Annotated in this window: 49 protein-coding genes and 1 other RNA gene (2 of these 50 only partly in view); 29 read left to right on the top strand and 21 right to left on the bottom strand. The window is 51.5% G+C overall.

Translation table 11 applies throughout. The features are described from left to right. Positions 1-919 carry the 5' portion of an arginine deiminase gene (gene arcA, locus BZG76_RS01310; protein ID WP_077459878.1) on the bottom strand. The gene continues 302 nt to the left of window position 1, outside the view, so the window shows 919 of its 1,221 coding nt (coding positions 1-919); its start codon is at positions 917-919; its stop codon lies beyond the left edge, outside the window. 327 nt (positions 920-1,246) lie between these two features. Here arcA and rraB point away from each other — a divergent pair, with 327 nt between their 5' ends. Then, positions 1,247-1,630, top strand: a complete 384-nt coding sequence (rraB, locus tag BZG76_RS01305; protein WP_021022642.1) for a ribonuclease E inhibitor RraB — start codon at positions 1,247-1,249, stop codon at positions 1,628-1,630. 65 nt (positions 1,631-1,695) lie between these two features. Here the strand turns inward: rraB and BZG76_RS01300 are convergent, their stop codons facing one another. The 5 genes from BZG76_RS01300 to pepA all read right to left on the bottom strand — a co-directional run bounded on the left by BZG76_RS01300 (position 1,696) and on the right by pepA (position 8,015). Continuing rightward, a complete protein-coding gene (locus tag BZG76_RS01300) occupies positions 1,696-2,226 on the bottom strand; it encodes a GNAT family N-acetyltransferase (protein WP_077459877.1) in 531 nt (176 codons plus the stop codon). 127 nt (positions 2,227-2,353) lie between these two features. Continuing rightward, positions 2,354-2,737, bottom strand: a complete 384-nt coding sequence (locus BZG76_RS01295) for a DUF2061 domain-containing protein (RefSeq protein ID WP_077459876.1) — start codon at positions 2,735-2,737, stop codon at positions 2,354-2,356. A gap of 238 nt (positions 2,738-2,975) precedes the next feature. Next, the gene (locus BZG76_RS01290; RefSeq protein WP_077459875.1) at positions 2,976-5,834 is read right to left on the bottom strand and encodes a valine--tRNA ligase; all 2,859 of its coding nucleotides are present in this window, start codon (positions 5,832-5,834) and stop codon (positions 2,976-2,978) included. Between the two features lie 18 nt (positions 5,835-5,852). Beyond that, positions 5,853-6,353: a DNA polymerase III subunit chi gene (locus tag BZG76_RS01285; protein ID WP_021022638.1), complete on the bottom strand. Its 501-nt coding sequence runs from the start codon at positions 6,351-6,353 to the stop codon at positions 5,853-5,855. Positions 6,354-6,503: 150 nt separating this feature from the next. Continuing rightward, a complete protein-coding gene (pepA, locus tag BZG76_RS01280) occupies positions 6,504-8,015 on the bottom strand; it encodes a leucyl aminopeptidase (RefSeq protein WP_077459874.1) in 1,512 nt (503 codons plus the stop codon). A gap of 194 nt (positions 8,016-8,209) precedes the next feature. On the opposite strand from pepA, the gene lptF reads away from it, so the two are divergent. Together lptF and lptG are read left to right on the top strand one after the other, a co-directional pair. Next, positions 8,210-9,310, top strand: coding sequence for an LPS export ABC transporter permease LptF (gene lptF, locus BZG76_RS01275; RefSeq protein WP_077459873.1), 1,101 nt, complete (start codon positions 8,210-8,212; stop codon positions 9,308-9,310). Further along, positions 9,310-10,383, top strand: coding sequence for an LPS export ABC transporter permease LptG (gene lptG, locus BZG76_RS01270; RefSeq protein ID WP_077459872.1), 1,074 nt, complete (start codon positions 9,310-9,312; stop codon positions 10,381-10,383). Before lptF ends, lptG begins: the two co-directional genes overlap by 1 nt. 138 nt (positions 10,384-10,521) lie before the next feature. On the opposite strand, the gene BZG76_RS01265 is transcribed toward lptG, so the two are convergent. The 5 genes from BZG76_RS01265 to BZG76_RS01245 all read right to left on the bottom strand — a co-directional run bounded on the left by BZG76_RS01265 (position 10,522) and on the right by BZG76_RS01245 (position 16,132). Next, entirely contained in the window at positions 10,522-12,474 is a 1,953-nt protein-coding gene (locus tag BZG76_RS01265; protein ID WP_077459871.1) for a TonB-dependent receptor domain-containing protein, read from the bottom strand. Positions 12,475-12,770: 296 nt separating this feature from the next. Continuing rightward, positions 12,771-13,322, bottom strand: coding sequence for a BON domain-containing protein (locus tag BZG76_RS01260; RefSeq protein ID WP_077459870.1), 552 nt, complete (start codon positions 13,320-13,322; stop codon positions 12,771-12,773). A 3-nt stretch (positions 13,323-13,325) separates the two neighbouring features. Further along, positions 13,326-13,916, bottom strand: a complete 591-nt coding sequence (locus tag BZG76_RS01255; protein ID WP_021022633.1) for a phosphoheptose isomerase — start codon at positions 13,914-13,916, stop codon at positions 13,326-13,328. 3 nt (positions 13,917-13,919) lie between these two features. Then, positions 13,920-14,285 carry a YraN family protein gene (locus tag BZG76_RS01250; RefSeq protein WP_077459869.1) on the bottom strand — a complete coding sequence of 122 codons (366 nt, stop codon included), beginning with the start codon at positions 14,283-14,285 and terminating at the stop codon, positions 13,920-13,922. After that, positions 14,282-16,132, bottom strand: a complete 1,851-nt coding sequence (locus BZG76_RS01245; protein ID WP_158011308.1) for a penicillin-binding protein activator — start codon at positions 16,130-16,132, stop codon at positions 14,282-14,284. Before BZG76_RS01245 ends, BZG76_RS01250 begins: the two co-directional genes overlap by 4 nt. Before the next feature lie 61 nt (positions 16,133-16,193). Between BZG76_RS01245 and rsmI the strand changes: the two genes are divergently transcribed. From rsmI to lpxC, 17 genes are all read left to right on the top strand, one after another. Further along, positions 16,194-17,051: a 16S rRNA (cytidine(1402)-2'-O)-methyltransferase gene (gene rsmI / locus BZG76_RS01240; RefSeq protein WP_021022630.1), complete on the top strand. Its 858-nt coding sequence runs from the start codon at positions 16,194-16,196 to the stop codon at positions 17,049-17,051. Between the two features lie 54 nt (positions 17,052-17,105). Beyond that, positions 17,106-17,486: RNase P RNA component class A (gene rnpB / locus BZG76_RS01235), an RNA gene on the top strand. A gap of 251 nt (positions 17,487-17,737) precedes the next feature. Further along, positions 17,738-18,196: a division/cell wall cluster transcriptional repressor MraZ gene (gene mraZ / locus BZG76_RS01225; RefSeq protein WP_021022628.1), complete on the top strand. Its 459-nt coding sequence runs from the start codon at positions 17,738-17,740 to the stop codon at positions 18,194-18,196. A 16-nt stretch (positions 18,197-18,212) separates the two neighbouring features. Next, entirely contained in the window at positions 18,213-19,163 is a 951-nt protein-coding gene (rsmH, locus tag BZG76_RS01220; RefSeq protein ID WP_021022627.1) for a 16S rRNA (cytosine(1402)-N(4))-methyltransferase RsmH, read from the top strand. A gap of 3 nt (positions 19,164-19,166) precedes the next feature. Further along, positions 19,167-19,496, top strand: coding sequence for a cell division protein FtsL (gene ftsL, locus BZG76_RS01215; protein WP_077459866.1), 330 nt, complete (start codon positions 19,167-19,169; stop codon positions 19,494-19,496). Continuing rightward, a complete protein-coding gene (locus BZG76_RS01210) occupies positions 19,493-21,259 on the top strand; it encodes a penicillin-binding transpeptidase domain-containing protein (RefSeq protein ID WP_021022625.1) in 1,767 nt (588 codons plus the stop codon). The genes ftsL and BZG76_RS01210 overlap by 4 nt, the downstream gene beginning before the upstream one ends. Beyond that, a complete protein-coding gene (murE, locus tag BZG76_RS01205; protein WP_077459865.1) occupies positions 21,246-22,718 on the top strand; it encodes a UDP-N-acetylmuramoyl-L-alanyl-D-glutamate--2,6-diaminopimelate ligase in 1,473 nt (490 codons plus the stop codon). Before BZG76_RS01210 ends, murE begins: the two co-directional genes overlap by 14 nt. Next, positions 22,715-24,082 (top strand): UDP-N-acetylmuramoyl-tripeptide--D-alanyl-D-alanine ligase, encoded by a 1,368-nt coding sequence (locus BZG76_RS01200; protein WP_077459864.1) that lies wholly within the window; start codon positions 22,715-22,717, stop codon positions 24,080-24,082. Before murE ends, BZG76_RS01200 begins: the two co-directional genes overlap by 4 nt. Next, entirely contained in the window at positions 24,082-25,164 is a 1,083-nt protein-coding gene (gene mraY / locus BZG76_RS01195; protein ID WP_077459863.1) for a phospho-N-acetylmuramoyl-pentapeptide-transferase, read from the top strand. Before BZG76_RS01200 ends, mraY begins: the two co-directional genes overlap by 1 nt. Positions 25,165-25,166: 2 nt before the next feature. Beyond that, complete coding sequence (murD, locus tag BZG76_RS01190) at positions 25,167-26,501, top strand: UDP-N-acetylmuramoyl-L-alanine--D-glutamate ligase (protein WP_077459862.1); 1,335 nt, start codon at positions 25,167-25,169, stop codon at positions 26,499-26,501. After that, positions 26,498-27,706 (top strand): cell division protein FtsW, encoded by a 1,209-nt coding sequence (ftsW, locus tag BZG76_RS01185; RefSeq protein WP_077459861.1) that lies wholly within the window; start codon positions 26,498-26,500, stop codon positions 27,704-27,706. Before murD ends, ftsW begins: the two co-directional genes overlap by 4 nt. Then, positions 27,699-28,760, top strand: a complete 1,062-nt coding sequence (murG, locus tag BZG76_RS01180; protein WP_077459860.1) for an undecaprenyldiphospho-muramoylpentapeptide beta-N-acetylglucosaminyltransferase — start codon at positions 27,699-27,701, stop codon at positions 28,758-28,760. Before ftsW ends, murG begins: the two co-directional genes overlap by 8 nt. A gap of 10 nt (positions 28,761-28,770) precedes the next feature. Then, positions 28,771-30,228 carry a UDP-N-acetylmuramate--L-alanine ligase gene (gene murC / locus BZG76_RS01175; protein WP_077459859.1) on the top strand — a complete coding sequence of 486 codons (1,458 nt, stop codon included), beginning with the start codon at positions 28,771-28,773 and terminating at the stop codon, positions 30,226-30,228. A 224-nt stretch (positions 30,229-30,452) separates the two neighbouring features. Continuing rightward, positions 30,453-31,223 (top strand): cell division protein FtsQ/DivIB, encoded by a 771-nt coding sequence (locus BZG76_RS01170; protein ID WP_164837537.1) that lies wholly within the window; start codon positions 30,453-30,455, stop codon positions 31,221-31,223. 12 nt (positions 31,224-31,235) lie between these two features. After that, positions 31,236-32,492 (top strand): cell division protein FtsA, encoded by a 1,257-nt coding sequence (ftsA, locus tag BZG76_RS01165; protein ID WP_077459858.1) that lies wholly within the window; start codon positions 31,236-31,238, stop codon positions 32,490-32,492. 33 nt (positions 32,493-32,525) lie between these two features. After that, the gene (ftsZ, locus tag BZG76_RS01160) at positions 32,526-33,698 is read left to right on the top strand and encodes a cell division protein FtsZ (RefSeq protein WP_021022615.1); all 1,173 of its coding nucleotides are present in this window, start codon (positions 32,526-32,528) and stop codon (positions 33,696-33,698) included. A gap of 117 nt (positions 33,699-33,815) precedes the next feature. Further along, entirely contained in the window at positions 33,816-34,733 is a 918-nt protein-coding gene (gene lpxC / locus BZG76_RS01155) for a UDP-3-O-acyl-N-acetylglucosamine deacetylase (protein WP_025744297.1), read from the top strand. Positions 34,734-34,865: 132 nt separating this feature from the next. Here the strand turns inward: lpxC and BZG76_RS01150 are convergent, their stop codons facing one another. Beyond that, positions 34,866-35,324: a DUF721 domain-containing protein gene (locus tag BZG76_RS01150; protein WP_021022613.1), complete on the bottom strand. Its 459-nt coding sequence runs from the start codon at positions 35,322-35,324 to the stop codon at positions 34,866-34,868. Between the two features lie 482 nt (positions 35,325-35,806). Here BZG76_RS01150 and secA point away from each other — a divergent pair, with 482 nt between their 5' ends. Together secA and mutT are read left to right on the top strand one after the other, a co-directional pair. Beyond that, positions 35,807-38,539 (top strand): preprotein translocase subunit SecA, encoded by a 2,733-nt coding sequence (secA, locus tag BZG76_RS01145; RefSeq protein ID WP_021022612.1) that lies wholly within the window; start codon positions 35,807-35,809, stop codon positions 38,537-38,539. A gap of 63 nt (positions 38,540-38,602) precedes the next feature. Beyond that, positions 38,603-38,998 carry an 8-oxo-dGTP diphosphatase MutT gene (gene mutT, locus BZG76_RS01140; RefSeq protein ID WP_021022611.1) on the top strand — a complete coding sequence of 132 codons (396 nt, stop codon included), beginning with the start codon at positions 38,603-38,605 and terminating at the stop codon, positions 38,996-38,998. 126 nt (positions 38,999-39,124) lie between these two features. On the opposite strand, the gene yacG is transcribed toward mutT, so the two are convergent. From yacG to nadC, 8 genes are all read right to left on the bottom strand, one after another. Then, positions 39,125-39,325: a DNA gyrase inhibitor YacG gene (gene yacG / locus BZG76_RS01135; protein ID WP_021022610.1), complete on the bottom strand. Its 201-nt coding sequence runs from the start codon at positions 39,323-39,325 to the stop codon at positions 39,125-39,127. Positions 39,326-39,335: 10 nt separating this feature from the next. Then, positions 39,336-40,076, bottom strand: a complete 741-nt coding sequence (gene zapD / locus BZG76_RS01130) for a cell division protein ZapD (protein WP_077459856.1) — start codon at positions 40,074-40,076, stop codon at positions 39,336-39,338. A 23-nt stretch (positions 40,077-40,099) separates the two neighbouring features. Then, positions 40,100-40,714 carry a dephospho-CoA kinase gene (coaE, locus tag BZG76_RS01125; RefSeq protein WP_077459855.1) on the bottom strand — a complete coding sequence of 205 codons (615 nt, stop codon included), beginning with the start codon at positions 40,712-40,714 and terminating at the stop codon, positions 40,100-40,102. Then, on the bottom strand, positions 40,714-41,583 hold the full coding sequence (locus tag BZG76_RS01120; protein ID WP_077459854.1) for a prepilin peptidase: 870 nt from the start codon (positions 41,581-41,583) through the stop codon (positions 40,714-40,716). The genes coaE and BZG76_RS01120 overlap by 1 nt, the downstream gene beginning before the upstream one ends. A gap of 72 nt (positions 41,584-41,655) precedes the next feature. Beyond that, positions 41,656-42,879 (bottom strand): type II secretion system F family protein, encoded by a 1,224-nt coding sequence (locus tag BZG76_RS01115; RefSeq protein WP_077459853.1) that lies wholly within the window; start codon positions 42,877-42,879, stop codon positions 41,656-41,658. Between the two features lie 3 nt (positions 42,880-42,882). Continuing rightward, entirely contained in the window at positions 42,883-44,565 is a 1,683-nt protein-coding gene (locus BZG76_RS01110; protein ID WP_077459852.1) for a GspE/PulE family protein, read from the bottom strand. A gap of 25 nt (positions 44,566-44,590) precedes the next feature. Next, positions 44,591-45,010, bottom strand: a complete 420-nt coding sequence (locus tag BZG76_RS01105) for a pilin (RefSeq protein WP_077460035.1) — start codon at positions 45,008-45,010, stop codon at positions 44,591-44,593. 264 nt (positions 45,011-45,274) lie between these two features. Beyond that, complete coding sequence (gene nadC / locus BZG76_RS01100; protein ID WP_077459851.1) at positions 45,275-46,177, bottom strand: carboxylating nicotinate-nucleotide diphosphorylase; 903 nt, start codon at positions 46,175-46,177, stop codon at positions 45,275-45,277. 186 nt (positions 46,178-46,363) lie between these two features. Here nadC and BZG76_RS01095 point away from each other — a divergent pair, with 186 nt between their 5' ends. From BZG76_RS01095 to lpdA, 7 genes are all read left to right on the top strand, one after another. Further along, positions 46,364-47,359: an ABC transporter substrate-binding protein gene (locus tag BZG76_RS01095; protein WP_021022601.1), complete on the top strand. Its 996-nt coding sequence runs from the start codon at positions 46,364-46,366 to the stop codon at positions 47,357-47,359. Then, on the top strand, positions 47,356-48,660 hold the full coding sequence (locus BZG76_RS01090; protein ID WP_077459850.1) for a diguanylate cyclase domain-containing protein: 1,305 nt from the start codon (positions 47,356-47,358) through the stop codon (positions 48,658-48,660). The genes BZG76_RS01095 and BZG76_RS01090 overlap by 4 nt, the downstream gene beginning before the upstream one ends. Before the next feature lie 26 nt (positions 48,661-48,686). Then, on the top strand, positions 48,687-49,244 hold the full coding sequence (gene ampD / locus BZG76_RS01085) for a 1,6-anhydro-N-acetylmuramyl-L-alanine amidase AmpD (protein WP_021022599.1): 558 nt from the start codon (positions 48,687-48,689) through the stop codon (positions 49,242-49,244). Positions 49,245-49,472: 228 nt separating this feature from the next. Next, a complete protein-coding gene (gene pdhR / locus BZG76_RS01080; protein WP_021022598.1) occupies positions 49,473-50,246 on the top strand; it encodes a pyruvate dehydrogenase complex transcriptional repressor PdhR in 774 nt (257 codons plus the stop codon). 92 nt (positions 50,247-50,338) lie between these two features. Next, positions 50,339-53,005 (top strand): pyruvate dehydrogenase (acetyl-transferring), homodimeric type, encoded by a 2,667-nt coding sequence (aceE, locus tag BZG76_RS01075; RefSeq protein ID WP_077459849.1) that lies wholly within the window; start codon positions 50,339-50,341, stop codon positions 53,003-53,005. Between the two features lie 12 nt (positions 53,006-53,017). After that, the gene (aceF, locus tag BZG76_RS01070; RefSeq protein ID WP_077459848.1) at positions 53,018-54,919 is read left to right on the top strand and encodes a pyruvate dehydrogenase complex dihydrolipoyllysine-residue acetyltransferase; all 1,902 of its coding nucleotides are present in this window, start codon (positions 53,018-53,020) and stop codon (positions 54,917-54,919) included. 183 nt (positions 54,920-55,102) lie between these two features. Then, a complete protein-coding gene (gene lpdA / locus BZG76_RS01065; RefSeq protein ID WP_077459847.1) occupies positions 55,103-56,527 on the top strand; it encodes a dihydrolipoyl dehydrogenase in 1,425 nt (474 codons plus the stop codon). A 128-nt stretch (positions 56,528-56,655) separates the two neighbouring features. On the opposite strand, the gene BZG76_RS01060 is transcribed toward lpdA, so the two are convergent. Further along, positions 56,656-57,671, bottom strand: partial view of a methyl-accepting chemotaxis protein gene (locus BZG76_RS01060; protein WP_077459846.1) — the 3' portion only. The gene runs 898 nt beyond the window's last position; 1,016 of the gene's 1,914 nt are visible here — the last part of the coding sequence; the start codon falls outside the window, past its right edge; its stop codon occupies positions 56,656-56,658.

The raw sequence follows: 57,671 nt of genomic DNA, 5'->3' as shown, positions 1-57,671 counted from the left end.
GGCTGTCTTCCCCTTTACGGGTTAAGCGCCAGCAAGGCAAATCAGGGCGCATCACCGTGGGGTAGACTGAGAAAGTATGGATATCCATGTGGGTCATCACGGTATCCAGGTGCATGCATGAGCGGTTTTTCGGTAATTGCACCGCAATCACTTCTTTGGCTTGACCGCTAAACAGTAGGCTACGCGCTAGCTGTTCAACCCCTTGAGGCGTGGTGCGCTCGGACATGCCAATCAAGACCGCGCCGCGGCCAATGACCAGCACGTCGCCACCTTCAATCGCGGCGTTGTCGTAATCGCGGACCTCATCACCGAGGTAATTGACAAATTGGCTTTGCGCGAACTCAGGATGCCAGCGGTAAATGGCGCGCAAGTGATTGGTCTCTCGCTGGCGGGCGGATTTCGCCATTGGGTTGAGTGAGACGCCGCCATACACCCAGCAGGAGGTATCGCGGGTAAACAGATGGTTGGGCAGCGGCTCAATCACGAAGTCGGTTTTGTCGTGCATCGCTTGCATCATCGAGGATGATTGCACGGGTAAATCGATATAGCTTAAGCCACCGAGCAGAATGTCCGCGAGCGTGTTGTGGTCGATATCGGCCATGTAGGCGCGCACATCGTTGGCAAATTGATAGCCAAGACGGTATTGGTTGAGCTGGGTGTCGAGCAGCCATTGCTTGGCATCAGGTTCGGCTAATGTCTCAACCAGTAAGTCGTGCAGTAGGTGCACCTGCACGCCTTGATCCGTGAGTGTGCGGGCGAACATATCATGCTCTTCGCCGGCACGCTCTACCGCCAGAACATCATCAAACAACAAATCGTGGCAGTTAGATGGCGTTAGGTGGTTTAACGCTCGTTCAGGGCGATGAAGCAGAACGCGCTTCAGTTGCCCAACTTCGGATCCAACGTAAAACTCACTCATGGTAGGTCCTCTTTTTCCTTAATACGGGCCAGGCAATGAGACAAACAGCGCCTTGCACATCCGGGATGTGTGCTCACCGATAAGGTGGGAATGCGGGCCGTTTGCACAGGGTGGGCGTGTCTCATGTCCTCCTTGGATGGTCGAATAATGACAACCTTCCGAGGGGAGGTCAATGTTACAAATCACTAACAATCTCGCCAAACTAGCAAGGTCACAGAAAATTCATCAACTTGGCGGTTTTATCGTCAGCTTCGCGGTGAGCGAACGTGGCATTTTTGCCGAAACCGTGCCATATTGCGCCCGTATTCATTTTCTGGAGTCGCGCTTATGTCACAGGCTGAACTGATTGAACAACAACACCAAGAAACGCGCATGATTATCGAGGAGCTTCTCGCTGACGGCAGTGATCCGGATGCGTTATATACCATTGAGCACCATTTATGTGCCGATACCTTTGCGGCGCTGGAAGATGCGGCGGTCGAGGCCTTTAAAATGGGCTTTGAGGTAGCAGAGGCTGAAGAGCTCGAGCTGGAAGAGGGCGGCACGATTGTTTGCTTTGATGCGGTCATGGAAACCGCCTTGAATGCCGAACGCATTGATGAGCAGGTAGAAAAGTTGGTGGCGTTGGCCGACAAGCACAACATTGATTACGACGGCTGGGGTACCTATTTCGAGTCGGATGAAGACGAAGAAAGCCCAGAAAGCGAGTAAATTTACTCGCATCAGTAAGCCTCAAAAAGCCACGTTAGCGTGGCTTTTTATTTGCCTGAACTTGTTTACAGCACCTTTATCATGGTGACTTCACAGCTGTCGTGACCGGTGTTTCCCATCCTAGGACACGGCACAAAACCGAGTGACTGATATAAGGCAATGGCGGCGGTGAGGTTGGCGGTGGTCTCGAGGTAGCAGCGCTGATAGCCCCATTCTCGCGCCGTATCCATCGCCTTGACGGCTAACCGCTTTGCGATGCCTTTGCCGCGTAATGCTGGCAGAAAGTACATCTTCTGTAGTTCACACACACCATCGTGCCTAGGCAAAGGGGCGACACCACCACCGCCGAGGATCACTCTATCTGCTTCAATCACCCAATAGGCGGCATGCGGGTGCGTATATTGTTCGCTGAGATAATCGAGGGTGGGATCGGCCACGCTAAATCCGGCATCGGCACTAAGACCATGTTCGGCAGAGACGCGACGAATGACATCGGCAATGGCAGGGTTATCGCTCGGCGCAATTAAGCGCACGTCGAGGGACGCAGGGGCGTGTGAGTCAGCCTTGCGTAAATTTTGGGGGCAATCCTTAGCCATTAATACACTCCGGATAATAGATTTATCGACAATCTATCTCACTGAGATGGCTTTCACAACTCAATCGCGATACAGGCAAGGCGGCGATCATTGCGCGTTGTTCGGCGTCACTATCCCCGGTGTGGTTTTAGTGGTGGTGGCCAAGGTGCACCGGCGCGGGTTTTACCCCATGACGGCGCTGCCAGATTTTTTCATGGAAAAAGTAAGCCAATGTATTGATGCTTGGCTCAACCAGCGCTAATGCACCACCGACTAACCAATCACCGCTGATCAAATAGCCGACCAAGAAAGCGACGTTAAAGTGGATCACCGCAAAGCTGGCGGTTTTAATCACCGGACGCGCTTGACGGCTTAGTTTCCACACTTTTTCATGAAGGTAAAAGGCACCCGTGTTGACCGTTGGCTCGGTCATGGCAATTAAGCTACCTAAAATGATATCGCCGGTGAGCACATACGCGACCGTAAAGGCGATCGAAAAGTGGATAGCGGCAAAACTGAGTGTCTTTTTCATGGTGTAGCTCCTTCGCGGCAACACGCGTTTAATCAACAATGACAGTATGTACGGTTCATGTCGATAAATAAAAACGGTTCTCACTATCTTTTAGATAGAGAAGGGCTATCAAAGGCGATCAGTGCTGGTACAACAACCGTTGAGAAAGTAACCAAGCCAATTGTGTGCTGGTGTTGGGCATAAAAAAAGCCACGCCGATTGGCGTGGCTTATCACAGGGTATCGGTAAGACCGATGAACTATAACGCAGCGATGGTGACCTTTTGCTCACCGAGCTTGGTTAAGGTGTCACGATAGCCATCGAGCTTTTCACGCTCTTTCGCTACCACGGCTTCGGGCGCTTTAGCGACAAAGCCTTCATTGCCAAGCTTACCTTCAACACGCTTGATCTCACCTTCGATTTTGGCGATCTCTTTGTCCAGACGCGCCAGTTCGGCATCTTTATCAATCAAGCCCGCCATTGGGATCAAGATCTCAGCGCTGCCAACCAAGGCAGACGCACAGGCCGGTAGCGTTTCGCTGCCGTCCAGTACCTTGAAACTGCCCAGTTTGGCCAGTGCGTTTAAGGTGGTGCTGTTGCTGCTCGCACGATCAGCATCACGTGAATCGGCGGCTTTTAGCATTACGTCAAGCGGTTGGCTTGGCGCAATATCGTACTCAGCACGTAGGTTACGGATGCTGACGATAAACTGCTTCACCCACTCAATATCTTCTGACGCTTGGGTGTTCACGTGGCTTTGATCAAATTGCGGCAGAGGCTGCTGCATAATGGTGTCGCCTTCCACGCCGTTTACCAGCGGTTTAACGCTCTGCCAGATCGCTTCGGTGATGTAAGGGATCACAGGGTGCGCCAGACGCAAGGTTTTCTCCAGCACGGTGATCAAGGTATAACGGGTGGCACGCTGTTGTGCGTCGTCACCTTTCCACAGCACCGGCTTGGTCAGCTCCAAGTACCAATCGCAGAATTGATGCCAGATAAACTCATACAAGACGCCCGCCGCCATATCGAGACGGTAGTTGTCGAGGTGGGTGTTAAAGTCTTTGGCCGCTTGTTGGAACTGAGACTCGATCCACTGATCGGCATTTGAGAAGGTCATCTCGCCGCCGTTCATGCCGCAATCTTGCTCTTCGGTGTTCATCAGCACGTAACGGCTGGCGTTCCAAAGTTTGTTACAGAAGTTGCGGTAACCTTCCAGACGCTTCATGTCCCAGTTGATGTCACGGCCGGTAGAGGCCAGTGCCGCCAAGGTAAAGCGCAAGGCATCGGTGCCGTGGGCGTCGATGCCGTTTTCGAAGGTTTTGCGGGTCGCCTTCTCGATTTTTTCAGCCAGCTTAGGCTGCATCATGTTACCGGTGCGCTTGGCAACCAGATCATCAATACCAATGCCGTCAATCATGTCGAGTGGGTCAAGCACGTTGCCTTTCGACTTCGACATCTTGGCGCCACTTTCATCGCGAATCAGGCCGGTCATGTAGATGGTTTTGAACGGGACTTGTGGCTTGCCGTTTTCATCTTTGATGAAGTGCATGGTCATCATGATCATGCGCGCCACCCAGAAGAAGATAATATCGAAGCCTGACACCAATACATCGGTAGGATGGAAGGTTTTCAGTGCATCGGTATTTTCTGGCCAGCCGAGGGTGCCGAATGTCCAAAGCGCCGATGAGAACCAGGTATCGAGCACGTCTTCGTCTTGGCGCAGCGCGACGTCGTCGCCAATCTGGTTGTCACGACGGACTTCGTCTTCATCGCGGCCCACATAGACGTTGCCTTGGTCGTCATACCAGGCAGGAATGCGGTGACCCCACCAAAGCTGACGCGAAATACACCAGTCTTGTACATCGCGCATCCAGGCAAAGTACATGTTTTCGTATTGCTTGGGCACAAACTGAATGTCGCCATCTTCTACCGCTTTGACAGCCGGCTCGGCGAGCGGCGCGGTGCGCACATACCATTGGTCGGTCAGCATTGGCTCAATCACCACGCCACCGCGATCGCCATAAGGGACGGTCAGATCGTGATCTTTGATTTCACCCAGCAAGCCGAGAACGTCAAACTCGGCGACGATCGCTTTACGCGCCGCAAAACGTTCCAAACCCTGGTAGGCGGCTGGAATGTCGCTCGCGTAGGCGGTGCTTGGCTGGCCTTTGTGATCAAACACTTCTGCGTGCTCGCGGATATCCGCGTTCAGGGTCAAAATGTTGATCATTGGCAGCTGGTGGCGCTGGCCGACTTCGTAGTCATTAAAGTCGTGCGCGGGAGTGATTTTTACACACCCGGTGCCTTTTTCCATGTCGGCGTGTTCGTCGCCCACGATCGGGATACGACGATTCACCACTGGCAGCAACACGTGCTGACCAATCAGATCTTTGTAGCGCGGATCGTCTGGGTTTACCGCAACACCGGTATCGCCCAGCATGGTTTCTGGACGGGTGGTGGCAACGACAATGTAGTCTTTACCGTCTGCGGTTTTGGCACCATCAGCCAGTGGATAACGGAAATGCCACATGTGGCCTTTCTTATCTTTGTTTTCCACTTCCAAGTCCGAAATCGCCGTGTGCAGTTTCGGATCCCAGTTCACCAAGCGTTTGCCGCGATAAATCAAGTCTTCTTTGTGCAGGCGCACAAACACTTCTTTTACCGCATTGGAGAATCCTTCGTCCATGGTGAAACGTTCGCGATCCCAGTCGACAGAGGCACCCAAGCGGCGCAGCTGTTGGGTAATGGTACCACCGGATTCGCCTTTCCATTGCCAAATTTTGTCAATAAACGCGTCACGGCCGTAGTCGTGCTTGGTTTTGTTTTCTTCGGCTGCGATCTTACGTTCCACCACCATCTGCGTGGCAATACCGGCGTGGTCGGTCCCCACTTGCCAAAGGGTATTTTTACCTTTCATGCGCGCGGCACGGGTCAGGGTATCCATGATGGTATCCTGAAACGCGTGGCCCATATGCAGGCTACCGGTTACATTCGGAGGTGGGATCATGATGCTAAAGGCATCTTTGCTGGTATCACCATGAGGTCGGAAATAGCCCGCCTCTTCCCAGCGCTGATACAGCGCTTTTTCAATTGATTGTGGATTATATGTCTTTTCCATAGCGCTCTTGAAAGATCGTCAAGGGTTGGGCGATTGGTCGATGGCCAAGGTATGAAGTTGCAGGCCTGCCAGTCGGTATGCTTTATATCGGTGACGCGCGTGCTGTTTAAGCGTCTCATCGCAAGGGACGAAGTCTACCACTTGTGCAAACGAAGGCGCAAAATTTGATGCCTCTGTCGCCAAATTGATTAACACACTGCGATGACCGGTATGGCGCACACCTGGCCAGCCTATTTCCACCGGTGCGCCGCCTCGCGGCCCTTCACCGACCAGATTATGGGGCACGAAGGTATCTGGGTCACGTTGCCATAAAGCGTCATCCAATTGATGCGCTTGGGCTTGGTCCTGTGCAGCCAGATAAATGCGTTGCCCTTGTTGATAGTAGTAAAAAGCCAAATCAATGGCCGTGTCTATCAGTATTTGTTGTTCACGCGCTTGCTGCTCAGGTGTCAGCCCCAGGCTGTTGCTGTCGTCTGCCGGCTCGGGCGGCGACAAAAGATAAAAGGTGGCGGTGGGCATATACGCTCCTAAATGTGAGAAACGGCCTCCGTCCCAAAAGCGGGGTGTCCGGGTAGCGCGGAGCCATCAACATAGCCGATTGTGCGTGCAGACACCAGTGCCGGATAAAGTTTCAACAAAAAAGGAGGCCGGTGGGCCTCCTGTTCGTGGTTACTCTTCCAATTCAAGCCCGGAGCGGTTGAGTAAAAATTGCACCAGCAGAGGAACGGGACGGCCGGTGGAACCTTTTTCTTTGCCGCCGCTTTTCCAAGCAGTCCCGGCGATGTCTAAGTGTGCCCAGTTGTACTTTTTGGCAAAACGAGACAAGAAGCAGCCCGCGGTGATGGTGCCACCGCCTTTACCACCAATATTGGCCATATCGGCAAACGGGCTATCGAGTTGCTCTTGGAACTCATCAGTCATTGGCAGGCGCCACGCACGGTCACCGGCTTGCTCTGAGGCACTGATAATATCGTGCGCCAAGGGGTTCTGGTTAGCAATCAGGGCACTGATGTGATGGCTAAGGGCCATGATGCACGCCCCGGTGAGGGTTGCCACATCAATCACACACTCGGGCTCATAACGCTCTACATAGGTGAGGGCATCACAAAGTACTAAGCGACCTTCGGCGTCGGTATTGAGCACCTCGACCGTTTGCCCTGACATGGTCGTCAGGATGTCACCAGGACGATAGGCTTGGCCGTCTGGCATGTTTTCACAACCAGCGAGCACACCCACGACATTGATAGGTAGATTAAGCTCGGCCAAGGCACGCATCACCCCAAATACCGATGCAGCACCGCCCATGTCGTACTTCATCTCATCCATACCGGCACCGGGCTTAATGGAAATACCGCCCGAGTCAAAGGTGAGGCCTTTGCCGACGAGCACAATCGGTTTTGCCTCTGGATCAGGGCTGCCCTTGTACTCCATGATCGACATCATCGATTCATTTTTTGAGCCACGGCCAACCGCAAGATAGGAATGCATGCCTAGCTTTTCCATTTCCTCTTCACCGATAATACGGGTGGTGACCGCATCATAGTCATCGGCTAAACGGCGCGCTTGCGAGGCAAGGTACGCCGGGTTGGCTACGTTTGGTGGCATGTTACCCAAGTCTTTACAGGCGTTAACACCAGAGGCAACCGCCAAACCGTGCGCGATAGCGCGTTCACCCAGGTTCAGTTCACGACGTGTTGGCACGTTGAACACCATTTTGCGCAATGGGCGGCGAATTTCTGGCTTAACACTTTTGAACTGGTTAAAGGTGTACAGGCTGTCTTTGGTGCTCTCAACCGCTTGGCGGACTTTCCAGTAGGTGTCGCGCCCTTTAACGTGTAGTTCGGTTAAGAAGCAGACCGCTTCCATCGACCCGGTTTCGTTCAGGGTGTTGATGGTTTTCTTGATGATTTCTTTATACTGACGCTCGCCCAGCTCGCGTTCTTTACCGCAGCCGACCAATAGTACGCGTTCTGATAGGACATTCGGGACATGGTGCAGCAGGAGCACCTGGCCGGGTTTTCCTTCCAGATCACCGCGGCGCAGCAAGGCGCTGATGTAGCCGTCGCTGATTTTATCGAGCTGCTCGGCCACAGGGGAGAGGCGGCGAGGCTCAAACACGCCAACGACAATACAGGCACTGCGTTGCTTTTCGGGGCTACCGCTCTTTACACTGAACTCCATTTGTACTCCTAGATCCTAAAGACAATTGAGACCAAATGTTGGATAATGCCGCCACTATATGTTGTTGAACGCGCGTTGATGCGTCCAGATCAGCCGGCGGTCAACAAATGGCCGAAAGATTAGAAAACAACTAATTAACCCAGAAACTATAGTTATTCGAGTAAAAAAACAAGTTTTCCATAGGTGCCTTCGCTTTGATAATTGTTCGATATTTGATCCGGGAGACAGTTAAAACACAAGTTGCCGTTTTATTTGTGTTGTTTCTGGTCTTTTTCAGCCAAAAATTTATCCGTGTGCTTGCCAGTGCCACGGAAGGATCGATCCCGGGGAATCAGATCATTACCTTAGTCGGTTTATATATGCCGTCGATGGCAATGTTGATGTTACCTTTGAGCTTGTATATCGGCATTTTGATTACATTCGGGCGGCTCTATGCTGAGAGTGAGATCACGGTCATGAACGCCACTGGGATTGGCAATGAGTTTCTGATCCGCGCCGCGCTGTATCTCGCGATTATCACCGGATCCGTGGCGGCGTTTAACTCGCTTTGGCTAACGCCTTGGGCTAATAACCAAGAGCTCGAGGTGATGGAGCAATTAGAGGCCAAATCCGGTTTAGAATTGTTGGTGCAAGGGCAGTTTCAAAGTGCGCCATCGGGTGAGGCGGTGATTTTCGTCGATAATATCGAAGATGATGGTAAAACGCTCAAGCAGGTATTTGTCGCTCAGCCCGTCCCCCAAGGCTCTTTACTGCCGAATGTGGTGGTGGCCGATAAAGGCTATGTGTCTGAGCTGCCTGACGGTCGCCAAGTTTTGGATTTGTTAGAGGGAACCCGTACCGAGGGCGTACCGACTCAGCTTAACTATGGTGTAACGACCTATAAAAACTATCAGGTATTGATTGGTCAGCGCGAAGTGCGTGAAAAAAGTCGTGACTGGGATGCGGTGCCAACCTTGCAATTGGTTGGTGAATCAAGTTTGAAGGCGCGCGCCGAACTGCAGTGGCGTATTTCCTTGGTGTTGTGTATTCCCTTGATGACCATGATTGTGGTGCCGTTGTCGGCGGTGAACCCGCGTCAGGGACGCTTTGCCAAACTCTTCCCCGCGATAATGATTTATCTGGCCTATTTTTTATCGATCAGCGCGGCGAAATCCGCGGTAGAAGATGGCGATCTGCCCGCACAAATTGGTCTGTGGAGTATCAATGTGGCCGCCTTATTACTGGCCGTGATCCTCGCCAGCTGGGATTCGCTACCGGTGAGAAAACTCAAAGCTAGCTTAAAAGGATCTGCCTGATGTTTCGCATTCTTGATTGGTATATTGGCCGGACTCTGATAGGCACCTCGTCACTGTGCTTGGCGACCTTGGTGGGATTGTCTGCGATCATCAAGTTTGTCGAGCAGCTGCGCTCGGTCGGTGATGGTACCTACACCATGGGTAAAGCGATTTTGTATGTGTTGCTCAGCATGCCGCGCGATATTGAAATGTTCTTCCCCATGGCGGTTTTGCTGGGGGCATTGATTGGTTTGGGAATGCTGGCCTCAAGCTCAGAGCTGGTGGTGATGCAGGCCGCTGGGGTGTCGAAACTCCAAATTGGCCTATCAGTGCTTAAAACGGCCATTCCGTTAATGTTGATTGTGATGGTGCTGGGCCAGTGGSGCGCACCGGATGCGCAAAAAGCTGCTCGTGAGCTGCGTGCCATTGCCAAATCAGGCGGAAACGTGATGTCGGTGCGGCGTGGGGTTTGGGCGAAAGATGGCGACGACTTTATTTATATCGCCCGCGCGGATGAGCAAGATACGCTGACCGGTGTGAGCATTTGGAAGTTTGATGACCAGCAAACCATGACCAATGTGGTGTTTGCTGAGCGTGCTGATTATCTCAATAAAGACAGTTGGATGCTTAAAGATGTGACCATTACGCGCATGCAAAATCAAACCGCGCTGAGCAATGTAGAGCAGGATGAATTGGTTTGGAATACCACACTGACGCCTGACAAATTAGCGGTGGTGACGGTGAAACCGGAAGAGCTACCGCTATCGGGTTTGTATAGTTATGTGTCGTACCTTAAAGCGTCACAGCAAGATGCGTCACGTTATGAGCTGGCCCTGTGGCGCAAAGCGGTACAGCCGCTGTCGATCGCGGTGATGATGCTGTTGGCGCTGAGTTTTGTCTTTGGCCCTTTGCGAAGTGTCACCATGGGTGCGCGGGTGCTATCAGGGGTGATTTTTGGCTTTGGCTTTTATATCGCCAACGAAGTCTTTGGGCCGATGAGTTTGGTGTATCATCTCCCTCCGGCCATTGGTGCTATCACCCCAAGTGTCATTTTTCTGGTGATCACCTTGCTGTTACTGAGACGCAAGCTGTAGTGCTGAAAGTAAACGCTTAGCGACAAGGTAAGGTGATGACATCAGTGCTTTGGCAAATCAATCGCGAGCGTGAAGAGATTAAAAAAGGGCCGATAACATATCGGCCCTTAGTTTATTTGATCATTCTCTAAGTGTGGTTTAGAAGCTGTAGCTCATACCTAAACGAACATCGCGCCCAGGCTCAGGCATGCTATTGCCGCTGCTTAAGGTAAACGAGCTATGCTCGCTGTATTCTTTGTCGAGCAGGTTATTGACCGCGAGTGAAACAGTAAGCCCCTGATAGGCTGCTGGCTGCCACTGTGCGCGTACATCATGAACCATGTAACCAGGTTTCTCGTGTTTACCTTCTGGCACATCGGTCAGCCTTTCCACTCCGGTAAGGGTATAGCCTAAGCTCACATCGGTATCGACTAGCTGATATTGCGTATCCCACACCCAAGTGTTACCGACTGACGCGCCAATTGCCATGGCGTCGCCCAAAGGATCGCCATTTTCATCTTCCATGTCGACGTAGCTATAGCTCAGTCGGGTATCGAGCTGCTTGAGCGCCCAGTTAACACTGGCTTCGACACCTTGGCTCGTCACATCATCCTCTAGATTGTAAAGGTAGTGTGGGTCACTACCGCGATCATACGCCTGGTAGTTTTCTATTTGAGTATTAAAGCCGGTGACCGCAAAACTCAGGGTATCTTGTTCGGCTAGCATTCCATAACCTTGCCATTCAATACCGATTTCAGCTTGTTTAGCCTGTTCGGGCTTTAAGCCTTTTTCCACATCAACGGCACCACCGATCAACAATACTTCGCGGGTTTTGGCACCGCGTACGGCTTCGCCGTAGCCAGCATGAAGACGGAGGTTGTCAGTGGCTTGATAGCTCAGTTGTAGGTTCGGTGATACTTCACTGCCATCGATCTCGCCTGCTTGGCCATAATCGGTGTGGTAATCATCAAAACGGGCACCCCAAGCAATGCCAAGGTCGCCGATTGTCATTCTATCTTGCAAGAAAACACCAATGTTTCTGGCTTTGTCTTGGTTGTTAGGACCATTCGCTTCTTCATAATCGATATTGTCGGTTTTTTGCTCGAACATATCGATGCCAGCGGTGAGGTCATGCTGCAAAGCACCGGTATTGAAACGCATACGATTACGAATATCACCGCCAATATTGCGTGAACGGCTGAATGTCTGGCTCTCAATGCGATCAAGATCGAGGGTGTTTTGATAGAGCTTGGTGGTCAGTTCAATCCAGTTAGAATCCGGCGCCCAGCGATGTTGGAAAGAGAAGGTTTCGCGCTCGGTTTCTTGATAGCTCTGTGACTGACGGCTGAATTCAGGCATGTGCGCACGGATAAAGTAATCGCCCTCATCTGTCCGACGTTCGGCGCTAACACGAACATCATGATCACCCTGATCAAGAAGCGAAAGCTTGACCAAGTAGCTTCGCTGTTGGCTGGCAGTAGCAGGTTGTAAATCACCACCACCGTGACGATAGTCGTCACTATTGCGACCTTTCATGTAGGCAAGAATGCCCAGTGATTCGCCAAGGCGACCATACACAGCGGAACTGCCCGAGGTCGCATTTGCCGCGCTTTCGTGGCCGGCGGAAAAACGGGCACCGATATCTTGCCCTGCGCGAAGCATGTCTTGCGCATCTTTGGTTTCAAAGCGGACGCTACCTCCTAATGCGCCAGGGCCACTATCAGCGCTAGCAGGTCCGGACTCTACGCCAACACGTTTGAGCAATTCAGGCTCAATATTTAAACGCCCTTGGTGATGGAACAGGTAGCCACCTTGAGCTGCACCATCAACGGTAATGTTGAGGTTGGTATCTTCAACACCGCGCAGATAGACCTTTTGTCCGGTGCCAATCCCGCCGCCGACGTTAATGCTGGCGGTATCGCGGAACATGTCTTCTAGATCTTGTGCCTGACGTGCTTCAAGCGCTTCGGCATTAACCGCTATTTTGCCTTGTAGGCTGTCAGCGGTGACAGTCACTGTCTCGACCGGCTTTGGGTCTTGAGCATGAGCGGGCAGACTGAGCRTTCCCGCGGCGATAAGAGCAAGGGTGAGCGGTCTTAAACGTAAATGCATGTCATACTCCTATGCAAATAGTTATCATTTGATTGTGGGGGGCGGAACTATATCAAGGCGAGATCAAAATAACCAATAAAATCATATTAAAAATGCGTATTGTTACGATTATCATCTGCCTATGTTGCTAAATGGATAGACTATGTGACGTGTTTGTTTTTAATAAGAAAATAGAGAGGCAATCAGAAAGCTAATGCAGATGCTATGCGGTGGAAACGGACGAGAAAAGAATGAAGACGGAAAATAAGAGGGCCAGCAATCATGCCGGCCCACGCAAAAGAATACGTCTTTTAACGTTAATCTTTTTTAGATTGAGGCGCATCTAGGTATTCAAACGCCTTAACCACGCCTTCTACACCGCGAATATTGCGCGCTATCTCAACCGCTTGGTCCGCTTGTGATTGGGTGACGGCGCCCATTAAAAACACTTCGCGGGCTTCAGTGACCACCTTGATATTTACCGTGCGTAACTGGTCATCGGCGACAAAGGCTGCTTTGACGCGAGTCGTTAGCCAGCTATCCGTACTGATATCGGCCAAGCCAACCATTGGCGTTTCACGAACTTCGTTATAGACAACATCGACGTTATCCAGGGCTCGGACCCGTTCAACCAGTTGCTGGGTGAGGGCCTGGTCGGTGCTTTGCCCGACTAACAGAACTTGCCCTTGAAACGATGCCGCTTTAACGCGAAGCTTATTTTTGAACGGGGCCTTGTTCACGATCCCGGCAGTATTGAGACCAATTTGGGTATCGTGCCACTCTTCTCCGGTCGTACGAGGATCGGAGGAATAAATGGCGGAACACGCTTGCAGCGTCAGTGCCAATATCAAGGTCATGATAACGCGCATGAATTATTCTCCGTGAGAAGGAAAGAGGACTTGGTCAATCAGGTCACACAAGCAATGGACAGTGAGTAGGTGTCCTTCTTGAATGCGTGCGGTACGTTGCGAGGGAATACGGACTTCGACATCACGCTGGCCAAGCAACCCGGCCATTTCGCCGCCGTCTTTCCCGGTTAACGCAATAATGGTCATATCACGGGTCACGGCAGCCTCCATCGCTTTGATGATGTCTTTACTGTTGCCGCTGGTGGATATGGCCAGAAGCACATCGCCCGCTTGCCCTAGCGCTCGTACTTGCTTGGAGAAGACTTCATCGTGGCTGTAGTCGTTGGCCACTGCGGTTAAGGTGGTAGTGTCTGTGGTGAGCGCCAAAGCCGGTAAGCTGGGACGCTCAGTCTCAAAGCGATTTAACAGGCAAGACGCAAAATGCTGGGCATTCGCGGCGGAACCGCCATTACCACAACACAAGATTTTGTTGCCGTTAAGTAGGCTTTGCACCATTACTTGTGCCGATTGTGATAGATACTCGGGAATCGCTTCTGCGGCCGCGATTTGGGTTTGAATACTTTCGGTAAAGCTCTCTTTAATGCTCTCTAGCATGACTTACCCTTGAACAATGTTTTGAATCCAGTTGACCGCCTCAACGCTGCCATCAAAGGTGACAGCGTCAAAGCGAAATTCGGTTTGCATACTTTTGATGCCGCGGCATTGCATCCAACGCTCAGCGGCGAGAATTAAACGACGTTGTTTGGTGGCGGTAATGCTCGCCGCCGCACCACCAAAGCCGTGCCCGCGCCGGAAACGCACCTCGACAAACACCAAGCAACTGCCATCGCGCATCACAAGATCAATCTCGCCGCGACGACTATGGGCGTTTTTATCGAGTAGATTCAGCCCGTGGCGCATTAGGTATTGGCAAGCGTGTGCTTCGTAAGCCTGTCCTGTTGCTCTGGACTGAGGCTGTTTCACTGCGCCTCTCCGCGAGATTCCGTCTCAACAGGCTCAATGGCGGTTTGACCAAATCGCGCCCAGTCTAGCTGACGGTGGATAATACACTGATCGGCGAGTGAGAGTTGCCCCGTTTGACCATTTAGCTGATAACCCGGCTGGGCCTGCATTTGTGGTAGCCCCTTCAGTAGCTGGTAAGCATCCATCCCCAAGGCATGTAAGCGCGTGGTGTTGTTACTTGGTGATGGATGACGCTGTTGATAGCTTTTATACGCATCGCTTTGGGCGTGCACTAATAAAGGAATATCACTGAATTCGATGCCTTCAAGCTCGGCTAATTGGCCCATGCCATCGGCGCGGTTATTGCTACGCGAGCTTGCATAGAGTTTCGGCGGCAAGACATCGGGATTAATCGCGACCTCAATAAAGGGTTTTAATAAAGTCAGCTCAGCGKCACCGGCCACCATATAAACGGCGTCGATATCGCGACGGCTGCGGGCTTGCGATTGTAAGGGTAAGTCGGTGAGTTTTTTCAGTTGTGAAATGCGGCGCTGACTGGCGTCTAAACCAAAGATATCACGAATGCGTGCTTGCATTTTATCACGATCCCCGAGAGGCGCTTGCTCAACGTCTGTATCGGTGAGTGACTGCCAGCGGGCGGAAAATGCATCACGGATCCGTTGACCAAAGGCAGAGTCAGGGTAGAGCACTAAGGGGAACTGATACCCCTGCTGGTGAAGACGGTCGGCGGCTTGCGCGGCTTCTTGTTCGGGTGACAAGGTGAAGTAGCACACACCTTGCGTATAATTTTCATCCGTGGGCTGGTTAAGCGCCAATAAAGGCACTTGGCCGGCGAGCGCGTCACTGACTGCGGCGACTTTGTGTTTCTGCAGTGGGCCCACCACGAAGTCGATGCCGTCATCACGGATACGTTGCGTGAGCGCATCGACATCCATGGCGTTGGTATCGTAAAAGCGCACACGAGGGCGTTGATCTGTTTTCGCATCAAGCATGGCTTCAATAAAGCCATCACGAATGGCATCCCCTTGATCAGCAAATTTATCCGTCAGTGGTAGCATGACCCCTACATTAGTGGGTTGTGTGATGGTCAGTGCTTGGATATCGGCCAAATTATCCGGTAAATACTGGTTCGCGGGGTGCGTAGGGTGCGACGCCAAGTAGGCATCTAATTGGCTTTGCATCTCGGCCAGATCGCGGGTGTAGCGGCGCGCGATGTCCAATAAGGTGACCCAACCGGCAAGGATGTCATCATCACTGGATTGAAGCTGTTTGATCTCGCGCTGGTTGAGCGATTGTAAATCTTGCCACAGCGTGTTCCATGCTTGCTGAGCTTGGTCGGATTCAATATAGCTGGCTAACCGATGCTGATTGTTGACCGCGTCCAGGGCATTGCCTTGCTGACGCGCAATTTTGGCTTTTTGCTGATAAAAGCGGACATATTGTCCCTCGGTGAGCTGCCAATCAGGGGATAAGGCCAACGCTTGATCGGCTTGGGTTAGCTTGCCGGTTTGTGCCAAAAAGCGCCCACGGGCGAGTGTCCATTCAATACGCTGGTCCGTATTAAGATTGCGCTCAGCCAAGCGCTGCAGCAGCACATCCGCTTGGTTCAATTGTTGCTCGTTAATCAGCGCTTTTATCGCCAGTAAAAACCAGTCATTTTGCTTTTCACCTTGGCTGGTTTCGGCCTGCAACAAATAAAATGTCGAATTTTCCGTTGCCGGTTGACTGATGACATCACGCGCAGTTGGCGTGGTGGACGGCGCACTACAAGCCGCTAAAGCCAATGCTAAGGCTACAGGGGTAATAAGTCGTGTTACACTTTGACGCTTCTGGGTAAGTTTAACCATGAACATATTTCAACCGTGACAACGTTGCCCCTATCTTAATCGCCGAAGGGTTGTTAAACAAATGACTGATGCAAATCTATCCGACCATGCTCACCCCACGCTGTATATTGTGCCAACACCGATTGGCAATTTGGCTGATATTACCCAGCGTGCTCTTGATGTTTTAGCCAGTGTCGACGTGGTCGCGGCCGAAGATACGCGTCATACGGCTCGGTTGCTATCGCATTTTTCGATTAGTGCGAAAACTTTTGCGTTGCATGAGCACAATGAACAGCAGAAAGCCGCTGCATTGTTAACGCGCCTGCAACAAGGCCAGTCGATTGCATTAGTCTCTGATGCTGGCACCCCCTTGATTAGCGATCCGGGATATCACCTGGTCACTCAATGCCGTGAGGCGGGTGTCAGAGTGGTCCCATTGCCTGGCGCCTGCGCGGTAGTCACCGCATTAAGTGCATCGGGTTTGCCTTCAGACCGTTTTAGTTTTGAAGGGTTCCTGCCTCCTAAGACAAAAGCGCGACAAGATACGTTCCGTGAATTGGCCGATGATCCGCGTACCTTAATTTTCTATGAGTCACCGCACCGTATTCGTGACAGCTTGGCGGATATGCGCGAGGTACTGGGCGACGCGCGTCGCGTGGTGTTGGCGCGCGAACTAACGAAAACCTTTGAAACCATCCATGGGGCACCGTTGGGTGAACTCATTGAGTGGTTGAGTGAGGATCCTAACCGCTTACGTGGAGAAATGGTGTTATTGGTCGCCGGCCATCGCGCGGATAAAACGGCTTTGCCAACCGCGGCGTGTCATGCGCTGGGTCTATTGGCGGCCGAGTTACCGTTAAAAAAAGCAGCCGCGTTAGTCGCGGAATTATATGCGGTGAAAAAAAACGCACTCTATAAATGGGGCCTAGAGAATTTATAGCTGAGCGCGATTTACGCTGGCTTGCGTGAATATTCTTCTATATACTCCCCCGCTCGAGTTGGCCGGGTAATCGCTGCTTTATTGATGTCCTTTGGGAGACTAATAAAGGGGAGGAAAGTCCGGGCTCCTCAGGGCAGGGTGCCAGGTAACGCCTGGGAGGCGCGAGCCTACGACCAGTGCAGCAGAGAGTATACCGCCGATGGCTCTTCGGAGCACAGGTAAGGGTGAAAGGGTGCGGTAAGAGCGCACCGCGCGACTGGCAACAGTTCGTGGCACGGTAAACTCCACCCGGAGCAAGACCAAATAGGTCCCTATTGGCGCGGCCCGCGTTTGGGGACGGGTAGGTTGCTGGAGCCTGTGAGCGATTGCAGGCCTAGACGAATGGTTACCACCGTTTTTACGGTACAGAACCCGGCTTACAGGCCAACTCACCTCCTTTTAGGGCGAGCCTTTTTGGCTCGCCCTCTCTTTTTCAGCGTTTGAGTCAGACGATTTGGTTATAACCGAATGTCATCGGCTTGTTTATGTATTGATTAAGCCGCTGAAAACCTTCTTTAATCTTCCCAGGTGTGATCTTGCTCACTGTCATGGCTTGCTTGACTTTCTTTTTACCTGCTACGTACACTTCTGGGTGGGAAAATGTGGTGTAAAGTGGATAATCTTGGTGAAAAAGGGAAAATAACGTCATGTTACGTGGCGTCAGCGCCATTTCGGTCGATAAAAAAGGGCGACTTGCTCTGCCAACGCGCTATCGCGATGGGTTAATTCACCATTGTGATGGCCAGTTTGTGTGCACGATCGATCACCAACTTCCTTGCTTGGCGCTGTATCCGGTCCCGGAATGGGAAGTGATTGAGGCGAAGTTATCGCAGTTATCCAGCTTTCAACCTGCAGAGCGACGCCTGCAGCGTTTATTACTTGGCCATGCGTTTGACTGTGAAATGGACGGACAAGGTCGCTTATTACTGCCTGCGACCTTGCGCCAATATGCCGGGTTAGACGGCAAAGCGATGCTGGTTGGCCAACTCAACAAATTTGAGATTTGGGACGAGCAGACGTGGCAGGCACAAATTCGCCAGGATATGGACACACAGGCGGAATCAACCCCGATGCTCAGTGAGCGGTTAGCAGACCTCTCATTGTAAATAATGAAGTGAATGTATGTCAGAACAATATACCCATGTTTCCGTCCTATTAAATGAATCAGTGGACGGCCTTGCGATTAAACCCGATGGTATCTATGTCGATGGTACTTTTGGTCGCGGCGGTCACTCGCGCCATATCTTGTCGCAATTGGGTGATAACGGTCGCCTGTATGCTATCGATCGCGATCCACGCGCGATCGAAGAGGCAAATTCCATCGATGATCCGCGTTTCCAGATTATTCATGGCCCGTTTTCTGAGATAGCGTCGTACCTCAGTGAGCGTGGGCTAGCGGAAAAGGTCGATGGGATCCTCCTTGATTTGGGCGTGTCTTCGCCCCAGCTTGACGACCCTAGCCGTGGCTTCAGTTTTATGCATGATGGCCCGCTTGATATGCGTATGGATCCGAGCACCGGCCAGTCGGCCGCACAGTGGTTAGAAACCGCCAGTGTCGATGATATTGTTTGGGTATTAAAAGTGTTCGGCGAAGAGCGTTTTGCGCGCCGGATTGCCAATGCCATTGTTCGTCACCGTGAAGATGAAGAAGCACCTGCGCTGACCACGACCAATCAGCTTGCCAAGCTGATTGATCACGCGGTGCCGTTTAGAGAGAAGAAAAAGCATCCTGCGACACGTAGCTTTCAAGCGATTCGGATTTACATCAACAGTGAACTGGATGAAATCGAGCAAGCACTGCAAGGCGCGCTCGCCAGTTTAGCCCCGAGTGGACGCTTATCAGTGATTAGCTTTCACTCGTTAGAAGATCGCATGGTCAAGCGCTTTATCCGTAAGCAAAGTAAAGGACCGGATGTGCCCAAAGGGGTGCCTTTGACCGAAGCACAGATTGCCGAGCTCGGTTCGGCGGCAATGAAGCCGATTGGCAAGGCGATTAAACCGTCCGCGGAAGAAGTGGCGCATAACGCCCGGGCGCGAAGCTCGGTATTACGCGTAGCGGAAAAGCTAGGATAACGCATGAAACCGCGCCCAAGCCTCGCTAAGCAGATAGGCCAGGATGTATTGGCAATCGGGAAGTTGCCATTAGGGTTACTGCTGGCGGTATTGGTTTCGGCGATTGCCGTGGTATCGATGACCCAATCAACGCGTAATTTGATTGCCAAACAGGACGCGCTATTAGAGCAACGTGAAACCCTTGAAGTGGAGTGGCGCAATCAATTGTTAGAGGAAAATGCGTTGTCTGAACATAGCCATGTGGAATCCGTGGCGCGTCAGTCTTTTGATATGATTCGTCCCACCAGTGAGAACGAAGTGATTGTAACGCGACCTTTGAGTAACGACCGGTGAAAAAACGTTCTACCAAGTCAACTAATCGCCGTACACCCAAAGCGCCACCGGTATTGATTCAGTGGCGCTTTGGTCTTGTCTGCGTATTTATTGGCTTAGCCTTGGCTGCCTTGGTGGCGCGCGCCGCTTATATCCAAGTGATTGAGCCCGATCGATTACGCCACGAAGGGGATCTGCGTTCGATACGAACAGAGCAGGTTCCTTCCGCGCGAGGCATGATCACCGACCGTCAAGGTGAGGCACTCGCGATCAGTGTGCCCGTTCAAGCCGTGTGGGCGGATCCGGTGACGGTATTCAAACACCAAGGATTAAAAAACGTCGATCGCTGGCATGCGCTTGCGGATGTTTTGGGGTTAGATCGGCAAGCCTTGATTGATAAAATTCAGGCTAATCGGCAGCGGCGCTTTATTTATCTGCAACGTCAAGTGCGTCCAGCCATGGCAGCGTACGTTGATAAGCTTGAGTTACCTGGCATAGGGTTAAAAGCTGAGTCACGCCGCTTTTATCCTAGTGCGGAAGTCAGTGCACACCTTGTTGGGATGACTGGGATTGACGGCCATGGTTTAGAAGGGATCGAACGCCGATTTGATGATTGGTTGGCGGGTGAGCATGGTAAACGCACGGTGCGTAAAGACCGATTTGGCCGTGTCGTGGAGCATATTGCCACCGAAGATAAAAAAGAAGGCCAGTCGCTGACGCTGAGCATCGATCAGCGTCTTCAAGCCATTGCGTATCGTGCTATCAAACAAGCCGTCGCCGATTACCGCGCCACCTCGGGCTCTTTGGTGATGGTGGACGTGAAGACCGGTGAAGTGATGGCCATGGTCAACGCCCCCTCCTATAACCCCAATAATCGTAGCTCACTCAAAAGCTTTAACATGCGTAATCGCGCGATTACTGATGTGTTTGAACCGGGCTCAACCATGAAGCCTTTTGTGGTACTCACGGCATTAGAAAACGGTGTTGCTGATATGGACACCGTAATAGATACCGGCAACGGCATTATGCAAATCGGTGGCAGTCGAGTGCGTGATGTTTCTAAAGTCGGCAAAGCTAACCTTGCGCGTATTCTCAAAAAATCCAGTAATATCGGTGTGAGTAAACTCTCATTAGCCATGCCTGTAGAGACCTTATTAGGTCAGTATGGCAGCTTTGGACTCGGCACCGGTACGGGCGTTGAGCTGGTTGGTGAATCTGTGGGCCATTTCCCCTCTCGGCGTCGTTGGTCAGATTTTGAACGTGCCACGCTAGCCTTTGGCTATGGATTATCGGTGACACCGACTCAGCTTGTGCGTGCTTATGCCACGCTAGGATCGCTGGGTATTAATCGACCACTGAGCATTTTAAAGCGTGAAGGCGTCACAGAAGGTAAGCAAGTTGCCTCGCGCGAAAATGCCTATAAAGTCCTGCAAATGCTGGAAGGGGTGACCCAAGAAGGCGGCAGTGCGCGTCGTGCCGCGGTTGATGGCTATCGCGTTGGCGCCAAAACCGGGACCGCGAAAGTCGCTGTCGCCGGTGGCTATGGCGACGAATATATTGGTTACACCGCGGGGCTGGCCCCCATTAGCGATCCTAAGCTGGCCATGGTGGTGGTGATCAACGAGCCGCAAGGCGACAAATATTATGGCGGGCAGGTCGCGGCACCTGTGTTTTCGAGCGTGATGAAAAGCGCCCTCCAGATTTTAAACATTGCACCGGATGCCGGTACGGGTCCGGCGTTGCAAGTGGCAAAGCATGCAAATGAAGTGAATGGCGATGAATGATTTAAACCAATGGCTGAGCCCTTGGCTGGCGGATGTGCCCTCGATGCCGGTACGGCACCTATCCTTGGATAGCCGCAAAATCCGTCAAGGTGATGTATTCGTGGCGATAAAAGGCCACCAAGTTGATGGTCGCCAGTTTATCGATACCGCGATTCAGGCCGGTGCTGTGGCTGTGGTGCAGCAAGCGGAGCAAAATGCTGTGCAGTGGCATCAGAATGTGCCGCTCATCAGTTTATGCGTTTTACCTGCTTCCTTATCGGCATTGGCCGCGCGTTTTTATCAGCACCCGCAACAGCACATAGGCATGATTGGCGTGACCGGCACCAATGGTAAAACCACAGTCTCCCAATTGATTGCACAGTGGTTAGATGCCTTAGGTGAGCGGACCGCGGTGATGGGCACCACTGGCAATGGCTTTATTGGCCAATTAGAAGCGGCGGAAAACACCACGGGCGATGCCATTGGTATTCAAGCCCAGCTTGCGGCGTTTGCGCAGCAAGGTGCACGCCATGTCGCGATGGAAGTGTCTTCACATGGTTTAGTCCAAGGACGAGTCGCGAGCCTGGCATTGGATGCGGCTGTGTTTACCAATTTAAGCCATGATCATCTCGATTATCACGGCACCTTAGATGCCTATGCGGCGGCGAAAAAGCAACTGTTTGATTTGGGCTCTCCGCTCAAAGTGATAAACGCTGACGATGCCGTGGGGCGCACTTGGCTCCAGCAATGGCCTGACGCGATTGCCGTCGCCATGCAGCCCGACGCATTAAGTGCTCACGCCGGCCGGTATGTACTGGCACAGTCGGTGACCTATACCACCGAGGGGGTCTGTGTTCGTATTGACTCCTCGTGGGGCCAGGGTGACATGTATGCAGAGTTAGTGGGTGATTTTAATGTCAGCAACCTCCTTGTGAGCCTGGCGACTTTGCTGGGGCTGGGTTATTCGTTATCAACCTTGTTGGCGAGTAGTCAGCAGCTACAAGCGGTTGTGGGGCGCATGGAGGTTTTTCTTGCGCCTGACAAACCGACCGTGGTGGTTGACTATGCTCACACGCCCGATGCGCTTGAGAAAGCACTACTGGCCTTACGACGTCATTGCCACGGCGCACTTTGGTGTGTATTTGGTTGTGGCGGCGATCGTGATACGCGTAAACGCCCGGTGATGGCCCGAGTGGCTGAGCAGCATGCCGACAAGGTGGTGTTGACCAATGATAACCCTCGCGGTGAGGCCCCTGAGTCGATCACGCAAGATATGCTCGCGGGGCTGCACAACCCCGAATGTGTATGGGTAGAGCATGACCGCGCTCAAGCGGTGACGCAGGTCATCGAGCAAGCGCAAGCCGACGACATTGTCTTGGTGGCGGGCAAGGGCCATGAAGACTATCAAGTGCTCGCGCATGGCAAGGTGCATTACTCTGACCGCGAGACGGTCGCGGCGCGACTCAAGGAGTTATCATGATTCGGACAACCCTCAGCACATTGGCGAATGCGATAGGGGCCACTGTGTATTATGCCGATCACGCGTCGGGCACGCCGCCGATCGATGCCATTACCACCGATACGCGTGAGCTGCGCGCGGGGGCACTGTTTGTCGCGCTAAAAGGTGACCGTTTTGATGGCCACGATTTTGCTGAGCAGGCAAAAGCATCAGGCGCCGCCGCGATGGTGGTTTCGCGCCAGTTGAACATTGATATACCCCAATTGCTGGTGGACGATACACGCCTTGCCCTCGGTCAGTTAGGCGCTTGGGTCAAACAGCAATGCCAGGTGCCGACCATTGCGATCACGGGGAGCTGCGGTAAGACCACAGTCAAACAAATGTTGGCGGCGATCCTGGCACAGAAAGGATCCACGTTATCGACTGCCGGTAACTTCAATAATGATATTGGTGTCCCGCTGACGTTGTTTCGACTCACTCCTGCACACCACTATGCGGTGATTGAACTCGGCGCTAACCATATTGGTGAAATTGCTTATACCACATCATTGGTCAAGCCTGATATTGCCGTGGTCACTAACTTAGCCGCGGCCCATCTCGAAGGGTTCGGCTCATTAGAGGGCGTGGCTGTTGCCAAAGGCGAAATTTATCAAGGGCTGCCCGAAGGCGGGATAGCGTTGGTGAATCAGGGTAGCCACGGTGGTGATATATGGGGTGACGTCCTGGCAGATAAGCAGGTGATTGCGGTAACAGACACGCAAGCCGCCCCCCTGACCTTGATTGATAGTGCCCTGACAAACGCGGGCTGTTATCAGCTCACGCTGAGTGACGGACAGAGCCAACAGTCGGTGATGCTGCCGCTACCGGGCAAGCACAATATTATTAATGCGTTAATGGCCGGTTGTGCGGCGATGCAGTTACCCGGCGTGAGTCTGGCGGATGTCGTGACTGGGCTTGAGTCGGTAGAAAACGTCGCAGGACGCACACAAGTGAGTGAGCCTCGTCCAGGGTTACGACTGATTGATGATACCTATAACGCCAGTGTCCCAGCGATGAAGTCTGCCATTGATGTTTTAGCCAGCTATCCAGGTGAGCGTTGGTTGATCGTCGGTGATATGGCAGAGCTGGGTGAATACAGTGAGCAAATGCACCGTGAAGTTGGCGAGCATGCGGCGCAAGCTGCCGTTAACCGTGTCTTCACGACCGGACGCGATAGCCGTGTGATCAGCGAACGCTGTGGCGGCGATCATTTTGACAGTAAAGAGGCGCTGATTGCGCACGTAGTAGCCATGATAAAAACACAAACACCTAACACGATACTGATTAAAGGCGCCCGAGGGATGGCGATGGAAGCGGTTGTCACCGCAATCAAGGAGGCTTGCTAATGCTTTTATGGCTAGCGGAAGTACTACAAAACCTTTTACCCTCAATGCGCTTGTTTGAATACCTGACATTTCGCGCCATTGTTAGTGCACTGACGGCATTGGTTTTCTCGCTTTGGGCCGGCCCACGTCTGATTCGACGTTTACAGTCGATGCAGATTGGTCAAGTTGTTCGCGAGGAGGGCCCCGAATCTCACTTTAGCAAACGCGGTACGCCGACGATGGGCGGGGTCTTAATTGTTGCTGCCATTAGTTTAACCGTTTTGTTGTGGGCCGATTTATCCAACCCCTATGTGTGGGCTGTGATGGTCGTGCTACTGGGATACGGTGCGATTGGTTTTGTTGATGACTACCGCAAGGTAGTGCGTAAAAATACCGATGGATTAGTCGCCCGCTGGAAGTACTTTTGGCAATCTGCGATCGCACTCGGGGTGGCGTTCGCGCTCTACGCCCATGGCAATGACACCGCGGCGACACAACTGGTGGTGCCTTTCTTTAAAGACGTGATGCCCCAGCTTGGTCTGTTTTATATTGTCTTCACTTACTTTGTCATCGTGGGAACCAGCAATGCGGTGAACCTCACTGATGGCTTAGATGGCTTGGCTATTTTGCCAACCGTGATGGTTGCCGGCGGCTTCGCCTTTATTGCTTGGGCGACCGGTAACGTCAATTTCGCCAGCTACCTGCATATTCCGTATATCGAATACAGCAGTGAACTGGTTGTGGTTTGCGCGGCCATTGTTGGCGCGGGGCTGGGCTTTTTGTGGTTCAACACTTATCCGGCGCAAGTTTTTATGGGCGATGTGGGCTCACTGGCGTTGGGCGGTGCATTGGGCACAATCGCCGTGCTGGTCCGTCAAGAATTGCTATTGATCATCATGGGCGGGGTGTTCGTGATGGAAACCATCTCAGTGATCTTGCAGGTAGGCTCGTACAAACTGCGGGGACAACGGATTTTCCGTATGGCGCCGATTCATCACCATTATGAATTGAAAGGCTGGCCAGAGCCTCGGGTGATCGTACGGTTTTGGATTATTTCGTTGATGCTGGTGTTGATTGCCCTCGCCACCTTGAAGGTCCGTTAACCATGACGCAACCAGGCCACCGCACATTAACCGAGTTTAAGCATATCGTGGTGATGGGGCTGGGGATCACCGGCCTCTCAGTGGTGAACTTTATTGCTCGCCATCATCCTGACGCCATGATCCGCGTGATGGATTCGCGCCAATCCCCTCCTGGAGAGGCGCAGCTGCCAGAGACGGTCGCACGACATACGGGAAGTTGGCATTCGGCATGGCTGGCGTCAGCTGACTTGGTGGTGATTAATCCTGGTATCTCGCTTGCCACCCCCGTCTTGGCGCCTGTTCATGCCGCGGGCACGCCCATTGTTGGTGATATTGAACTCTTCGCTTGGTACTGCGATAAGCCCGCAGTGGCGATTACCGGTTCAAATGGCAAAAGTACGGTCACGGCGCTGGTGGGAGAAATGGCGAAAGCTGACGGCATTAATGTGGGCGTGGGCGGTAATATCGGCGTGGCGGCACTGGATTTGCTCGACAAAGGCCACGACCTCTATGTGTTAGAGCTGTCCAGCTTTCAATTGGAAACCACTGAGTCATTGACCCTTCAAGGCGCCGCCTTCTTGAACTTCTCAGAAGATCACATGGACAGGTATCAAAGCTTGGCGGATTATCGGGCGGCGAAATGTCGTATTTTTACCCATGCAACTACCTTGATCGGCAATGCAGATGATGCACAGACACAGATTGATGCCGACATGTGTTTGTTTGGCTTTAGCCAGGGCGATTACTGTTTGGGCACTGACGATGGGCAAGTGTGGTTATCGGCGCAAGGAAAGCCTGTGCTACCGGTATCCTCACTGAGTCTTGTTGGTCGCCATAATGTAGCAAACAGCCTCGCGGCCATGGCATTGGCTGATAGTGTCGGGGTGAGCCAGTCCGCTCAAATCACCGCGCTGCGCACTTACACTGGACTGGCACATCGTTGTCAAAAAGTCGCTGAGCACCAAGGTGTGATCTGGGTGAATGACTCCAAAGCCACCAATGTTGCCAGTACGTTAGCGGCGCTTGATGGTCTTGAAGTGAGCGGTTACTTACACCTGTTAGTAGGCGGAGAGGGTAAAGGCGCCGACTTTAGTGTGTTGCAGCCTGCACTCGCCAAGTTACCTGTCAGGCTTTACTGTTTTGGTAAAGATCAAGCCCAATTAGCCGCACTGGACGCGTCGGCACAGTGCTTTGATACCCTGCAACAAGCCATCGATGCCGCGGCAACGGCTGCAACGAAAGGCGACATGGTATTGCTGTCGCCAGCGTGTGCAAGTTTGGATCAATTTACTAACTTTGCCGCTCGTGGTCAGGCGTTTGTTGCCGGCGTAGAATCTGTTATCGCGAGGCCGTTATGACAGCAGTGCGTGCATTCCCCAAATATTGTTGGCAGTGGCTCCGAACGCCATCGCCGGGGGTACTGTACGATCGCCAATTGGTGTGGACGTCTCTGCTCCTAATGGTTATTGGCCTTGTCATGGTCACCTCAGCCTCGCTCCCGGTTGGATTACGACTGGCGGATGCCCCCTTTTTGTTTGCCAAACGCCATGCCTTTTATTTGCTGGTTGCCATGTTGGCGGCGGTGGCGGTGATGTATATCCCTGTCAAACTTTGGCAGCGCTACAGTGGCTACATGTTATTGATCTCATCGATTCTCTTGCTGGCGGTGTTGGTGGTGGGTCGCTCGGTCAATGGCGCGGTACGATGGATTTCTATCGCGGGGATCAATATCCAACCGGCCGAGATTGSCAAGTTATCTTTATTTGTCTTTTTAGCCGGGTATCTGGTGCGCCGCCATGGTGAAGTCCGTGAACATTTCCGTGGTTTTGCCAAGCCGCTGGCTGTGTTGCTGCTGTTTGCGGGGTTGTTGCTGATTCAACCGGATTTAGGCTCAGTGGTGGTGATGTTTGTGACCACCGTGGGCATGTTGTTTATGGCTGGGGCAAAATTGTGGCAGTTTATCGCCTTGTTGATGACGGGTCTGACCTTGGTCGCGGGCTTAATCATTGCTGAACCCTATCGAGTGCGGCGAGTCACTGCGTTTTTAGATCCTTGGCAAGACCCGTTTGGCAGTGGCTACCAGCTGACGCAATCTCTGATGGCATTTGGACGTGGCGGCTGGTTTGGCCAAGGGCTAGGGAATTCGATTCAAAAGTTAGAGTATTTACCGGAGGCGCACACTGACTTTGTCTTTGCGGTCATTGCCGAGGAACTCGGACTCGTGGGTGTAAGTGTGATTCTGTGTCTTATTTTTTTCCTCGTATTCARAGCGCTTTTCATTGGAAAGCACTGTCTGGCGCAAAACCAGTTATTCGGTGGTTTTTTAGCCTTTGGCATTGGCATTTGGTTTGCCTTTCAAACCCTGGTGAATGTCGGTGCGGCGGCGGGCATGTTGCCGACCAAAGGGTTAACCTTGCCACTGATCAGCTACGGGGGATCGAGCTTGGTGATTATGGCGGTCGCGGTGGCCTTGTTACTGCGCATTGATCACGAATACCGCTTAGCGACGTCTCAAGCACACCAAAAAACCCCTTATCAAGGTAAAGATCATAAACATGACTAAAAAACGATTATTAGTGATGGCAGGCGGGACCGGTGGTCATGTATTTCCCGGCCTTGCGGTCGCCAAGTTTTTAGAAAAGCAGGGATGGGACATCTGTTGGCTCGGTACCGCTGATCGCATGGAAGCCGAACTCGTTCCCAAATATGGTATCGAGATCGCATTTATTCGTGTCAAAGGCTTGATTGGATCCGGACTGATGCGCAAGCTACGAGCCCCTTGGATGATTGTCAGTGCCATTTGGCAGGCACGCCAAGTGATTAAACGTGTCAAACCCGATGCGGTGTTGGGCATGGGCGGTTATGTCAGTGGTCCAGGCGGAATCGCCGCTTGGTTAAGTGGTGTACCAGTGATACTTCATGAGCAAAATGCCGTGGCGGGGCTGACCAATCAGTGGTTAGCCAAAGTTGCCAAGCAAGTGTTGCAAGCCTTCCCGGGCGCGTTTGATGGGCAGCCGGTGGTTGGGAATCCCGTACGTCGAGACGTGTGTGACCTCCCGGATCCCGCGCAACGATTCGCAGACCGTCAAGGTGCACTACGTATTTTGGTGATGGGGGGCAGTCAAGGCGCACGTATCCTCAATCAAACGGTGCCTGAGGCAATGCCACGGCTAGAACAGTCGGTGACGGTGCGTCATCAAGCCGGAAAAAATAATGCGGAAAAGACGCTTTCCGCTTATCAACACGCCGGAATGGTCGATGTTGATGTGAGCGAATTTATTGATGACGTGGCCGAGGCTTACGCTTGGGCCGATGTGGTAATTTGTCGAAGCGGCGCGCTTACCGTGTCTGAATTAGCGGCGGCTGGCGTTGGGGCGATTTTTGTCCCCTTTATGCATGCAGATAGGCAACAAGCACTCAACGGTGATTACTTAGTCGCCCGTGGTGCGGCTTTAATGATTGAGCAGCCATCACTGACCGCCCAGTCACTGGCGGAAACAATCAATCGGTTAGACCGCCACCGCCTGTTAGCGATGGCGACGGCGGCGCGTGACGCTGCCATTATTGATGCAGATGCCCGCGTTGCGGATGCTATTACCGCACACGCAAACACATAGAGAATAGATAATGGGTAAATTGGATAATCAGCAGCTGGAAAAACTTCGCGCCATGATCCCGGAAATGCGCCGGGTCAAGCGGATCCATTTTGTCGGGATTGGCGGTGCAGGCATGTGCGGTATTGCTGAGGTGCTGATTAATGAAGGTTACCAAATAACCGGCTCGGATCTTGCACAGAATATCGTCACGGAGCGATTGGCATCCATGGGGGCGCAGATCTTTATCGGTCATCAAGCGAGCCATATAGAACAAGCCAGTGTGGTGGTGGTATCAACAGCAATTAAAGCTGACAACCCGGAAGTTGAAGCGGCAAAAGCTTTACGGATCCCGGTGGTCAGACGGGCAGAAATGCTTGCCGAATTAATGCGCTACCGGCATGGTATTGCCGTTGCCGGTACCCACGGCAAAACCACCACGACCGCGATGGTGACGCAGATCTTTTCTGAGGCAGGCCTGGATCCCACTTTCGTGAATGGCGGGTTAGTAAAAAGTGCGGGCACCAATGCACGTTTGGGAAGCAGTCGTTATTTGATTGCAGAGGCGGATGAGAGCGACGCGTCGTTTTTACACTTGCAGCCTATGGTCGCCATTGTGACCAATATTGAAGCGGATCACATGGATACCTATGGCGGTAGTTTCGCAAAACTGCAACAGACGTTTATCGACTTTCTCCATAATCTGCCGTTCTATGGTTTAGCGGTGGTGTGTATTGATGATCCTGTGGTTCGCGAGTTAATTCCGTCGATTGGTCGTCAAGTGATCACCTATGGGTTCTCGCAGGATGCGGATGTATGTTTACATGATTACCAGCAACATGGGCAATGTGGCATTTTTAAAGTGACACGCCCTGGCCGCGAAACCTTGACCATTCGCTTGAATACGCCAGGCCAGCACAACGCCCTGAATGCGGCAGCAGCGATTGCGGTAGCAACCGAAGACGGCGTGGACGACGACGCTATTTTACGTGCCCTCGCTAATTTTGCCGGGACGGGACGCCGTTTCGATCAACTTGGCGAGTTTCCGGTCGATGACGGCACTGCCTTGCTGGTGGACGATTACGGCCATCACCCTAGCGAAGTGGATGTTACGATTAAAGCCGCACGCGGTGGCTGGCAAAACCATCGCTTGGTTATGATTTTTCAGCCACATCGTTATAGTCGTACGCGCGATCTTTATGATGATTTTGCCAATGTGTTGGAAAAAGTCGACGTGTTGCTGATGCTAGATGTGTATGCGGCTGGTGAAACCCCGATTGCGGGAGCCGATGGGAGAAGTCTTTGTCGTAGCATTCGCGCTCGCGGCAAGCTGGACCCGATTTTTGTGCCGAATGCCGACGCCTTACCCTCCGCGCTCGCCAATGTTATTCAAGCGAATGACTTGGTTTTAACACAAGGGGCGGGAGATATTGGTAAAGTAGCGAAAAACTTAGCGGCAAAACAGCTAGACAAGGCTGAAATGGCACAATAAAACACAAGTTGGCAACGTAAAAACGGCGCGCAATTGCGCTCTTGGTGATCAAAAAATAGATTTTTATCGCGTTCAGGAGCCAAAATGCGCGCAATAGATCCCAGCTTATGTATGAAAATGCATATCTGTGTTGGAGTGCTTGGCGCGGGATCGCTATAATCAGTCGGTTTTTTCGCGATGAGTGTCAAGTAGCATCGACACAAGGCGATAAGATAGGTATGAGCATGGTTAATGCCCTTACACGAGTGCAAGGAATGGTGCAGCTAGATCGCCAAAAAAGCGCATCACTCGCGTTTTTAATTGGGGTTATTATCCTGATGCTCTTTGGTCTAGCTCGTGTGATTGATTGGATGAGTGATGAGCAGCAGCTCCCCTTATCGCAACTGATGCTCGAAGGCGACCAGACTTACGTGACAGCGACGCAAGTCCGAGAGGCGGTGTTGTCAGTGGGCGAGTTAAAGAGCTTTATGCTGCAGGATGTGGATAGCATCCAGAGCAGCATTGAGGCTCTGCCTTGGGTGAAGCATGTGGCCGTGAGAAAGCAATGGCCGGATACCTTGAAGGTGCACATCACTGAATATCGCGCGAGTGCGATTTGGAACGGGCAAAAGTTGCTCACACCAAGCGGTGAGGTTTTTGATGGTTCACCCAGTGATGTGGCTGACAAATCGTTAATTTCGCTACACGGCACACCCGGCTCAGCTGAAGAAGTGCTGGCGACGAGTCGTGAACTGGAAAAGAAACTGCGGAAAATTGGTTTATCGATACAAGCGCTGTCACTGAATAAACGTCGGTCTTGGCGTATCGTGACACGAGATGGCGTACGGATTGAGTTAGGGCGGACAGCCCGGCAAGAACGGCTTGCTCGCTTGGTCGCGTTATACCCGCGGATCAGTGCGCAAGATAAAACAATTGCCTATGTAGATTTGCGTTATGACACGGGCGCGGCCGTTGGCTGGAAAAGCGAAACAGGCCCCGCGAATAGCCAAGATTAAGAGATGGTGTGAATGAATAAAACGACAGATAAGTCACTGATAGTTGGGCTCGATATTGGGACGTCCAAAGTGTCTACTCTGGTCAGTGAAGTACTGCCAGACGGCACCATCAACGTACTGGGTGTGGGCAGCAGCCCATCACGCGGCATGGATAAGGGTGGCGTTAACGACTTAGAATCTGTGGTTAAATCTGTTCAGCGTGCGGTGAATGAAGCAGAGATGATGGCCGATTGCCAAATCAGTTCTGTCTATCTTTCTTTGTCAGGAAAGCACATTCACTGCCAAACTGAGAGAGGCATGGGGACAATTTCGGATGAAGAGGTTACCCAAGACGATATAGACAACGTGATTCATACCGCAAAGTCGGTCAAAATCAGTGATGAGCAGCGCGTGCTGCATGTGATCCCGCAAGAATACAAAATCGATTACCAAGAAGGGATCAAAAATCCGCTCGGCCTATCTGGCGTAAGGATGGAAGCCAGTGTGCACCTCATCACATGTCACAATGATACCGCGAAAAATATTGAGAAAGCCGTGGAGCGTTGTGGTCTTAGAGTGGATCAACTGATTTTCTCCGGGCTATCAGCGAGCCATGCGGTGATCACGCCGGATGAACGAGAGCTCGGCGTGTGCGTGGTCGATATTGGCGGCGGTACCATGGATCTTGCAGTTTGGACTGGCGGCGCACTTCGGCATGCCGAGGTCATTCCTTACGCGGGCAATGTGATCACCAGCGATATAGCCTATGCCTTTGGCACCCCACTGGCGGATGCAGAAGACATTAAAGTGAAATATGGCTGTGCATTGAGTGAGCTGGTGAATAAGGATGCAAAAGTCAATGTGCCGAGCGTGGGTGGACGCCCGTCGCGGACGTTACAGCGACAAACCTTGTCTGAAGTGATTGAGCCGCGTTGTTCAGAATTGTTGGGGCTGGTGAATCAAAAATTAGTCGCCATTCAAGAAAAACTGCGTAGCGATGGTGTGAAACATCAAATGGCAGCTGGAATAGTGCTTACTGGCGGGGCATCACAAATGCACGGGCTGGTTGAATGCGCGGAACGCGTGTTCCAAAACCAAGTGCGTGTTGGACAGCCAGCCAATGTCACGGGACTGACTGATTATGTACAAGCGCCTTGCTATGCAACCGCGGTTGGGCTTTTACACTACGGTAAAGAAAGCTTGCTGACAGAAACGAGTGAACCAGAACAAAAGCGGGCTGTGGCTAGCTGGATTAAGACGCTGAGTAGCTGGTTTAAGAAAGAATTTTAACCCTGATGCGAACAGGAAGGACGGAGAGAACTCATGTTTGAACCGATGATGGAAATGTCTGACGATGCGGTGATTAAGGTCGTCGGCATTGGCGGTGGCGGTGGTAACGCCGTTGAACATATGGTGCGTGAGTCAATCGAAGGGGTTGACTTTATTAGCATTAATACGGATGCCCAAGCACTACGGAAAAGCAGTGTCGGCACGGTCATTCAAATTGGCGGTGATATCACCAAAGGACTTGGCGCGGGGGCAAATCCGCAAGTTGGGCGTGATTCCGCACTCGAAGATCGCGATGCGATTAAAGCTGAGCTCGAAGGTGCCGATATGGTATTTATCGCAGCCGGAATGGGCGGTGGTACCGGCACCGGGGGAGCGCCTGTTATCGCGGAAATCGCGAAAGAAATGGGGATTCTGACCGTTGCTGTGGTCACCAAACCTTTCAGCTTCGAAGGTAAAAAGCGACTGGCGTTTGCCGAGCAAGGAATCGAAGAGCTGTCAAAGCAAGTTGACTCGCTGATTACGATTCCCAACGAAAAATTGCTTAAGGTGCTAGGTCGCGGCATTACCTTGCTGGATGCCTTTGCGAAGGCGAACGATGTGTTACGCAATGCCGTACAAGGGATTGCAGAACTGATCACACGCCCTGGCCATATTAACGTCGACTTTGCTGACGTACGCACTGTGATGTCAGAAATGGGACACGCAATGATGGGCAGTGGTGTTGCAACGGGCGAAGATCGTGCTGAAGAAGCGGCAGAGATGGCAATTTCTAGCCCACTTCTTGAAGACATCGACTTGGCGGGTGCGCGTGGTGTGCTAGTCAACATTACAGCAGGCTTTGATATGCGTCTTGATGAGTTCGAGACTGTGGGTAACACCGTCAAAGCATTTGCATCAGACAATGCCACTGTGGTGATCGGAACGTCGATGGATCCAGAAATGAGCGACGAGCTGCGAGTGACTGTGGTGGCGACCGGGATTGGCAACGAACGTAAGCCAGACATTACCTTGGTCACCAATGCACAGTCTGGGCAAGCAAAAGCCGAGCCTAAAAAGGCACAGCCTTTGCAGGATAAACCTCAGGCGGCAAGTTCAAACCCAGCGGCGAAAGAGCAGCCAGCTGCTTCATCGAATGCAGCACCAAAATCGCAGACTGAGCATGATTATCTCGATATTCCTGCGTTTTTGCGTAAACAAGCTGACTGATCGCAATTGCTTGGTTTGTAGCCAGTGATGTGCTACCATCTCGCTCCCCTTGTCTAAGGTGACAGGGTAATGAGTGACGCAGAGCACACTTTTTTAAGAAAAAGTTGAGATAAGCCGATGATTAGACAGCGAACATTGAAAAGTATGGTCCAAACGACTGGTGTGGGTCTCCACTCTGGGCGTAAGGTTACGCTTACTCTGCGTCCGGCTCCTGCCAACACCGGTGTGATTTATCGTCGCACTGACATGGAGCCGCCGGTTGATTTTCCGGCCAACCCTGAGGATGTGCGCGATACCATGCTGTGCACCGCCTTAGTGAATGACGCGGGTGTTCGCATCTCAACCGTTGAGCATCTCAGTGCTGCAATTGCAGGAATGGGTATCGATAACATCATTATCGAAGTGAATGCGCCAGAAATTCCGATTATGGATGGCAGTTCAAGTCCGTTTATTTTCTTGCTGCAGTCTGCGGGTATCGATGTCCAAAATGCGCCAAAACGATTCATTCGTATCAAAAAGCCTGTTCGCATTGAAGACGATGATAAGTGGGCGGAACTGTTGCCTTATAATGGCTTCCGTCTCGACTTTGCCATCGAATTCGACCATCCGGCGATTGAATCGGAGCAACAAAACTTGGTGCTCGACTTCTCAAGTCAATCTTTTATTAAAGACTTGAGCCGCGCGCGAACCTTCGGTTTTATGCGTGATATCGAATACTTGCAGTCACAAAACTTGTGTTTGGGTGGCAGCTTTGACTGCGCGATTGTTCTGGATGATTATCGCATTTTGAACGAAGACGGCCTACGTTTTGACAATGAACTGGTTAAGCACAAAGTCCTGGATGCCATTGGTGACTTGTACATGTGTGGACACAGTATTCTTGGTGAAATGCGCGCCTACAAATCAGGCCATGCCTTAAACAACAAGCTGTTACGCGCGGTGTTGGCCGATCAAGAAGCGTGGGAGTGGGTCACATTTGAAGAGACTGAAACCTCTCCTGTGGCATTTGCTGAACCGGGAATGGTATTGGCCTAAGCGATATTCTTGCGCATAAGCTACTACTTGCGTATACGCCACCAGATGGTGTGACCGCTGACAGAAAGCGGTATGAAGCCTAACCGCTAGGCATCGTAACCAAATACTCGATTAAGATAAAAAAGCCAGAGTTTACTCTGGCTTTTTTTGATCATGGGCCAGGTTAGCTAATGCTTCAAATCGTGCTTTTAATGTTGGGGAAGCGCCTTCCCCTAACGCGCGAAGCAACTCGCCAGAGGCTTGGCTAAGATGACGAGAAGGGGCCTTCTCGTGGTCTGTTCTGTCCGCGGCGGCTAATGCTGGATTAATATTCACCTCAATGGTCGTCAAGCTCGCGAGGCCTTTGGTGCGTAACACCGAGAGCAGGTGCTGACGTTCATAGTTAAGTCGCATGGCCCAAGCGGCGCTACCTACTTCAATCACTAATACGCCATCACGATAATTGGCAACGCGACATGCCTTTGAGGTTTCACCGGGCAACAATGCTAAGATCAGCTTGTTTAGCTTGGCAAGCTCGACCGCCCGTTGGGCAATGTTGTTGGAGTCGCTCTCTAGCAGGTGTAGCGTTGAGCGAGGACGATGGTCTCTCATAGCACAATAACTGCCTTTTTTGTCATCAATTCGGTGTGGGAACGGGCGCACAGCGTCTAATTTTCGCTAATTGATCCCTTGAGTCCTAGATTTGTCATAGGATGTGAGACTATTTTACCTTATCATACATGCGTGACCCCAGCATGTAAGCTAACCCATTTGATCAATTAGGGATTGCTGGGGGAGTACAATATACAGTGCGCGAATCATTCACAGGTAAGTGTCGCATGGGTACGGCGATAAGGGAGAGCCTTTTTCCATTCCGTCTATCACATTATCAGTTACGTGGAAATTGTTGTGAAGCGGCGTGATCGCCCTTGAATTCTGTCCGATTTGGCTCCACTTAAAAGAGATAAGCCTTGTTATCTCATGTTGAATCGATGAGCTTAAGCCAACCCGCGTTGAACTGAAACACGCCAACAGAGTGGCAGTGTAGCGGCCGCCCATGTGGGAAGACCATTAAAAAGAGTACCGGCAACGCCATGTTATCGAAAGTCCTGACTAAAGTTATCGGAAGCCGAAATGACCGCACCTTGCGTCGGCTGCGAAAAGTTGTTGATGAAATCAACAAACTCGAACCCCAATTTGAAGCGTTGAACGACGATGCGCTAAAAGCGAAAACCGTTGAGTTCCGCGAGCGCCTAGATCAAGGCGCTGAACTGGATGATCTTATTCCAGAAGCCTTTGCAACAGTACGAGAAGCCTCGAAGCGTGTCTTCGGTCTGCGCCATTTTGATGTGCAGATGATTGGTGGGATTGTGCTGCATAACGGCAAAATTGCCGAGATGCGTACCGGTGAGGGTAAAACGCTCACGGCGACCCTGCCTTCCTACCTGAACGCGTTAACCGGCAAGTCGGTTCACATTATCACCGTCAATGATTACTTGGCCGAGCGTGATGCTGAAACCAACCGTCCTTTGTTTGAGTTTCTAGGGATGACGGTTGGCGTCAATGTACCGAATATGCCGCCGGAAGCGAAAAAAGCCGCCTATGCGTGCGATGTGCTGTACGGCACCAATAACGAATTCGGTTTTGATTATTTGCGTGACAATATGGCGTTTCGCGCCGAAGACCGCGTTCAGCGTGATCGCTACTTCTCTATCGTCGATGAGGTCGATTCCATCTTAATTGATGAAGCGCGAACGCCATTAATTATCTCGGGGCCGGCAGAAGATAGCTCCGAAATGTATCAGCGCATTAATGCCTTGATTCCGAGCTTAAAGCAGCAAGCAGAAGAAGACACCGAAGATTATCAAGGTGATGGCCATTTCACGGTCGATGAAAAGGCGAAGCAGGTTTACATGACCGAAAACGGTCAAGAGTTTGTTGAAGACTTGCTGAAGAAAAACGGCTTGATGGGAGAGGATGATACCCTTTATTCGCCCGCCAACATTAGCCTTATCCATCACATTAATGCCGCCCTGCGTGCACATGTTTTGTTTGAGCGTGATGTTGATTACATCATTAAAGACGACGAGATCATCATTGTTGATGAGCACACTGGCCGTACTATGCCAGGTCGTCGCTGGTCTGAAGGCTTACACCAAGCCGTAGAAGCCAAGGAAGGGGTGAAAATCCAAAACGAGAACCAAACACTGGCCTCGATTACCTTCCAGAACTTTTTCCGTCTCTACGATAAGCTTTCAGGCATGACCGGGACCGCTGATACCGAAGCGTTCGAGTTCCAGTCGATTTATGGACTCGATACCGTTGTGATCCCCACCAACCGTCCGATGGTGCGAAAAGACCATGCGGATCAGGTTTATATGACCGAGAAAGAAAAGTTTGTCGCGATTGCTGAAGACATCAAAGCACGTGCAAAAGCCGGTCAGCCTGTATTGGTGGGCACGGTATCGATTGAAAAGTCTGAGCTGTTGTCTGATGCGCTTAACAAAGATGGCATTAAGCACCAGGTACTGAATGCGAAGTTCCACGCGCACGAAGCGGATATTGTGGAGCAAGCCGGTTATCCAGGCGCAGTCACCATTGCGACCAACATGGCGGGCCGTGGTACGGATATTGTTCTGGGCGGAAGCTGGAAACAGGTTCTCGGTGATGTCGAAAACCCCACCGATGCCCAAGTGGAAGCGGCGAAAGAAAAATGGCAACAGCTGCACGACCAAGTGGTCGAAGCCGGCGGCTTACACATCATTGGTACCGAACGTCACGAATCGCGTCGTATTGATAACCAATTACGTGGTCGTGCCGGACGTCAAGGTGATCCGGGCTCAACCCGTTTTTATCTATCCATGGACGACTCACTGATGCGCATTTTTGCATCAGAGAAGGTGTCCAATATGATGAAGCGCCTCGGGATGGCTGAAGGGGAAGCGATTGAACACCCCTGGGTTAACAAAGCCATTGAGAATGCGCAGCGCAAAGTTGAAGGCCGTAACTTTGATATTCGTAAGCAGCTGCTTGAGTTCGATGACGTCGCCAACGATCAGCGTAAAGTGGTTTATGAATTGCGTGATGCATTGCTCGTCTCAAATGACATCAGTGAGATGATTGAGCACAACCGCGAAGACGTGGTTAATACCATTGTTAACCAATATATCCCGCCACAGTCGTTAGAAGAAATGTGGGATATTGCTGGGCTTGAGAAGCGCTTAAAAGCCGATTTTGATATCGAGCTGCCGATTCAACAATGGTTGGATGAAGATGACAAGCTCTACGAAGAGTTGCTGCGTGAACGTATTCTGACTGCCTTAATTGAGGTGTACAAAGGTAAAGAAGAAGCCGTTGGCGCGGAAACGCTGCGTAACTTTGAAAAGGCGGTCATGCTACAAACGCTCGACACCCTTTGGAAAGAGCACTTGGCGGCGATGGATCATCTGCGTCAAGGCATTCATTTGCGTGGCTATGCCCAGAAAAACCCGAAACAAGAGTATAAGCGCGAGTCGTTTGAGCTGTTTGAAGGCATGTTAGATGCATTAAAAACCGATGTCGTGACCGCTTTGAGTCGTGTTCGTGTTCAGCAGCCTGACGACGTTGAGCGCATGGAAGCTGAACGTCAAGCACGTGCTGAGAAAGCGGCGCGTCAGCAACAGGTTAATCATGCGCAGGCTGAAAACCAGTTTGATGATGGTGAAAGCGCTGAACGTGACGACAGCGGCAACGAAACCGTGGTACGTGATGGGCGAAAAGTTGGCCGAAACGAGCCTTGTCCTTGCGGATCAGGGAAGAAATTTAAACAGTGTCACGGTAGAATCTAGCCCCTGACCCTGTGTTAGCAAAAAGGCCGTTTTCGCGGCCTTTTTTTATTATTAGGAGAGTGCATGAAACGGGTAAGTATTGCCGCGGGCATTATTGTCAATTCGGCACAAGATCAGGTGTTTATTACACGTCGTCACGATCAGGCCCACCAAGGAGGAAAGTGGGAGTTTCCGGGCGGGAAAATTGAAGGCAGTGAAACGCCTAAACGCGCTCTGCTCCGTGAACTCAAAGAAGAAGTGGGTATTGATGCCACCGAGGTCAGTCCGTTTATTTCGTTAGACTTTGATTTTCCAGACAAAGCCTTGAGCTTAGATTTTTTCTTAGTGTGTCGTTTTGATGGTGAGCCGGCTGGTTGTGAAGGCCAAGAGGGGGTTTGGGCGCCTATCGCTGAGCTGGATAACTATACGTTTCCAGACGCGAATGACGCCGTACTTGAGAAAATTCACGCCCGATTTTGACTCGGTTGCACTAGCACTAGCACTAGCACTAACACGCGAGCGGGGCGAAGGACGCTTGCTATTGTGTTAATACAGTTTGCTACGCGAAGTGAGCGCAGCCTGCTCAGTGAAGTGAATGCAGCCTGCTCAGTCGGGCTGCTCTTCTGACCACAAGTCATCATCCGAGATATCAGGTGCACCGGGGATGGCTTTTTCTTCACTGGCCCACTCGCCTAAATCGATCAGTTGACAGCGTTTACTACAAAATGGACGGTGTGGACTCACCTCTCCCCAAACCACAGGCTGTTGACAGGTCGGGCATTTCACCACAGTGGGGGTATTACTCACGTACTTCTCCTTAACAGACACTGATATGAACAGGCATATTGTCGGCGACCTCATGATCATCGTTAAATGGCATAAATCGGATGGCGAAGCGATTTTTATGGCCTGATACCAAAGGATACACGCCCAGATCCGGTGCCAGTTTTAGCCGAATTAAACAAGCGCCATCGGCTTCTTGTTGATAAAACCCTTGTTTTACTGTTGCGGTGCCACCGTGTGCGCTTTCGCGTGTTAGTTGCAGCCAAAAAGCGAGTGCATCACGCAGCGGCGATAGGGTAGCCATCCAAGTTTGAATCGCATTTTGCCGGGCCGCGAGCGGCTGATGCAACCAATAATGGAAAACGGGCAAATCAAAACTGCAACTGCCTCCGGGAATCGAGAAGCGTTGCTTGATGCTGGTTAAGAAGCGATCTTCCCGCAGTGGCTGACCAAAGCGTTTGGCTTGGAGCACCGAACGTTGGTGCGCGGCCACCTGATCGAGTAGCTGATTCAGCTGGGTTTGATCCACTTGCGGTACGTTTGCCCATGCGTTGAGCTTTTTCTTCAGTTTATCCAAATCCTTGGCTAAGTCTGCTTTTACTTGCACCTGCTCTAAAATTTCCAATAAATCGAATAAACTGCGGAAAAATTGAATATGGTGGCAGGGTGCTGAAAGGCCGCTCACTTCGTCCAGTTGGTCGAGCAGGTACTCCAGGCGCAAATAAATACGCACCTGTTCATTGAGTGGGTGTTCATACACAGTGAGGCTGGTCATAAGCGTTGAGCTATCCTGTCCGGCTATACACCGGCGTTTGCCTGGGTTGCCAAGGTTAAATACGTGTGGTGTAAGGCATCAACTTGTCGATCAAGTTCCGCCTCCGTGTGGGTATTGTCGATCACGTCATCAGCCACGTCGAGGCGTTGTTGACGACTGGCTTGCGCGGCCAAGATTGCCTGAACTTGTTGTTGGCTGACCTGATCGCGCGCCAAGGTTCGGGTTATCTGGGTGGCCGGGTCAACATCCACCACAAGGATGCGATTGGCTAATGTCATCAGGTTATTTTCTACTAATAAGGGCACGACAAGCAAACAATACTGAGATTGCGCGTCGGCGCAAGCTTGAATCATGCGGGTACGAATCAACGGGTGGAGTAAATCGTCAAGCCATTGCTTGTCGTCTGGTTGGCTAAATACACGCTCACGAAGCCACGCCCGCGCCAGGCTACCATCATGATTTAATGCCAACGCACCAAAGCGCGCCACAATCGCACCCAGTCCTTGGCTGCCAGGTTTTACTACCTCACGTGCAATCACGTCAGCATCGACAATATCGATCCCTTTTGCGGCAAACCGGTCCGCTACTGTGGTTTTACCGCTACCAATCCCGCCGGTTAATCCGACTACCCATGCCATTAGATGACTCCTAAAATGTGTGACAGATACCAGTGTAACAGGCTATCGCCCCAAAGCAGACTTAGCCAGCCAGCCGTGGCAATGAAAGGGCCAAAGGCAAACGCATGTTGCATACCTTGCCGCTGAGAACGAAGCCATAGCGCGCCGACAACGGCCCCGCTCATGGAGGCCATTAAAATTAACAGGGGTAACGCTTGCCAGCCCACCCAAGCGCCCAAGGCAGCAAAAAGCTTAAAATCACCGTAGCCCATGCCTTCTTTGCCAGTGATCAGTTTGAATGTCCAAAATAAGCTCCAGAGGCTGAGGTAGCCAATCATGGCGCCTGTTACGCTGTCTGCCAATGATACTGGGCTGACGCCGATGAGTGCGAGTGCGATCCCGGCCCAAAGAAGCGGCAACGTGATTTGATCGGGGAGCAGCATGGTGTCCCAGTCGATCATCGTCAGCGCAAGTAATGTTAGGCTTGCGCCCATCACTGCGATGGCCCACCCAGGTGAGGTGATCAGCCAAGCGGGCAGTATGCAGACGAGGGCGCCCATCAGCTCAATTAACGGATACCGCTTACTGATCCGGGTTTGACAATGCCGGCAGTGGCCTTTTAACGCGAGCCAGCTAATCAGCGGGATATTGTCGTACCAAGCAATCGCTGTGTGGCAATGTGGGCAATGCGAAGCGGGTAAGCTTAAATCAAAGCGCGTGTCGTCTGGCGCATCGATATTGGCGTCAGGAAAGCTAAGCCGGCATTCTTGGCGCCACTGGCGTTCCATCATTGTCGGCAAACGGGCGATCACCACGTTTAAAAAGCTGCCAAAAACCAGACCCAGCAGGCCGGCTATCACGATAAAAAACGGGGAGGAGAACACCAACATGACACCTGCTTATTACTTGTTGCTTGTTGTGCGCGAATCATAGCGCGTTACGTATCGAGACTCTATCTTGGCTTAGCCGAGAACGGACATCAGATTAAAAATAGGAAGGTACATGGCAACCACCAAGCCACCAATGAGTAATCCGAGTACTAAAATCAGCAGTGGCTCAATGATCTTACCCAGATTATCGACGGTGTTATCAACCTCTTCCTCGTAAATCACTGCCACCCGATTAAGCATGGTGTCTAATGCGCCAGACTCTTCACCAATCATGATCATTTGCGTCATCATATTGGGAAAACGGCCACTTTCACGTAACGCTTGATAGAGCGGGATCCCGGTAGCTGTGTGTGCAGACACTCGAATGAGTCCGTGTGCATAATAGTCGTTGGTGAGAATATTGGTTGCCGATTTAAGTCCGGAGATCAGTGGGATCCCAGCGCTAAAGGTTGTGGCCAGTGTGCGGGAAAACTTCGCGATACAGGCTTTGCTCAGCACCTCACCGATGATAGGCAGTTTAAGTAGCCAGTGGTGATAGTGGTACCGATAGCGCGGGCGATGCCGTTGTAGCCATTTATGCGATAACATCAGGACAATCAAGATAGCGGCAATGGTTGGCGCATGGGTGGTCATCCAATCAGACAATGCCAGCACTTGCCGTGTGAGCCATGGTAGGGGCGCCCCAAAAGAGTCAAAAATCTGCTTAAATTTTGGGATCACGAACAAAAGTAAGTAAGTGCTAACACCGAGCGCAACACTGACGACGATGGTGGGATAAATCATGGCTTTCATCACCTTACTGCGCAGCAAGGCTTGTTTTTCCCGATATAGTGCAAGGCGAGCAAATACCAAAGGAAGTTGACCGGTTTGTTCGCCGGTAGCGACCAGATCACAGTAAAAGCGATCAAATAGGGGGCTGGCTTGCGCCAAGGCCGTGCTTAAGCTGGTGCCAGCTTCTAGTTGTTGACGAAGGTAGCGAACCACTAAGCGCATTTCTGCTTTGACTTGATTCTCTTCTATCAGGTTGAGTGCCTGAACAATCGGGATGCCAGACTCTAACAAGGTAGTGAGTTCGCGTGAAAACTGGGTAATATCGGCCGCTTTGGCTTTGTGCTGGCGTTGTTGCCAGCTAGAAAGGCGTCGACGTATTAAGCGTGTTGGCAAGATAGCTTGGCCGGCGAGTTGCTGGCGGGCATCGTGCTCAGAATACGCAAATACTTGGCCTTTCTGGTGTCGCCCAAACGGCACGGCTTGACGCCAATGAAAGACGAATAACGTTTGCTTGGCCATGATCATTCCTTATGCCAGTTGGATCRCGCGACTGAGTTCTTGCACACTGGTGATCCCTTGATTGAGTTTGGCAATGCCGGACTCTGCCAGCCGCCACATGCCTTGTTGGCAAGCGAGTTGGGTGAGCTCGCTAGCACTGGCATGGCGATAAATCGCGTCAGTAATGGTGTCGTCGATAGGCAGCACCTCATAAATGCCAGTTCGACCTTGATAACCTTGGTCACAGCGGTAACAGCCGCGAGGATTGGCTTGATAGATTTGAGTGGGGTCGCAGCGCGGATAAAGGCGCATCAGCTGGGTCAAGCTTGGGTCATCACGCGGGTGAGGCTGCTTACAGACGGGACAGAGCCGGCGCACCAGCCTTTGCGCCACCACCAAGGTCAATGAGCTGGCGAGGTTGTATGGCGCGATCCCCATATGTGCTAAACGCGTGATGCTCTCTGCGGCAGAGTTGGTATGTAAGGTTGAGAGCACCAAATGGCCAGTTTGTGCGGCTTTAATACTGATCTCTGCGGTGTCGGTATCGCGTACTTCTCCCACCATGACTACGTCGGGATCTTGGCGTAAAAAGGCGCGGAGGGCGGTCGCAAAATCGAGTCCGATCCGCGTATTGACATTAACTTGGTTGATCCCATTAAGCTGGATCTCGACCGGATCTTCAACGGTGGCAATGTTTCGCTGCGGCTGATTGAGACAGTGCAAACCGCTGTATAATGAGACAGTTTTACCGCTCCCGGTTGGCCCGGTGAATAAAATCATTCCTTGTGGTTGATCGAGCGCTGCTTGATAGTGCTGGCGCTGCCACTCGGTTAAGCCTAAATCATGCAGCGTCAGTTGCTGCTGACCATTATTCAATAAGCGAACCACCACTTTTTCACCCCAGACCGTTGGTAAGGTCGATACCCGCATATCGACCGTATGCTCGGCAGTAAGGGTCAATTTGATTCGCCCATCTTGCGGTAAGCGTCGTTCGGCAATATTGAGTTGGGCCAAGATTTTGAGTCGCGTGGATAAGCGCCGCGAGACGCCCGCGGGCGGATGGGCATAGGTTTGCAGTAAACCGTCTTGGCGAAACCGTATTTGGAAGTGATCCTCAAACGGTTCAAAATGCACGTCGGACGCTTTTTTTCGTACCGCATCAACTAATATTTGCTGGATATAGCGGCTAATGGGTGCCTGATCGCTTTGCAGTTCCGCGCTATCTTCTTGCGGACTATCGGTGACGGTCAGGGCCGCTAAATCCTGATCACTGATGGTGATGCCATCGCCGGTGCCCTCAATATCTGCGCCGTATAAATGGCGCAGCGCTGCGTCTAAATCCGGCTGGCTTAACACCACCAAACGAACATTGAGTCCGGTTGAAAAGCGAAAATCAGCCACCGCCTCTGTGTTATCTGGGTCACTGACGCCAAGCAGTAGCTCTTTGCCTTGCTGGGCAAGCGGCAACACTTGATGGCGCTGAATCAAATCGCGCCGGTCGAGGGCATAGCAGGTAGCTTTAAACGGATACTGATGGCTTTCCGAAAAAGGCAGGTGATGCTGACTCGCGAGGGTGTGGGCGAGCGCGGTGGGGTCAACCCCGGCATCGAGCAAACGGGAGACGCTAAGCGGTGTGCCATCGCCAATGCCCAACGCATCGCGCTGGGCATCGGTCAATAAACCGGCTTGATACAACTGAGCGGTTGGGATCATCGTGAGTCCCTGTTTTTATATTCGCTTAAGGTGTTGGCTTTTTGGTACCCGACTTACTGCTGCAACCATCGACTTCAATATTTGTTGACGGTTGCGTGCATTCCCACTCGCCTTTAGCTGAGCGTGAGAGTTTTACATCCCCACCTCCCGGTAACCCCTCTACGGCTAGTGTCATGTTTCCTTTAACAGAATCTTTAGTAGGGTTGAGTGTTACTGTATCAGGAATACCAAGGTCTTCTTTTTTATTATTTTCTGGGAACACGCCCTCTTCCATAATTTCTGCTTCTACCACGGAGCGCATATTAGTCAGCGTGGCAATTGCGGCAGTAACTTTGGCTTTATCTTGATACTTTTGGTATTGCGGAATGGCGATGGCAGTCAGGGCGCCAATAATGCCAATGACCACGAGTAACTCAATCAAACTAAACCCTTGTTGCTTTTGCATCCTATGTCTCTCCTCTCAATGATGGTCGGCCGCCAACTCGGTGGCCGCGAGTGCAGCGACTTTACGCTTGTGAGCGTGGCACAAAAAAGAGGGGCAACATGAGTTTGAGAGTGAAGGGTAAAAGCTGGATGTAAGATTTTGTTTTTTCTGTTGTAGTGTTCGACTCACCACAAATTTTTTGTCACGAAAGCGCGATAAAAAGGCCGCCCATCGTGGGCGGCCTGGTCGACTCTGGGTGAGCGTACGTGTTATTGAAAGTACGTGTTATTGAAAACGCATGGATAAATCGAGCGCGGTCACGTGCTTGGTAAGCGCGCCCACGGAAATATAATCTACGCCTGTGGACGCGTATTCAGACAGAGTATCCAAGGTGACATTGCCCGAGACTTCAAGCGCCACACGGCCTTGGTTGAGTGCAACCGCTTCGCGCATCATCGGCACGCTAAAATTATCTAACATCACAATGTCGGCGCCGGCCTCAATGGCTTGTTTTAGCTCATCCAGATTTTCTGTCTCTACTTCCACCGGTTTATCTGGATTCAGACGACGAGCCTCTTGCACCGCATTGGCAATCCCGTCGCAGGCAAGAATGTGGTTTTCTTTAATGAGATACGCATCGAACACACCAATACGGTGATTGTGTCCGCCGCCACAAGCGACTGCATATTTGAGTGCACTACGCAGGCCTGGCACGGTTTTGCGGGTGTCCAATAGCTTGGTCTCCGTCCCTTGTAACTGTGCCACATAAGTTGCCGTTTTACTGGCGCAGCCTGACAAGGTCTGGATAAAGTTCATCGCATTGCGCTCACCCGTTAATAACACGCGTGACGGTCCTTTTAAGGTGCACAAGGTTTGATTGGCAGTGATCGCGTCGCCATCGGTCACATGCCAGGTTAAGGAGACCTCGCCACCCAGTTGTTTGAATACTTCGTTAGCATAATCTTGGCCACAAAATACGCCATCTTCACGCGTAATCAGTACCGCGGTCGACACCGAATCGGCCGGAATCAGGCTGGCGGTAATATCTTTACGCGCGTCAAGATCGCCCCCTAAATCTTCACGCAATGCGTCGCTGACGGCACGGGGCACATCCGTTTTTAGATGAGAGGTGAGATAGGCAAGACGGCTTTTGCTGTCATGAACAGCATGAAAAGGAGTCGATGTCATTATGGCTTACCGCGGTGATGAAAAAACGTGGCGAAATGATAACGCTGGTTGGGGGGAAATGCAGCTTTTCTCTCCTGTTTCCGCGTCGGCGTCCATTTTATTATCGACACCCTGACTAGAAAATTACCCATGCATTGCCTGCTCATTTGTCTACACTTTGATCAGTTCTAGTAAAGAGGTAGCGTCATGAAACGCGGGTTGGCACTGATGACGATGATATTCGCTGCACTGGCAGGTTTTAGTGTCTGGCAGCACCTACGTTTACCCGCGTCTACCTCATTGTCACCATTGACGATTGCGGTTTCATTAACGCCGTTGTCAGCGCCTATCATCGTTGCCAAAGAACAAGGTTTATTTAAAAAACATGGCATAGACATGACGCTAAAACCGGTTCATGGCGGAGTGAAAAGTTTTCAAGCACTGGTTGCGGGAGAGGCGGACTTAGCCACGACGTCAGAAACAGTGGCGATGTTTAATAGCTTTGAAAGAGAGGATTTTAACATTCTGACTAGCTTTGTTGAGTCAGACAATGATGTGAAACTGTGGTCTATCCATCGTGCAATTGGTCACTCGCTCCCTGATGCGCTTCGGAGCGCACGTGTTGGAGTGGTCGCGTCAAGCGCGAGTGAGTACTTCTTCGACTCATTGCTCCAGCTGTATGATATGCCAACTGAGACAATAGAGAAGGTTTATTACTCGCCTGAGGCGTTGCCGTCGGCACTGCTCGACAATGAAGTTGATGCGATTGCTATTTGGGAACCTTACGGCTATCAACTAGTAAAACGAGCCCATGAGTCAGTACAAGCACTCGATAGTAAAGGCTTACATAGCTTATCTTTTTTATTGGTAAGTGATCGTTTAGTTGCGAAAAAGCAGCACCAAGATATGCGTCGCGTCATTCGAGCCTTGGATGAAGCGGTAGATGTTATTCATCAACGGCCTGAGCAAGCGAAAGCCCAGGTCGCTGCGTATCTTTCAATGTCCGACGACAAGCTCGGCTGGCTTTGGCAGGACTATTTATTTCGCCTGTCGTTAAACGACTCTTTACTGTTGCGTTTAAAAAACCAAGCTCGGTGGGCGCAACGCGCGGGATTGGTTACGGGACCAACACCATCGTATCGTCATTTACTTAACCCTGGCCCCTTGGTTGAAGCAACTCAAAAAGTGAGTCTATTAGAATGAAAATCGGTCAGCAGTTAAACATCGTTGTTTACGCATGTGCGGCATTGACGCTGGTAACACTATTGATCACGGTAGAGCTTTTTCAGAAACAAAGTCAGACGCAAGTACGCTTAGATAGAATTGTTGCGGTGCATTCTCAAATCGACAGTTTACGCGGTCGTTTGTGGCTATATCGTCAATACCCCAGTGCGCAAACCCGCCAAGATGTATATCAATCAACCAATGCGTTGCGGGCTCAGCTATCCAGTGACCAGCATGCGATTCCTCCCCAGTCAGTGCAGTCTATGACGCAAGCGGCGGACAGTATTGACCGTTTGCTGGATACCACAACAGGCCAATTTGGTCGGGAGCAGAGCGTTGATGAAGGGCGGCTGATGCTTTTTTCACGATTTAATATTTTACTACAAGCCATGAGCGAGGCGGCATTTTCTGTGCGTCAGCAAGCGATGCATGATGCATCTAAACAGCAGAAAATGTTGCTTGTTGTCCATGGTGGTATTTTGGTGCTGTTGGCCTTATTAGTAACGATTTTTGCGACCCGTTTACGACGACGTTTAAGACAACGCTTAAAAACATTACACAGCACGGTTACTCAGATTAAAAAAGGTGATTTAACCACTGAATTAATCATGACCGATAAAGATGAACTGACCGAACTGGCGGATCATGTCAATGAAATGAAGCATGCGCTTAGCCATACCATGGTGGATAAAAACCAACTGAGTGAAGAAGTCGCACGGCAAACACAACAGCTTCGCGAGCAACAACACCAGCTTAAATTTTTAGCGGAGCATGATGAATTAACAGGTTTATTTAACCGACGTGCGTTTGAATCGCATGTCGATGTGGCTTTGATGCGGGCCAACCGAGCACAAACGAATGCTGCGTTACTGTTTATCGACTTGAATAACTTTAAACAAGTCAATGATACCTACGGCCACGGGGTCGGGGATGAGTTGCTCAGGGTTGTGAGCCAACGTCTAAAGCACGCCGTCCGTCGTTCTGATTTAGTCGGGCGTTTAGGCGGTGACGAATTTATCGTGTGGTTGGATCTTTTGACAGATAAAGATGCATTGAATGAAGTTATTCGCCGTATTCAAGATGATGTCCATGCACCTATATTAACCGAGAAAGCAGAGTTATCACTGGTGAGTAGTATTGGCGTCAGTTGCTTTCCTACCGACGGATTGGAGTTGCAACAAATGATGAATCAAGCCGATGCGGCCATGTATTACGCGAAAACACATGCTAACGAGCGGCACTGCTTATATTCCAATCTGCCTGCCGAGCGGATACAGTAACGAATTTTGCGACACGAGTAGCTTGCATGTCTTTTTCCCGCATCGACGATCATTGGCTAGCGGGCGCGCGCGCCTGTCCTTCTCCCCATTATAACTCACGCCCGGATAGCGAGGATATTTCCTTGCTGGTGGTTCACAATATCAGCCTGCCCCCCGGCCAGTTCGACGGTCCCTATATTGAGCAATTTTTTCAGGGCAACCTCGACGCTGACGCGCACCCTTATTTTGCCCAGATCCGTGATCTTCGCGTGTCCGCTCACCTACTGATCCGACGAGATGGAAGTGTGATCCAGTTTGTACCATTCAACGAACGCGCATGGCATGCTGGCATCTCGTGTTTTGACGGTCGGCAGCAATGTAACGATTTTTCTATCGGTATTGAGCTTGAGGGCACGGACACACTTCCATACACCGACCAGCAGTATCAATCGTTAGCGGCGATCACGCAGACGCTGATGCAGTACTATCCAGCCATCACTCGTGATCGGATCACAGGACATCAACATATTGCGCCCGGACGGAAGACCGATCCTGGCCATGTGTTTGACTGGGAAAGATTACACCTACTGCTCTATACTGCCTGACAAAGCCGTCATTCTTTTTGGTCTGACCAATTTTAGAGCGCCGTGAAAAAACAACTGTCAGGTGACGAATACAGGGGTTTCCATGATGTCAATCAAAGTTCAGGTGGACAGAATATCCGCTGTCTGGTAACTTTAGAGAATAGTAAAGCAATTGGTCTTACCAATTTACAATCAGTCAGTTTCTGCAGCTAAGCGCCAAGCTTGGGGGGCAGATGGTCAATAAATACAATGGCATATCAGCGAATTCGTCAACCCAAACTCTCAGATGTTATCGAGAAAGAGCTCGAAGGTTTAATTCTGGAAGGGACCTTGTCTCCAGGCCAGAAGCTACCGCCTGAGCGAGAGTTAGCGGTCCAGTTTGATGTGTCTCGTCCATCAGTCCGTGAGGCGATTCAGCGACTTGAAGTAAAAAAGCTGCTCACTCGCAAACAAGGTGGCGGCACCTTTGTCAGTCAACGACTGTGGCAGCGATTTTCTGAACCCCTGCTAGAGTTATTGGCGGACCATCCGGAAACCCAGCTTGATTTGTTGGAATCACGGCATGCGCTCGAAGGTATTTCTTCTTATTTCGCCGCTTTACGGGGCACGGAAGAGGATTTTTCTCGGATTGAAGATTGCCATGATGCGATTCGACAAGCGCAGAAAGATGGGGACTTAAAGGCAGAAGCTTCCGCCGTCATGCAATATCTCGTTGCCGTAACGGAAGCGGCGCACAATGTGGTGCTACTGCATATCATGCGTAGCCTCGCACCGTTACTGGAACAGAATATTTACCAAAACTTTGAGCTACTTTATCGCCGTCAAGAGACGGTGGAAAATGTCAGCCGACACCGAGCTGAGATCGTGGATGCAATCACCGCTGGCGAGCCAGAAAAAGCGAGACAGGCGTCGCATGCACACTTAGCTTACATTGAGGAAACTCTGTTGGATCTTGGCCGAGAAGAAAGCCGTCGAGAACGGTCTCTACGTCGAATTCAACAACGCAAGGACGAGCTGGAGTAATCCCTATTCGCCGCCAAAATAAAGGCGAGGGGCCACTGCAGCTGCGACAACGTTTGTTTTGTACGAGTCAATCAACGAAAGGATAGATCGCCATGTCTGAAGTCATGAAAAATGACGTGGACGCACTTGAGACCCAAGAGTGGTTGCAAGCTCTTGAGTCAGTCGTTCGTGAAGAAGGTGTAGAACGTGCCCAGTTCCTTCTGGAGCAAGTCTTAGGGCAAGCACGTTTAGACGGTGTTGACATGCCAACTGGCGTGACCACCAACTATGTAAATACCATCCCTGCAGATCAAGAACCTGCTTATCCAGGTGATGTGAACTTGGAGCGTCGTATCCGTTCTATCATTCGTTGGAACGCAATCATGATCGTGTTGCGCGCGTCCAAGAAAGATTTAGAGCTGGGTGGCCACATGGCTTCATTCCAGTCATCGGCTGCGTTCTATGAAACTTGCTTTAACCACTTCTTCCGTGCGCCAAACGAAAAAGATGGTGGCGATCTGGTTTATTATCAAGGTCATATCTCTCCAGGCATCTACGCGCGTGCGTTTGTGGAAGGTCGTCTCACTGCTGAGCAGCTCGACAACTTCCGCCAAGAAGTTGACGGTAACGGTATTTCCTCTTACCCGCACCCGAAACTGATGCCTGAGTTCTGGCAGTTCCCAACCGTATCTATGGGTCTGGGTCCTATTGCGTCTATCTACCAAGCGCGTTTCCTTAAGTATCTGAACGGTCGTGGCTTGAAAGACACCTCAGAGCAGCGTGTTTACGCGTTCTTAGGCGACGGTGAGATGGATGAGCCAGAATCACGTGGTGCGCTATCGTTTGCCGCCCGTGAAAAACTGGATAACCTGTGCTTTTTGATCAACTGTAACCTGCAGCGCCTTGATGGTCCTGTAATGGGTAACGGTAAAATCGTTCAAGAGCTCGAAGGCCTATTTAAAGGCGCTGGCTGGAACGTGATCAAAGTGGTTTGGGGCTCTGGCTGGGATAAACTGCTGGCCAAAGACACCTCCGGTAAACTGCTGCAGTTGATGAACGAAACCATCGACGGCGATTACCAAACCTTCAAATCAAAAGACGGCGCCTACGTGCGTGAACACTTCTTCGGTAAATATCCTGAAACTGCAGCCCTGGTTGCCGATATGACCGACGAAGAAATCTTTGCGCTCAAGCGCGGTGGTCATGAGCCATCAAAACTGTTTGCTGCGTTCAAAGCGGCACAAGAGTGCAACGACCGTCCAACCGTGATCCTGGCGAAAACCGTTAAAGGTTACGGCATGGGTGAAGCGGCTGAAGGTAAAAACATCGCGCACCAAGTGAAGAAAATGGACATGACCCATGTTCACGCTATGCGTGATCGTCTTGGCCTACAAGACTTGTTGTCTGACGATGATGTGCAAAACCTGACTTACCTAAAACTGGAAGAAGGATCTGCGGAACACGAATACCTGCACGCGCGCCGTAAAGCCCTGCACGGTTACACTCCGCAGCGCTTACCTAAGTTCACTGAAGAACTGACGCTGCCAAAACTGGATGATTTCTCTGCTCTGCTGTCTGAGCAGAAGCGTGATATCTCTACCACCATGGCGTTTGTACGCTCATTGAACGTATTGCTGAAAGACAAGAGCATTGGCAAGAACATAGTGCCAATCATTGCTGACGAAGCCCGTACTTTTGGTATGGAAGGTCTGTTCCGTCAGGTGGGTATCTATAACCCGCAAGGACAAACCTATACCCCAGAAGATCGTGGCGTGGTGTCTTACTACAAAGAAGACCAAGGCGGCCAAGTACTGCAAGAAGGGATCAACGAGCTAGGCGCGATGTCATCGTGGGTAGCGGCGGCGACCTCTTACAGCACCAATGATCTGCCAATGATTCCATTCTACATCTACTACTCCATGTTCGGCTTCCAACGTGTTGGCGACATGGCGTGGATGGCGGGTGACCAACAAGCACGTGGTTTCCTATTGGGTGCCACCGCAGGTCGTACCACCCTGAACGGTGAAGGTCTGCAACACGAAGACGGTCACAGCCATATTCTGGCAAGCACTGTACCTAACTGTGTGTCTTACGACCCAACCTTCGCGTACGAAGTGGCGGTGATCATGCAAGACGGTATCCGTCGTATGTACGGTCCTGACCAAGAAAACATCTACTACTACCTGACGCTGATGAACGAAAACTATCATCAGCCAGCCATGCCTGAGGGCGCGGAAGACGGTATCCGTAAAGGTATCTATAAACTAGAAACCTACACGGGCGACAAAGCCAAAGTTCAGTTAATGGGCTCGGGCACTATCATGACCGAAGTGCGCAAGGCAGCGAAACTGCTCAGCGATGAATTCGGCGTGGCGTCTGACGTTTACAGCGTGACCTCGTTCAACGAACTGGCACGTGACGGTCAGGATGTGGATCGTTTCAACATGCTGAACCCAGATGCAGAAAGCAAAGTGCCTTATATCCAAACAGTCATGGGATCTGAGCCTGCGATTGCTGCGACTGATTACATGAAAAACTACGCTGACCAAGTTCGTGCGTTTATCCCAGCTGAGTCTTATAAAGTGCTGGGTACAGACGGCTTTGGTCGTTCTGACAGCCGCGAAAACCTACGTCGTCACTTTGAAGTGAACGCAGGCTATGTGGTGGTTGCGGCACTGAACGAGCTGGCTAAGCGTGGTGATGTTGATAAGAAAGTCGTGTCAGAAGCGATTAAGAAATTCGACATCGATACCAACAAAGTAAACCCGCTGTTCGCGTAAGAGGCTGAAACAATGTCAATCGAGATTAATGTACCTGACATCGGTGCGGATGAAGTAGAAGTGACTGAGATCCTTGTTAGCGTTGGCGACAAGGTAGAAGAAGAACAGTCGTTAATCACCGTTGAAGGTGATAAAGCATCCATGGAAGTCCCTGCGTCACAAGCGGGTGTGGTCAAGGAAATCAAAATTGCCGAGGGTGATAAAGTCACCACTGGCTCTTTGATTATGATCTTCGAAGCCGATGCGCCAGCGCAAAGCGCCCCAGCTCAAGAGGCGGCGCCAGCCGCCCCTGCTACAGCACCAGCGGCCGCATCAGAAACCAAAGAAGTGCACGTCCCTGATATCGGTGGTGACGAAGTTGAAGTCACTGAGATCATGGTTGCGGTTGGCGATACCATTGAAGAAGAGCAGTCACTGATCACTGTTGAAGGCGATAAAGCCTCAATGGAAGTGCCTGCACCGTTTGCGGGTACCGTTAAAGAAATCAAGATCGCGGCGGGTGACAAGGTGTCAACTGGCTCACTGATCATGATGTTCGAAGTGGGTGGCAGTGCTCCAGCTGCAGACGCCCCAGCAGCAGCCGAGGCACCAGCGGCGCCGGCAGCAGCACAAGCCAAAGACGTTCACGTCCCTGATATCGGTGGCGATGAAGTTGAAGTGACTGACATTATGGTTGCCGTTGGCGATACCATTGAAGAAGAGCAGTCACTGATCACCGTTGAAGGCGACAAAGCGTCAATGGAAGTACCGGCACCGTTTGCGGGTACGGTCAAAGAGATCAAAATTGCGGCGGGCGATAAAGTGTCCACCGGCTCGCACATCATGGTGTTCGAGGTTGCTGGTAGCGCACCAGCAGCGCCTGCACCAGCAGCGCCTGCACCTGCAGCGGCACCTGCTGCTGAAAAGGCGGCACCCGCACCTGCGGCTAAGGCCGACGCCCCAGCGGCTAAAGCTGACGCCGGCAAAGACGAGTTTGTAGAGAACAAAGAATACGCGCATGCGTCGCCTGTTGTTCGTCGTCTTGCCCGCGAATTTGGCGTGAACCTTGCGAAGGTAAAAGGTAGCGGTCGTAAAGGACGTGTACTGAAAGAAGACGTTCAGAGCTTTGTCAAAGACGCGCTAAAACGCCTTGAATCGGGTGCAGCATCTGGCTCAGGCGACGGCAGTGCACTTGGCTTGCTCCCTTGGCCTAAAGTGGACTTCAGCAAATTCGGTGAAACTGAAGTCAAACCACTGTCACGCATTAAGAAGATCTCGGGTGCGAACCTGGCACGTAACTGGGTGATGATCCCGCACGTGACGCAGTGGGATAACGCTGATATCACTGAAGTGGAAGCGTTCCGTAAAGAGCAAAACGCGATTGAGAAGAAGAAAGAGTCTGGCATGAAGATCACCCCATTGGTGTTCATCATGAAAGCCGCTGCTAAAGCGCTGGAAGCTTTCCCTTCATTCAACGCATCACTGTCGGAAGACGGTGAAAGCCTGATCATGAAAAAATATGTCAACATCGGCATTGCGGTTGATACGCCAAATGGTCTGGTTGTGCCTGTCTTTAAGGACGTGAACAAAAAAGGCATCTACGAGTTATCTGAAGAGCTGATGGCAGTCTCGAAGAAAGCGCGTGCGGGCAAGCTCACTGCTTCTGATATGCAGGGCGGTTGCTTTACCATCTCAAGCCTCGGTGGTTTGGGCGGTACCGCGTTTACGCCAATCGTTAATGCACCAGAAGTCTCAATCTTGGGTGTCTCTAAGTCAGAAATGAAGCCAGTATGGAACGGTAAGGACTTTGAACCTCGCCTGATGCTGCCACTGTCTCTGTCTTATGACCACCGTGTGATTGACGGTGCTGAGGGTGCGCGCTTTATCAGCTACCTCAACGGTCTAATGTCCGATATCCGCCGTTTGGTACTGTAATCGCAACATCGACAACCCAACCGGTCCGTGAAGGGTCGGTTGGGAATTGTTGTGCAGCTCACAGGCTATGGGTTTTTATTTTTCAGCCCATTAACATGGCTGTAAACTGTGGCACCAAACACCCACAACAATAAAAACTACCGCTCTTAGCCTGTCAGGGAATAAGACTACAACGAGGTCAGAATGAGTAAAGAAATCAAAGCGCAAGTCGTCGTTCTTGGCGCTGGTCCTGCTGGATACTCCGCCGCTTTCCGCTGTGCCGACCTAGGTTTGGAAACAGTGCTGGTTGAACGTTACAACACCCTAGGGGGTGTGTGTCTAAACGTTGGCTGTATTCCTTCTAAAGCCCTACTACACGTTGCCAAAGTGATCGAAGAAGCCAAAGCGATGGCCGATCATGGCGTGGTTTTCGGCGAGCCACAAACCGATATCGATAAAATTCGCTCTTGGAAAGACAAGGTGATCGGTCAGTTGACCGGTGGCTTAGGTGGCATGGCCAAGCAGCGTAAAGTGACCGTGGTTAACGGTACCGGCCGTTTCACTGGCGCCAACACCCTGTTGGTCGAGGGTGAAGAAAGCACCACCATTAATTTTGACAACGCGATCATCGCGGCCGGCTCTCGTCCTATCGAGCTGCCATTTATCCCGCATGATGATCCACGTATCTGGGACTCTACTGACGCGCTCGAGCTCAAAGACGTACCAGAGAAAATGCTGCTGATGGGCGGTGGTATCATTGGTCTAGAAATGGGTACTGTCTATCACGCATTGGGCTCACAGGTCGATGTGGTCGAAATGTGTGATCAGGTGATCCCGGCGGCCGATAAAGACGTGATTAAAGTCTTTACCAAGCGTATCAGCAAGAAAATGAACCTGATGCTGGAAACCAAAGTCACCGCAGTAGAAGCCAAAGAAGATGGTATTTACGTGACGATGGAAGGCAAAAAAGCGCCAGCAGAGCCAGTACGTTATGATGCTGTATTGGTTGCGATTGGCCGTAGCCCGAATGGCAAACTGCTTGACGCCGGCCAAGCCGGGGTTGAAGTTGACGATCGCGGCTTCATCAATGTTGATAAGCAAATGCGCACTAACGTGCCACACATCTATGCGATCGGCGATATTGTTGGTCAGCCAATGCTTGCGCATAAAGGTGTGCATGAAGGCCATGTGGCTGCGGAAGTCATTTCTGGTAAGAAACATTACTTTGATCCGAAAGTGATCCCATCGATTGCTTATACTGAGCCAGAAGTAGCATGGGTCGGTAAAACCGAGAAAGAATGTAAGGAAGAGGGCATCAACTACGAAGCCTCTACCTTCCCATGGGCGGCTTCTGGTCGTGCGATTGCGTCTGACTGCGCTGACGGTATGACCAAGCTTATCTTCGATAAAGATACGCACCGTGTCATCGGGGGTGCCGTTGTCGGTACCAACGGTGGTGAGCTGTTGGGCGAAATCGGTCTTGCGATTGAAATGGGCTGTGATGCCGAAGACATCGCGTTGACTGTTCACGCTCACCCAACACTCCATGAGTCTGTTGGCTTGGCCGCTGAAGTGTTTGAAGGCTCAATCACGGATATGCCGAATCCAAAAGCGAAGAAAAAGAAATAAACTGCGCGTTTATATGTTTCTTCTTAAGCCCTGCATTGCGGGGCTTTTTTATATCGGTGATATATCGATTGAGAAGAAAAAAGCGGGCCTCGGCCCGCTTAGTCAGTATGATGGTCAAGCGTTAACGCTTAAAGCTTAAAGCTGCCCACCAAGGTATCGAGACGTTTAGACAGATCACGCAGTGACTCGCTGGCTTCAGCCATGGTATTGGCGGTATCCGCGGTCTGTTGCGAGCTGTGATTAATCTCTTCAATATTCTGATTGATGTCATTGACCACCGTTGATTGCTCTTCTGTCGCGGTCGCTACTTGTGTATTCATGTCTGAGATTTGGATAATCTGCTCATTAATCGCGTTCAGTGACAGCGACGCCTCATCCGATGCGTTGACCCCTTCGGCTGTCATGGTACGGCTTTGCTCCATTGCGTTGACAGCATTATGGGCCTCTTGCTGCAGGCGGTTGATCATAGTCTGGATTTCATCGGTTGAATCGGAGGTACGGCTAGCCAGGTTACGCACCTCGTCGGCAACGACCGCAAAGCCTCGCCCTTGTTCGCCCGCACGTGCCGCTTCAATGGCGGCGTTCAAGGCGAGCAGGTTGGTTTGCTCTGAAATACCACGAATTACATCCAAAATGCCGCCAATTGCGTCGGTGTTTTCAGCCAGCGCACTGATCACTTTCGACATATTCTCCATATCGTCGGCAAGGCTGGCGATGGTGTCTCGCGCTTGGGTGACCACACCTTGGCCATTGGCTGCATCATCGGACGCTTGGTTAGCGGCACTGGCGGCATTAGCGGCATTGCCGGCAATTTCATTCACCGTCGCGCCCATTTCATTAATCGCCGTCACCACTTGTACGGTGCGATCACGCTGATACTCACTCTGAGATTGCGTGGCGCTAGCTTGTGACGAGACTTGCTCTGCAGCATGACGAAGCTCACCACCGGTACTGGCAACGTCTGAGACTAGACGATGGATTTTCTCCACAAAACTATTGAAACCAGAGGCGAGTTGGCCAATTTCGTCTTGGCTATCGATGTCGACACGTTGGCGTAAATCGCCTTCACCTTCGCCGATCTCACGGAACACATTCGCCACGTATTGAATCGGTTTGGTAATGGTCGTCGCAAGCCAAACGGCCA

Origin of the sequence: Salinivibrio sp. AR647, from assembly GCF_001995415.1 — a bacterium.
In the GTDB taxonomy this organism is placed as follows: Bacteria; Pseudomonadota; Gammaproteobacteria; order Enterobacterales; family Vibrionaceae; genus Salinivibrio; species Salinivibrio costicola.
Note: the sequence above shows the minus strand (reverse complement) of the source record. Positions and strands in the feature narration are given on the sequence as shown.

Excerpts from the sequence above, each read along its gene's own strand:
- rraB (WP_021022642.1), top strand. The coding sequence starts at position 1,247 with ATGTCACAGGCTGAACTGATTGAACAACAACACCAAGAAACGCGCATG.
- BZG76_RS01300 (WP_077459877.1), bottom strand. The coding sequence starts at position 2,226 with ATGGCTAAGGATTGCCCCCAAAATTTACGCAAGGCTGACTCACACGCC.
- BZG76_RS01295 (WP_077459876.1), bottom strand. The coding sequence starts at position 2,737 with ATGAAAAAGACACTCAGTTTTGCCGCTATCCACTTTTCGATCGCCTTT.
- BZG76_RS01290 (WP_077459875.1), bottom strand. The coding sequence starts at position 5,834 with ATGGAAAAGACATATAATCCACAATCAATTGAAAAAGCGCTGTATCAG.
- BZG76_RS01285 (WP_021022638.1), bottom strand. The coding sequence starts at position 6,353 with ATGCCCACCGCCACCTTTTATCTTTTGTCGCCGCCCGAGCCGGCAGAC.
- pepA (WP_077459874.1), bottom strand. The coding sequence starts at position 8,015 with ATGGAGTTCAGTGTAAAGAGCGGTAGCCCCGAAAAGCAACGCAGTGCC.
- BZG76_RS01260 (WP_077459870.1), bottom strand. The coding sequence starts at position 13,322 with ATGCGCGTTATCATGACCTTGATATTGGCACTGACGCTGCAAGCGTGT.
- BZG76_RS01255 (WP_021022633.1), bottom strand. The coding sequence starts at position 13,916 with ATGCTAGAGAGCATTAAAGAGAGCTTTACCGAAAGTATTCAAACCCAA.
- rsmI (WP_021022630.1), top strand. The coding sequence starts at position 16,194 with ATGACTGATGCAAATCTATCCGACCATGCTCACCCCACGCTGTATATT.
- mraZ (WP_021022628.1), top strand. The coding sequence starts at position 17,738 with ATGTTACGTGGCGTCAGCGCCATTTCGGTCGATAAAAAAGGGCGACTT.
- rsmH (WP_021022627.1), top strand. The coding sequence starts at position 18,213 with ATGTCAGAACAATATACCCATGTTTCCGTCCTATTAAATGAATCAGTG.
- ftsL (WP_077459866.1), top strand. The coding sequence starts at position 19,167 with ATGAAACCGCGCCCAAGCCTCGCTAAGCAGATAGGCCAGGATGTATTG.
- murE (WP_077459865.1), top strand. The coding sequence starts at position 21,246 with ATGGCGATGAATGATTTAAACCAATGGCTGAGCCCTTGGCTGGCGGAT.
- BZG76_RS01200 (WP_077459864.1), top strand. The coding sequence starts at position 22,715 with ATGATTCGGACAACCCTCAGCACATTGGCGAATGCGATAGGGGCCACT.
- mraY (WP_077459863.1), top strand. The coding sequence starts at position 24,082 with ATGCTTTTATGGCTAGCGGAAGTACTACAAAACCTTTTACCCTCAATG.
- murD (WP_077459862.1), top strand. The coding sequence starts at position 25,167 with ATGACGCAACCAGGCCACCGCACATTAACCGAGTTTAAGCATATCGTG.
- murG (WP_077459860.1), top strand. The coding sequence starts at position 27,699 with ATGACTAAAAAACGATTATTAGTGATGGCAGGCGGGACCGGTGGTCAT.
- murC (WP_077459859.1), top strand. The coding sequence starts at position 28,771 with ATGGGTAAATTGGATAATCAGCAGCTGGAAAAACTTCGCGCCATGATC.
- BZG76_RS01170 (WP_164837537.1), top strand. The coding sequence starts at position 30,453 with ATGGTTAATGCCCTTACACGAGTGCAAGGAATGGTGCAGCTAGATCGC.
- ftsA (WP_077459858.1), top strand. The coding sequence starts at position 31,236 with ATGAATAAAACGACAGATAAGTCACTGATAGTTGGGCTCGATATTGGG.
- ftsZ (WP_021022615.1), top strand. The coding sequence starts at position 32,526 with ATGTTTGAACCGATGATGGAAATGTCTGACGATGCGGTGATTAAGGTC.
- lpxC (WP_025744297.1), top strand. The coding sequence starts at position 33,816 with ATGATTAGACAGCGAACATTGAAAAGTATGGTCCAAACGACTGGTGTG.
- BZG76_RS01150 (WP_021022613.1), bottom strand. The coding sequence starts at position 35,324 with ATGAGAGACCATCGTCCTCGCTCAACGCTACACCTGCTAGAGAGCGAC.
- secA (WP_021022612.1), top strand. The coding sequence starts at position 35,807 with ATGTTATCGAAAGTCCTGACTAAAGTTATCGGAAGCCGAAATGACCGC.
- mutT (WP_021022611.1), top strand. The coding sequence starts at position 38,603 with ATGAAACGGGTAAGTATTGCCGCGGGCATTATTGTCAATTCGGCACAA.
- zapD (WP_077459856.1), bottom strand. The coding sequence starts at position 40,076 with ATGACCAGCCTCACTGTGTATGAACACCCACTCAATGAACAGGTGCGT.
- coaE (WP_077459855.1), bottom strand. The coding sequence starts at position 40,714 with ATGGCATGGGTAGTCGGATTAACCGGCGGGATTGGTAGCGGTAAAACC.
- BZG76_RS01120 (WP_077459854.1), bottom strand. The coding sequence starts at position 41,583 with ATGTTGGTGTTCTCCTCCCCGTTTTTTATCGTGATAGCCGGCCTGCTG.
- BZG76_RS01115 (WP_077459853.1), bottom strand. The coding sequence starts at position 42,879 with ATGATCATGGCCAAGCAAACGTTATTCGTCTTTCATTGGCGTCAAGCC.
- BZG76_RS01105 (WP_077460035.1), bottom strand. The coding sequence starts at position 45,010 with ATGCAAAAGCAACAAGGGTTTAGTTTGATTGAGTTACTCGTGGTCATT.
- nadC (WP_077459851.1), bottom strand. The coding sequence starts at position 46,177 with ATGACATCGACTCCTTTTCATGCTGTTCATGACAGCAAAAGCCGTCTT.
- BZG76_RS01095 (WP_021022601.1), top strand. The coding sequence starts at position 46,364 with ATGAAACGCGGGTTGGCACTGATGACGATGATATTCGCTGCACTGGCA.
- BZG76_RS01090 (WP_077459850.1), top strand. The coding sequence starts at position 47,356 with ATGAAAATCGGTCAGCAGTTAAACATCGTTGTTTACGCATGTGCGGCA.
- ampD (WP_021022599.1), top strand. The coding sequence starts at position 48,687 with ATGTCTTTTTCCCGCATCGACGATCATTGGCTAGCGGGCGCGCGCGCC.
- pdhR (WP_021022598.1), top strand. The coding sequence starts at position 49,473 with ATGGCATATCAGCGAATTCGTCAACCCAAACTCTCAGATGTTATCGAG.
- aceE (WP_077459849.1), top strand. The coding sequence starts at position 50,339 with ATGTCTGAAGTCATGAAAAATGACGTGGACGCACTTGAGACCCAAGAG.
- aceF (WP_077459848.1), top strand. The coding sequence starts at position 53,018 with ATGTCAATCGAGATTAATGTACCTGACATCGGTGCGGATGAAGTAGAA.
- lpdA (WP_077459847.1), top strand. The coding sequence starts at position 55,103 with ATGAGTAAAGAAATCAAAGCGCAAGTCGTCGTTCTTGGCGCTGGTCCT.